The 45,546-nt window shown below is 72.0% G+C and carries 39 protein-coding genes and 2 pseudogenes; 26 read left to right on the forward strand and 15 right to left on the reverse strand.

What is annotated here, in order from left to right; translation table 11 throughout:
- Positions 1-154 precede the first annotated feature (154 nt).
- The 5 genes from C7C46_RS28385 to C7C46_RS28405 all read left to right on the forward strand — a co-directional run bounded on the left by C7C46_RS28385 (position 155) and on the right by C7C46_RS28405 (position 3,085).
- Positions 155-607, forward strand: a complete 453-nt coding sequence (locus tag C7C46_RS28385; protein WP_110672793.1) for a hypothetical protein — start codon at positions 155-157, stop codon at positions 605-607.
- A gap of 51 nt (positions 608-658) precedes the next feature.
- Entirely contained in the window at positions 659-847 is a 189-nt protein-coding gene (locus C7C46_RS28390) for a hypothetical protein (protein WP_110672794.1), read from the forward strand.
- A gap of 187 nt (positions 848-1,034) precedes the next feature.
- Complete coding sequence (locus C7C46_RS28395) at positions 1,035-1,928, forward strand: SigB/SigF/SigG family RNA polymerase sigma factor (protein ID WP_110672795.1); 894 nt, start codon at positions 1,035-1,037, stop codon at positions 1,926-1,928.
- Between the two features lie 108 nt (positions 1,929-2,036).
- Positions 2,037-2,435: an STAS domain-containing protein gene (locus C7C46_RS28400; protein ID WP_110672796.1), complete on the forward strand. Its 399-nt coding sequence runs from the start codon at positions 2,037-2,039 to the stop codon at positions 2,433-2,435.
- A gap of 188 nt (positions 2,436-2,623) precedes the next feature.
- Entirely contained in the window at positions 2,624-3,085 is a 462-nt protein-coding gene (locus C7C46_RS28405; RefSeq protein WP_110672797.1) for an ATP-binding protein, read from the forward strand.
- 724 nt (positions 3,086-3,809) lie between these two features.
- On the opposite strand, the gene C7C46_RS28415 is transcribed toward C7C46_RS28405, so the two are convergent.
- On the reverse strand, positions 3,810-6,179 hold the full coding sequence (locus tag C7C46_RS28415) for a beta-galactosidase (RefSeq protein WP_110672799.1): 2,370 nt from the start codon (positions 6,177-6,179) through the stop codon (positions 3,810-3,812).
- A gap of 232 nt (positions 6,180-6,411) precedes the next feature.
- Here C7C46_RS28415 and C7C46_RS28420 point away from each other — a divergent pair, with 232 nt between their 5' ends.
- The 6 genes from C7C46_RS28420 to C7C46_RS28445 all read left to right on the forward strand — a co-directional run bounded on the left by C7C46_RS28420 (position 6,412) and on the right by C7C46_RS28445 (position 13,237).
- A complete protein-coding gene (locus tag C7C46_RS28420) occupies positions 6,412-8,754 on the forward strand; it encodes a family 20 glycosylhydrolase (RefSeq protein ID WP_110672800.1) in 2,343 nt (780 codons plus the stop codon).
- A gap of 224 nt (positions 8,755-8,978) precedes the next feature.
- The gene (locus tag C7C46_RS28425; protein WP_110672801.1) at positions 8,979-9,332 is read left to right on the forward strand and encodes a VOC family protein; all 354 of its coding nucleotides are present in this window, start codon (positions 8,979-8,981) and stop codon (positions 9,330-9,332) included.
- A gap of 183 nt (positions 9,333-9,515) precedes the next feature.
- Complete coding sequence (locus tag C7C46_RS28430) at positions 9,516-9,845, forward strand: cupin domain-containing protein (protein WP_220040710.1); 330 nt, start codon at positions 9,516-9,518, stop codon at positions 9,843-9,845.
- A gap of 650 nt (positions 9,846-10,495) precedes the next feature.
- Positions 10,496-10,963, forward strand: a complete 468-nt coding sequence (locus C7C46_RS28435) for a MarR family winged helix-turn-helix transcriptional regulator (RefSeq protein WP_110672802.1) — start codon at positions 10,496-10,498, stop codon at positions 10,961-10,963.
- Positions 10,964-11,202: 239 nt separating this feature from the next.
- Positions 11,203-12,378 (forward strand): MFS transporter, encoded by a 1,176-nt coding sequence (locus tag C7C46_RS28440; RefSeq protein WP_110672803.1) that lies wholly within the window; start codon positions 11,203-11,205, stop codon positions 12,376-12,378.
- 34 nt (positions 12,379-12,412) lie between these two features.
- Positions 12,413-13,237, forward strand: a complete 825-nt coding sequence (locus C7C46_RS28445) for an aldo/keto reductase (RefSeq protein ID WP_110672840.1) — start codon at positions 12,413-12,415, stop codon at positions 13,235-13,237.
- Between the two features lie 61 nt (positions 13,238-13,298).
- Here the strand turns inward: C7C46_RS28445 and C7C46_RS28450 are convergent, their stop codons facing one another.
- Positions 13,299-14,330, reverse strand: coding sequence for a medium chain dehydrogenase/reductase family protein (locus C7C46_RS28450; protein ID WP_110672804.1), 1,032 nt, complete (start codon positions 14,328-14,330; stop codon positions 13,299-13,301).
- Between the two features lie 148 nt (positions 14,331-14,478).
- On the opposite strand from C7C46_RS28450, the gene C7C46_RS28455 reads away from it, so the two are divergent.
- Positions 14,479-15,033, forward strand: coding sequence for a TetR/AcrR family transcriptional regulator (locus tag C7C46_RS28455; protein ID WP_110672805.1), 555 nt, complete (start codon positions 14,479-14,481; stop codon positions 15,031-15,033).
- Positions 15,034-15,183: 150 nt separating this feature from the next.
- On the opposite strand, the gene C7C46_RS28460 is transcribed toward C7C46_RS28455, so the two are convergent.
- Together C7C46_RS28460 and C7C46_RS28465 are read right to left on the reverse strand one after the other, a co-directional pair.
- A complete protein-coding gene (locus tag C7C46_RS28460) occupies positions 15,184-16,071 on the reverse strand; it encodes a zinc-binding dehydrogenase (protein ID WP_245985099.1) in 888 nt (295 codons plus the stop codon).
- Entirely contained in the window at positions 16,068-16,793 is a 726-nt protein-coding gene (locus tag C7C46_RS28465) for an ABC transporter ATP-binding protein (protein ID WP_110672806.1), read from the reverse strand. Before C7C46_RS28465 ends, C7C46_RS28460 begins: the two co-directional genes overlap by 4 nt.
- Positions 16,794-16,998: 205 nt before the next feature.
- On the opposite strand from C7C46_RS28465, the gene C7C46_RS28470 reads away from it, so the two are divergent.
- Both C7C46_RS28470 and C7C46_RS28475 read left to right on the forward strand, forming a co-directional pair.
- Complete coding sequence (locus tag C7C46_RS28470) at positions 16,999-17,775, forward strand: sensor histidine kinase (RefSeq protein ID WP_245985102.1); 777 nt, start codon at positions 16,999-17,001, stop codon at positions 17,773-17,775.
- A complete protein-coding gene (locus C7C46_RS28475) occupies positions 17,772-18,491 on the forward strand; it encodes a response regulator transcription factor (protein WP_110672808.1) in 720 nt (239 codons plus the stop codon). The genes C7C46_RS28470 and C7C46_RS28475 overlap by 4 nt, the downstream gene beginning before the upstream one ends.
- Before the next feature lie 108 nt (positions 18,492-18,599).
- On the opposite strand, the gene C7C46_RS28480 is transcribed toward C7C46_RS28475, so the two are convergent.
- Entirely contained in the window at positions 18,600-19,475 is an 876-nt protein-coding gene (locus C7C46_RS28480) for an SAM-dependent methyltransferase (RefSeq protein WP_245985104.1), read from the reverse strand.
- 291 nt (positions 19,476-19,766) lie between these two features.
- Between C7C46_RS28480 and C7C46_RS28485 the strand changes: the two genes are divergently transcribed.
- The gene (locus tag C7C46_RS28485) at positions 19,767-20,951 is read left to right on the forward strand and encodes a winged helix DNA-binding domain-containing protein (protein ID WP_110672810.1); all 1,185 of its coding nucleotides are present in this window, start codon (positions 19,767-19,769) and stop codon (positions 20,949-20,951) included.
- A gap of 172 nt (positions 20,952-21,123) precedes the next feature.
- On the opposite strand, the gene C7C46_RS28490 is transcribed toward C7C46_RS28485, so the two are convergent.
- Positions 21,124-21,768 (reverse strand): dihydrofolate reductase family protein, encoded by a 645-nt coding sequence (locus C7C46_RS28490; RefSeq protein WP_110672811.1) that lies wholly within the window; start codon positions 21,766-21,768, stop codon positions 21,124-21,126.
- A 148-nt stretch (positions 21,769-21,916) separates the two neighbouring features.
- Here C7C46_RS28490 and C7C46_RS28495 point away from each other — a divergent pair, with 148 nt between their 5' ends.
- On the forward strand, positions 21,917-22,231 hold the full coding sequence (locus C7C46_RS28495) for a trypco2 family protein (protein ID WP_110672812.1): 315 nt from the start codon (positions 21,917-21,919) through the stop codon (positions 22,229-22,231).
- A 101-nt stretch (positions 22,232-22,332) separates the two neighbouring features.
- The gene (locus C7C46_RS28500; protein WP_181442586.1) at positions 22,333-25,338 is read left to right on the forward strand and encodes a serine protease; all 3,006 of its coding nucleotides are present in this window, start codon (positions 22,333-22,335) and stop codon (positions 25,336-25,338) included.
- A 6-nt stretch (positions 25,339-25,344) separates the two neighbouring features.
- Here the strand turns inward: C7C46_RS28500 and C7C46_RS28505 are convergent, their stop codons facing one another.
- Positions 25,345-26,901, reverse strand: a complete 1,557-nt coding sequence (locus C7C46_RS28505; protein ID WP_245985105.1) for an MFS transporter — start codon at positions 26,899-26,901, stop codon at positions 25,345-25,347.
- A 157-nt stretch (positions 26,902-27,058) separates the two neighbouring features.
- Between C7C46_RS28505 and C7C46_RS28510 the strand changes: the two genes are divergently transcribed.
- On the forward strand, positions 27,059-27,748 hold the full coding sequence (locus tag C7C46_RS28510; protein WP_181442587.1) for a TetR/AcrR family transcriptional regulator: 690 nt from the start codon (positions 27,059-27,061) through the stop codon (positions 27,746-27,748).
- A 156-nt stretch (positions 27,749-27,904) separates the two neighbouring features.
- On the opposite strand, the gene C7C46_RS28515 is transcribed toward C7C46_RS28510, so the two are convergent.
- On the reverse strand, positions 27,905-29,905 hold the full coding sequence (locus tag C7C46_RS28515; protein ID WP_110672815.1) for a glycoside hydrolase family 5 protein: 2,001 nt from the start codon (positions 29,903-29,905) through the stop codon (positions 27,905-27,907).
- Between the two features lie 606 nt (positions 29,906-30,511).
- Between C7C46_RS28515 and C7C46_RS28520 the strand changes: the two genes are divergently transcribed.
- The 3 genes from C7C46_RS28520 to C7C46_RS28530 all read left to right on the forward strand — a co-directional run bounded on the left by C7C46_RS28520 (position 30,512) and on the right by C7C46_RS28530 (position 33,088).
- Entirely contained in the window at positions 30,512-31,048 is a 537-nt protein-coding gene (locus tag C7C46_RS28520; protein WP_110672816.1) for an NUDIX hydrolase family protein, read from the forward strand.
- Positions 31,049-31,251: 203 nt separating this feature from the next.
- A complete protein-coding gene (locus C7C46_RS28525; protein WP_110672817.1) occupies positions 31,252-31,758 on the forward strand; it encodes a hypothetical protein in 507 nt (168 codons plus the stop codon).
- A 151-nt stretch (positions 31,759-31,909) separates the two neighbouring features.
- The gene (locus tag C7C46_RS28530) at positions 31,910-33,088 is read left to right on the forward strand and encodes an alpha-hydroxy-acid oxidizing protein (RefSeq protein WP_220040711.1); all 1,179 of its coding nucleotides are present in this window, start codon (positions 31,910-31,912) and stop codon (positions 33,086-33,088) included.
- A 55-nt stretch (positions 33,089-33,143) separates the two neighbouring features.
- On the opposite strand, the gene C7C46_RS28535 is transcribed toward C7C46_RS28530, so the two are convergent.
- From C7C46_RS28535 to C7C46_RS28545, 3 genes are all read right to left on the reverse strand, one after another.
- Positions 33,144-33,761, reverse strand: coding sequence for a hypothetical protein (locus tag C7C46_RS28535; protein ID WP_110672818.1), 618 nt, complete (start codon positions 33,759-33,761; stop codon positions 33,144-33,146).
- A gap of 229 nt (positions 33,762-33,990) precedes the next feature.
- Positions 33,991-34,656, reverse strand: coding sequence for a GNAT family N-acetyltransferase (locus C7C46_RS28540; RefSeq protein ID WP_110672819.1), 666 nt, complete (start codon positions 34,654-34,656; stop codon positions 33,991-33,993).
- A 74-nt stretch (positions 34,657-34,730) separates the two neighbouring features.
- Positions 34,731-35,207 (reverse strand): MarR family winged helix-turn-helix transcriptional regulator, encoded by a 477-nt coding sequence (locus C7C46_RS28545; RefSeq protein WP_110672820.1) that lies wholly within the window; start codon positions 35,205-35,207, stop codon positions 34,731-34,733.
- A gap of 43 nt (positions 35,208-35,250) precedes the next feature.
- Here C7C46_RS28545 and C7C46_RS28550 point away from each other — a divergent pair, with 43 nt between their 5' ends.
- Positions 35,251-36,168 (forward strand): alpha/beta hydrolase, encoded by a 918-nt coding sequence (locus tag C7C46_RS28550; RefSeq protein WP_110672821.1) that lies wholly within the window; start codon positions 35,251-35,253, stop codon positions 36,166-36,168.
- A 70-nt stretch (positions 36,169-36,238) separates the two neighbouring features.
- Here the strand turns inward: C7C46_RS28550 and C7C46_RS28555 are convergent, their stop codons facing one another.
- Positions 36,239-37,318, reverse strand: a complete 1,080-nt coding sequence (locus tag C7C46_RS28555; RefSeq protein WP_110672822.1) for a glycoside hydrolase family 19 protein — start codon at positions 37,316-37,318, stop codon at positions 36,239-36,241.
- 406 nt (positions 37,319-37,724) lie between these two features.
- On the opposite strand from C7C46_RS28555, the gene C7C46_RS28560 reads away from it, so the two are divergent.
- The 3 genes and pseudogenes from C7C46_RS28560 to C7C46_RS28570 form a co-directional block, all read left to right on the forward strand.
- Positions 37,725-38,093 carry an SDR family NAD(P)-dependent oxidoreductase gene (locus C7C46_RS28560; protein WP_110672823.1) on the forward strand — a complete coding sequence of 123 codons (369 nt, stop codon included), beginning with the start codon at positions 37,725-37,727 and terminating at the stop codon, positions 38,091-38,093.
- Positions 38,094-38,114: 21 nt separating this feature from the next.
- Positions 38,115-38,828, forward strand: a pseudogene (locus C7C46_RS28565) (FadR/GntR family transcriptional regulator); the annotation flags it as partial.
- 144 nt (positions 38,829-38,972) lie between these two features.
- Positions 38,973-39,776, forward strand: a pseudogene (locus C7C46_RS28570) (SMP-30/gluconolactonase/LRE family protein); the annotation flags it as partial.
- A gap of 102 nt (positions 39,777-39,878) precedes the next feature.
- Here C7C46_RS28570 and C7C46_RS28575 read toward each other — a convergent pair.
- The 3 genes from C7C46_RS28575 to C7C46_RS28585 form a co-directional block, all read right to left on the reverse strand.
- Positions 39,879-40,979: a hypothetical protein gene (locus tag C7C46_RS28575; RefSeq protein WP_220040712.1), complete on the reverse strand. Its 1,101-nt coding sequence runs from the start codon at positions 40,977-40,979 to the stop codon at positions 39,879-39,881.
- A 430-nt stretch (positions 40,980-41,409) separates the two neighbouring features.
- Positions 41,410-41,676 carry a GlsB/YeaQ/YmgE family stress response membrane protein gene (locus C7C46_RS28580; RefSeq protein WP_110672824.1) on the reverse strand — a complete coding sequence of 89 codons (267 nt, stop codon included), beginning with the start codon at positions 41,674-41,676 and terminating at the stop codon, positions 41,410-41,412.
- A 268-nt stretch (positions 41,677-41,944) separates the two neighbouring features.
- On the reverse strand, positions 41,945-44,119 hold the full coding sequence (locus tag C7C46_RS28585; RefSeq protein WP_110672825.1) for a ricin-type beta-trefoil lectin domain protein: 2,175 nt from the start codon (positions 44,117-44,119) through the stop codon (positions 41,945-41,947).
- 382 nt (positions 44,120-44,501) lie between these two features.
- Here C7C46_RS28585 and C7C46_RS28590 point away from each other — a divergent pair.
- The coding region (locus tag C7C46_RS28590; RefSeq protein ID WP_110672826.1) for a chitinase at positions 44,502-45,546 on the forward strand (1,045 nt) is incomplete at its 3' end.

Genomic DNA, 45,546 nt, shown 5'->3' on the forward strand with positions numbered 1-45,546 from the left:
CGGTCGCCTGCGCGCGGCAGCTGCCCGGTACGTGCGGGCCTTTCACGCACCCCCGCGCCAGGGCCGGGCCCGACCGGATACGGGCGGTGGACCGCGGGATCCGGGGTACACGGCCGCAAGAAGGACATCGGCAGGGAATCGGAGGGACCAGCAGATGAGCAGCACGGACACCAGAGAGACCGGCACGGTCGACGCGATCACCCGCGCCGCGCACCGGGCGACCGACCGGGCCGCCCGAGCCGCGCAGCACGCCCGGCACGCCGCCGAGCCGGTGCTCGCGGCCGCCGCCGACCAGGCGCGGCACGCGGTGGACCTGGCCACCCACGCGGTGGGCAACGCCTCGCACGCGGTCGCCCGGGCCGGCGACACGGTGGGCGGGTCGGTCGGCGAGGCCGCCCACGCGGCCCGCCGCACGCACCTGCCGCACCTGCCGCACTCGCTGCACGCCGGTGGCAGCCGACCGGACGGGCACACCGCCAAGCGGATCACCGCCCTGGCGCTGGCCGGGCTGGCCGGTGCCGCGGTGCTGGTCTGGTGGCGCCGGGGCCGCGGGGCGGACCACCTGTCCTGGCTGTCCCCGGACCGCCCCCGGGCGAGGTGGTTCTGAGGGACGACCGGCTCCACCATCCCGACCCGTCACTCGAGAGGACGACGACCAATGGCAACCCGCGAGAACGGCACCGACGACGAACCGCAGGTCGACCAGGAGACCCGCGAGCAGTCCGCCGAGCAGCGCAACATCACCGCCCCCACGCCGCGGGACGTCCGGGAGGACGGCACGGACGAGGACACGGAGGAGGACGAGCAGGCCCCTCGGCCGCCGGCGGCCGACACCCGAGCGCCCTGACCCCGCACGGTGACCACCGACACTGACCACGGGTACTGACCACGGATGCTGACCCCGGCACCCGGTCGAAGCACCCCGAAATACCGGGACGGAAGCCTTCACCGAATCATCACACCGGTTCGGCGCATGGACCCCGAAACGCCGGGTAGCCGAGGCCAGGTCGGACACCGTCGAGGAAAGGACCGACATGGCCGTGACCAGTGACGAACTCCTCCTTCGGGTGGGCCCTGCGGCTCCGCCCACGGGATATGAGCCCCCGCTCGCCCGAACGCTCGCGCCGGAGCTCGCGGACATCGAGGACGTCCGGGAGGTGGCACCCGCCGACGCCCGCGAGCTGACCCGGGTGCTGCTGGTCCGGCTCGCCGGGCTGGAGGAGGGGACCCGGGAGTACTCCTACGTCCGGAGCACCCTGGTAGAGCTCAACATGTCGCTGGTGCGGTTCGCACTGCGCCGGTTCGGGCCCCGCCCCCGCGAGAACCAGGAGGACCTGCTGCAGGTCGGCGCGGTCGGCCTGATCAAGGCGATCGACCGGTTCGAGCCCGAGCGGGAGCTGGAGTTCACCACCTTCGCCATCCCCACCATCCTCGGGGAGATCCGCCGGCACTTCCGCGACACCACCTGGGCGGTCCACGTGCCCAGGCGGCTGCAGGAGCTGCGCCTGACCCTCGCCAAGGCCCAGGACGCGCTGTCCCAGCGTCTGGACCGCGCGCCCACCGTGGCCGAACTGGCCGCCCACCTGGACCTGCCGGAGGAGGAGGTGGTCGAGGGGCTGACGGCGGCCAACGCCCACACCGCCGGCTCGCTCGACCTGCCCGGCGACACCGACGGCGCGGGGCAGCCCTCGCTCGCCGACCGGATGGGCGACGAGGACGGGCGCCTGGCGGTGGTGGAGAACCTGGTCGCGCTCAAGCCCCTGATAGCGGCGCTGCCGGAGCGCGAGCGGCTGATCCTGTCGCTGCGCTTCACCGAGGACCTGACGCAGTCCCAGATCGGCGCCCGCCTCGGGCTGTCCCAGATGCACGTCTCCCGACTGCTCGGCCGCACCCTCGCGCAGCTGCGCGAGGGCCTGGCCGCCGAGTGAGGACGACGCACCCGCAGGCGCACTGCTGGGCGGTCCCACCAAGTACTTGGTGGGACCGCCCAGCAGTGCGTATCGTCGTAACGAACATCCGTGGAGGGGACGCCAACGATGCGAGCGCAGAATGATCCGGCCGTCGATCGGTTCGAGGACCCGTTGCCTGCCACCGGCCTGACGGTGGAGATCAAACGGCCGGTGCCCGGCGCGGCCGTATGCGTGCTGGCCGGCGACCTCGACGTGGAGACGCTGGCCACCGCCGCACAGGCACTGGACCAGCTGGCCGCCCAGCACCCGACGGTCCTGGTGGTCGACCTCGCCCTGGTCGGCTTCTGCGACTCCTCGGGCCTGAACCTGCTGCTGCGGACCCGCTTGGCCGCGGACGCCGCGGGTATCGACTTCCGGCTGTCGGCCCCGTCCCCGACGGTGCTGCGGGTGCTGGAGCTGACCGGCACGGATGCCGTCTTCTCGCTCCACCCCTCCACGCAGGATGCACTCGCCGCGCCCTGCTGACCGCACCGAACCAGCCCGCGCTACCCCGCACTCCCCCACAAGCACACACCTCGCAGGCGAACTTTCTGCGATCGGACGCCGCTTGCGCACCTTGCTTCCCGCATGGACAGGGGCAGATCGGGAATCCGACCTGGCGAACAGGCACGCACACCCGGGAGGGAAGCCCGCATGACCACCAGGAAGCCCGCATGAACACCAGCCGGGGAGCCCTGGACCGTGAGCCGGCGGTGCGTTCCCTCGTGCTGCCGCCGGGCGGTCAACGCCGCAGCCTGCGCCTGGCCGGACTGCCGAAGCCGGTGGCCCGCGCCCGGGAGTTCACCGGCACGGCGCTGGCCGACTGGGCCTGGCCCACGTCCGACCAGGGGCGGGACATCGTCCTGCTGGTGGCCGAACTCGTCGCCAACGCGCTGCTGCACGCCAACGGTCCGCTGGAACTGGTCCTCGACGCCCGCCCGGGCCGGCTGCGGGTGGAGGTCAGCGACGGCTCCGCCGTGATGCCCGAGCCCCGGTTGCCGCACCGGCCCGGCGTGCCGGGCGGCCACGGGCTCTTCATCGTGCAGCAGACCGCCGACCACTGGGGCGCCGAGCCGTACGGGACGGGAAAGCGCGTCTGGGCCGAGATCACCCCGCTCGTCGACCCGAGCCCCTGACCAGGCGCCACCACGGGTCAGCGGCTCAGCGACGGCGCGCGATTCGCCATCTCACCCTCAGTTGCCCGCGTACCGCCGTCGGTACCACCACGGATATGGATCTCCGCTCCAGTCCAGCCAATGGCTGGGATCCGGATCGTGAAGTGTTCTGCGGCGGAACTCCGCGTCGAGGCCGGCAAGCAGCCGTCGCAGTTCGGTGCGCGCCGGGTACGGAAGTCTGCCCGTCAGGTGCTCCAGGGCGTCCCGGACCACTGCGACATCGTCATACCGGCACCCCGGGCAGGACGGACAGTCCGAGGCGGTCAGCATCAGCTTCCGAGCCGGCTGCCGCAAGAACTTCCGGTAGGCGGCAAGGAACTGCGAGGTCCGCCCGGGTTGGAGGTCGGAGCTGTCGTGGCGATGCTCCACCAAGTGGATCGCGGCGCTCGCCTCACGTGACAGACGGTCGATGGGGGGCAGCTCGCGAGCCCATTCGGGCGGCTGACGCTCCAAAGCGGCGCGGATCGCGCCTGGACGCCTACGCGGCATGAGCCTCTCTGGTGATCATCATGGGGCTCATCCTGTCATCCGTAGTACTCGACGCGCCAGAGCCACCGTCTGCCGAGCACGGCCGCGGACCGGGCCTCGCACCGGTTCGGCGCACCTCGCGCACCTCGCGCCTGCGTCCGTCGGGGCAGCCCCCCTTCCTGGGGCTGCCCCGTCCGTAAGCCCTGATGCCGCCCCGTCAGGCAGGCACCCCCGTGATCCCCAGTTCGGCCGCGCTCGTCCACGGCCCCCGGTTGCCCGCCTCGGTGAGCGCGCGCAGCCGCAGGTAGCGGCCGGCGGTGGTGGGCAGCGTCAGCGTGGTGCGGGACGCGGTGTCGGGGAGGGTGCCGGTGGCGACCGGAGTGCCCCAGGCGGAGGTGGAGTCGGCGATGTACAGCTCGTACCGTCCGATCCGCCCGTTGGCACTGCCGTCCTGGCGCGGCAGGTAGGAGAACGAGTCGACGGCGTAGCGGGCCCCGAGGTCGAGCTGGATCTCGTGCGGTAGCGGCGCGTTGAGCGCGTACCACTGGGTGTGCCAGATCGTCGCCGCATTCCCGTCGAAGGCGTTCGCGGCCGCGCCGTTCTCTCCGGCCGTCTCCTGGCTGTCCGCGTACACCAGTCGCCACCCCGCCGGGCTGATCGCCGGGGAGCTGACGGCCGGGCCCGCGAGGGTGGCCTGCAGGGTGATGGGCAGTGGGTCGGTCTGGTGCAGGTCGAGGATCAGGATCTCGTTCAGCCCGGCCTTCAACCAGGGCGCCGGGCAGTACAGCCGCTGCTGCGGGCCGAGGTGCCAGTACCGGCCGAGGTTGCGGCCGTTGACCCACACCACGCCCTTGGTCCAGTTCGACAGGTCCAGGTAGGTGTCCGCGACGGTGTCCAGCCGGACCTGGGCGCGGAAGAAGATCCCGGGGCGGTGCGGGTCGGTCACCACCGCCCGCAGGCCTGCGACGAAGGTGGCGTCCAGCGGCAACAGCGTGGTGCGCCAACCGGTCAGCGGGGCGGAGCCGTTCACCGTGACCGACTCCAGGATGCCCTTGCGGTCGACCAGCGCGTGCCCGTAGTTGGTCCGGCCCAGGCCCTCGACCAGGATGTCCAGTTGCGGTGTCGTGCTGCCGGCGGCCGTCAGCGCGAGCGGGGCGTTGGCGGTGGCGATGTTGAGCGGACCGGTGACGGACGCCGGCAGGTTCTGCCGGTAGAGGCCGCCCGCGTAGTGCCCGTCGAGGAAGACGGTGGCGTAGTCGTGCACCCAGCGCACAGCCAGCGGGCCGCCGGTGAATCCGGTCAACTGGCGGCTGTAGAGGATGAGTCCGGAGTTCTGGCCGTAGCTCTCCATCGGCTGCGGGTTGACGGTCTGCACGGCGGGCAGCGGGGCCGGCAGGTTGTCCCAGAGCGAGGCGTAGCGGCTCGGCAGCAGGTCCAGGCCGCCCGCCCGGGTCAGAGTGGGGACCGGGTCGGGCACGGCGGGCGGTGGACTGGTGAGGTACCCGGCGATCAGGGTGCGGTACCGGGTGTAGGCGTCGGTGGCCCGGCCCTGCTCGGTGACCGGCGCACCGTAGTCGTAACTGGTGATGTCCGGCTGGTAGTTGCCGGACTGGTCGTCGGCGTTGGCACCGGCGGTGAAGCCGAAGCTGGTACCGCCGTGCAGCATGTAGAGGTTGAACGAGAGGCCGCCCGCCATCAGGCCGCGCAGGGTGGCGGAGATGTCGGCGCCCTGCCCCTGGAAGGTGCTGTCGCCCCAGTGGGTGAGCCAGCCCGGGTAGACCTCGCCGGCCATCGCGGGCACGGCCGGGTAGTCCTTGCGGGCCTGTGCGATCGAGGAGGCGTCACCACCGCTGAGGCCGATCGCCCCGCCGGTCACCACGGTGTGGTTGGCCGCCACCTGGCCCAAGCCGTCCTGGGTGTAGAACGGCCCGTTGACCCCGTTGGTCAACCAGAGTTGGCGGACCTCCTCCAGGTAGGCGGCGTCGCTGCCGTAGGAGCCGTACTCGTTCTCGACCTGGACCATCAGCACCGGGCCGCCGTTGTCGATCATCAACGGACGGATCAGCGGCACCAGTTGGTGGAAGTAGCGGGTCACGGCCGCCATGTAGTGCGGGTCGTCGGCACTCTTCACCCGCAACTTGATGTCCGGGTACTGCAGCAGGTACGGCGGGATGCCGCCGAGGTCCCACTCGCCGCAGACGTACGGGCCGCCGCGCAGCAGCGCCCACATGCCCTCCTGCTGGCAGAGCTTGAGGAAGGCGACGATGTCACGCCGGTCGGTGGTGAAGTCGAAGACGCCAGGGGACTCCTCGACGTAGTTCCACATCACGTACACCGAAACGGTGTTGAGGCCCATGGCCTTGGCCATCCGGATCCGGTGCTGCCAGTACTCGACCGGGATCCGGGCCGGGTGCAGCTCGCCGCTGCGGATCTGGAACGGCGCACCGTCGAGCAGGAAACCGCTGCCGTCGGCGGTGAAGGTGAAGCGGCCGCCCGCCGCCTGCGCGGACACCGCGTCAGCAGGGCCGGCCAGGGCGGTGGTTGCCGCGGTGATGAGGGAGAGGGACAGGAAGCGCCTGCGATCCATGGTCGTCTCCATGATCGATGTCGGGGGTAGCGCCGGGTCCCGAGTGAATATGTATCCCTGACCTCCCCAAGTCAACACAAAGAACCAGAATCGCTCAGTCCCGACGGGGTCCGCACTCTTGTCTCGTGCTCACGCATGCTCAATACTGCTCGCTACAGTGCCTAGTGGTCTAGACCCTGCAACAAATGATCAAATCCTGCGCGCTCCCCACTCCCTCCACCTTGGGCAGGTCATGCGATCCATCAAATCCCAACTCGCTGCCGCGCTGGCCGTGGCAGTGCTCCCGCTCGCCGTTCTGCTCCCGGCCGGCACCGCGGGCGCGGCAGCGGCGGCCGGCACCGCTCCCCCGAGCACCGTGCCCGCCCTGCGCAACTGGACGCCGGGTACCGGCTCGTTCGCCTTCGGCCCCACCAGCAGGGTCGTCGTCGACCCCGGCTACGCCGGCCAACTCACCGGTGACGCCACCACCTTCGCCGCCGACCTGACCGCGCTCGAAGGCCGCACTGTGGCCGTCGCGCCGAGCGGGACGACGGCGGCAGCGGGCGACATCCTGCTCACCCTGGGCGGCAGCCAGCCCGCCGAGGGGTACCAGCTCACCGTCGGCGCCACCCTCACCGTCCAAGGGGCCACCACCACCGGCGAGTTCTGGGGCACCCGGACGGTGCTCCAGTGGCTGCACCAGAGCTCGACGGTCCCGGCCGGCACCGCCGCCGACTCCCCGGACAAGGCCGAGCGCGGCCTGATGATCGACACCGGCCGGAACTTCTTCCCGGTCGGCTGGGTCGAGAACCAGATCCGCGAGATGTCCTACCTGAAGCTGGACTACCTGCACCTGCACCTGTCGGACACCTTCGGGTTCCGGCTGGAGAGCAGCAGCCACCCCGAGATCACCTCGGCCCAGCACTACTCCAAGCAGGACATCGCCAACATCATCGCCCTCGGCAACCAGTACCACGTGGCCGTGGTCCCCGAGATCGACATGCCGGGCCACATGGACGCGATCCTGTCGGGCGAACTGTCGATCGGCAAGGACTACCGGCTCAAGAACAGCTCGGGCACCGCCAGCAGCAGCTTCATCGACGTCACCATCCCGGGCGCCCGGACCCTGATGAGCGATCTGATCGGCGAGTACGAGCCGCTCTTCACCTCCTCCAAGTACTGGCACATCGGCGCCGACGAGTACGTGACCGACTACTCCTCCTACCCGCAGCTGCTCAGCTACGCCCGCGCCACCTACGGGGCCAACGCCACGGCAAAGGACGCCTTCTACGGCTTCGTCAACTGGGCGGACGCGCTGGTGCGGGCCGGCGGCAGGACCGCGCGGATGTGGAACGACGGCATCAAGTCCGGCGACGGCACGATCGCCCCGAACCCGGACATCATCGTCGAGTACTGGTACAACTACGGCCTTACGCCGCAGCAGTTGCTGGACGCCGGGCACACCGTGGCCAACGAGTCCTGGACCCCGACCTACTACGTCTACGGCGGCGCCAAGCCGGACACCACCTGGATGTACCAGTCCTGGAACGCGGACCTGTTCCAGGGCTCCAACACCATCAACGCCCCCGCCCGCAACCTCGGTTCGCTGCTCCACGTGTGGTGCGACAACCCGGGCGCCGAGACGGTGGACCAGACCGCCGAGAACCTCAGGTACCCGCTGCGCGACCTGGCCCAGCTGACCTGGAACTCCCCGAAGCCGGTGTCGACCTACGCCGCCTTCGTCCCGGTGATGGACGCGGTCGGCCGCAACCCGCTCTACCCGCTGCCGGTGATCCCCGGCGACCTCGCCCAGGGCCGCCCGACCACCGCCTCCAGCGTGGAGACCGCCAACTTCCCGGCGGCCAACGCCACTGACGGCAACCTCGGTTCGCGCTGGTCCAGCCTGTACACCGATCCGACCTGGCTCCAGGTCGACCTGGGCAGCGTGCAGACCGTCAACCGGGTGGTGCTCGCCTGGGAGGCCGCCTACGGCAAGGACTACCAGATCCAGCTCTCCACGGACGGCACCACCTGGACCACCCTCTACACCCGCACCGGCGGCACCGGCGGCACCGAGACGCTGACCGGATTCACCGGCAGCGGCCGCTACCTGAGGATGAACGGCACCGCGCGCGGCACCCAGTTCGGCTACTCGCTCTACGAGTTCGAGGCCTTCCACGACACCGGCGTCAACGGCGCGCACACCGTCAGCACCGGCGGCCAGGCGCTCGACGACCCGGGCAGCTCGACCGCCACCGGCACCCAGCTGATCAGCTGGGCCCTGCACGGCGGTCCGAACCAGCAGTGGACCTTCACCCAGCAGGCTGACGGCTCCTACCAGTTGACCAACGGCGCGTCCGGCCTGTGCGTCGACGTGACCGGCGGCTCGACCACGGCCGGCGCCGCCGTGATCCAGTGGACCTGCACCGGCAGCGGCAACCAGCACTGGCGGCTGAACCGGCTGGCGGACGGCAGCTACACGATCGCCTCGGTCAACAGCGGCCTGCTGCTCACCACCGCGTCCAGCGCCAACAATGCGGCGGTCACCCAGCAGGCGGACACCGGCTCGGCGCTGCAGCACTGGACGCTGAGCTGAGCTCACCCGCCTTGCGTGGTGCCTGCGGACCAGGGGACCGCAGGCACCACGCTCCCCCGCTTCCCTACGCTTCCCTGCTCCACCCTCCGCTTAGCTGCGTTTCCTGACGGCGCGTCGGTGGGAAGCGGCCGGATCCAGCAGTGCCAGGCTGGGCCCAGCCCAGCCGGCCCGGTGGCGAGCGTGGCGGCAGCGGGCGGGTCGGCGGTACTGGCAGGATGACGGGCATGGAACGAGTACTCGGCATCGGCGGCTACTTCCTGCGCGCCACCGACCCGGCCGCGCTGACCGCCTGGTACCGCGACTGCCTGGGCCTGGACGCCGACGAGAACGGCCTCTGGCAGCCGGGGGCGGGCCCGACGGTGTTCGCGGCCTTCGCCGCCGACACCGACTACTTCGGATCGCCGACCCAGCAGACGATGCTCAACTTCCGGGTCCGGGACCTGGACGCGATGCTCGCCCAACTGCGTGCCAAGGGCGCGGCGGTGGCGGCGGAGACCCAGGAGATGGCGGGCGTCGGGCGGTTCGGCTGGGTGACCGACCCCGAGGGCAACCGGATCGAACTCTGGCAGCCCGCCTGACCTGGCCGCCCCGGCAGGTGGTGCCTGTCGGGCTTTCGTCACATACTCTGTACCTACTAGTATGTACGGGGTCGTGACCGTCCACCCGAGGAGGTATCACCGATGCAGTCCCCTCTCGCCGGCGAGCCCGCAGCAGCAACCCCAGCAGCCACCGCGGCCACCGCAGAAGGAGCAACACCGCCGGTGAGCCGGGTCGTCCTGCTGGACCAACGGCTGCCGCAGGTGCTGGCCACCGAGCGGGTGGAGATCCGGCGGATCACCATCGCCCCCGGGCAGGCCGCCGGCCTGCACGTCCACAACGGACCGGTCTTCGGCAGCATCGAAACGGGCTCGGCGGTCTACCAGATCGAGGGCGAGCCGCCCGCCGTCCTCGCCCCGGGCGACGTCTTCTACGAGCCCGCGGGCGCGCGCATCGCCCGCTTCGACGCGCAGCAGGACGGGGTCACCTTCCTCGGCTACTTCCTGCTCCCCGAGGGCACGACCGCCGAACTGGTCTTCCCCGACGACCACTGACCGCCGTCCCGTGACCGCTCCACCCGCGACCCCTGCGCCCCTGCCCTGCACCCTGACCGCCGGCCTGGTCGGTGGCCGCGCCCGTGGTCCAGGCCGGGGTCCACGCCGTGCTGCCGTCGGCCAGGGCGACCGCCTGGACCGCGCCGTCGCTCCGCAGCAGGTAGCAGCGCTCCGCGTCGGCGATCGCGCCCGGACCGCCTGGACGGCCTGGCTCCCTGGCCCGCCCAGCGGTACCGACCACTGCTGAACTCGGTGGCGGTGTCCAACCGGAGCAGGTCGGTGCCCTGCGCGGCCAGCAGCAGTCCGGGACCGGCCAGCAGCGGACCGCTCAGCCAGACGTTCGCCCCGTGGCACGGCAGCCGCCAGAGCACCTCGCGGGTCTGCAGCGAGACGGCGAACAGCTCGTCGGTCCAGGCCGGGGGCCGCCCTGCGGTGGTCCGGCCGAAAACGGTGGTCGCGTCGCACCCGGTGACGTGGACCGTGACCGGCTCGCCGCCGCTCCCGCATACTCGGCGTCCGCAAGGGCCCCGCTCCCGCATTCAGGTCCTTGCAGGAGCGCTGTACCGGCTCTGGCCGGTAATGCTCGCCGCGGCCTATCCTTGGACTCTGGCACGCGCCCCCTCACGCGCGCCCGGAAGGAGACCGGCCCCATGCCCGCCACGGACCCCGCGCTCACCGCCCTCGCCAACGGCTGGGGTGCGCTCTCGCTGCTCTACGGCAGGATCGAGTCGCACATCGAGCGTGCCCTGCAGGCCAAGCACGATCTCAGCGTGCGCGAGTACTCGCTGCTGGAGGTGCTCAACCGCCAGCACGACGGCGACGGCGGCCACCTGCAGATGAAGCAGGTCGCCGACGCGGTCGTGCTCAGCCAGAGCGCCACCACCCGGCTGGTCACCCGCCTGGAGGACCGCGGCCTGCTGGCCCGCTACCTCTGCCCGACCGACCGGCGCGGGATCTACACCGACGTCAGCGAGGCCGGCCGGCAACTGCTCGAGGAGGCCCGGCCGACCAATGACACCGCCTTGCGCGAGGCGTTGGCGGAGGCCGCCAAGCACCCGGATCTTGCGCCACTGGTCGGTGCCGTGCAGGAAGTTGACGCCAGGTCAGCCCGCCACTGAGCCGCTGAGCCGCCGGGTTCGCCACTGAGCTGCCGCCCCGCCGGGTTCGTTCACGGAACCCGGCCACCGGACCCGTTCGCGGGGCCCGCCTCGCCCGCCCCGGGCCGAGGCGGGCCCCGTCGCCGTTTCCGCCCCGCTCCACCCCACCCCTCCGCAAACTTGCGCTTGCAACTATCGCGCGTATGCAACTATTGTTTGAGCACGTAAGATGCACAAGCAATCGCATGGAGGGCCGCCTCGTGCCGCTCGCACTCCTCGCCCTGGCCATCGGGGCCTTCGGCATCGGCACCACCGAATTCGTGATCATGGGCCTGCTGCCCGAGATCGCCGGCGACTACGGGGTCCCCATCCCCACCGCGGGACTGCTGGTCACCGGCTACGCGCTCGGCGTGCTGGTCGGCGCACCGCTGATGACCGCGCTCGGCACCCGCATCGCCCGCAGGACGATGCTGATGCTACTGATGGGCCTGTTCGTGCTCGGCAACCTGCTCTCCGCCCTCGCGCCGAGCTTCCCGCTGATGCTGGCCGGCCGGATCCTCGCCTCGCTCGCCCACGGCGCGTTCTTCGGCATCGGCTCGGTGGTCGCCGCCGACCTGGTGGCCCCGAACCGGAAGGCCGGCGCCATCGCGACCATGTTCACCGGTCTCACCGTCGCCAACATCGTCGGCGTCCCGCTGGGCACCTTCGTCGGCCAGGCCGTCGGCTGGCGCACCACCTTCGGCGCCGTCGCCGCGCTCGGCGTGGTCGGCCTGCTCGGCATCGCCAAGCTGGTTCCCGACCTGCCCCGCCCCGAGGGCGCACGGCTGCGCCAGGAGCTGGCCGCCTTCCGCAACACCCAGGTCGTCCTCGCCATGGCGATGACGGTGCTCGGCTTCGGTGGCGTCTTCGCGGCGATCACCTACGTGGCGCCGATGATGACCCAGGTGGCCGGCTACTCCGACGGCGCGGTCACCTGGCTGCTGGTGCTGTTCGGCGTCGGCATGTTCCTCGGCAACCTGCTCGGCGGCCGCTTCGCCGACCGGCACCTGATGCCGCTGCTCTACACCACGCTCGGCGGACTTGCCGTAGTCCTGGCCCTGTTCACCGTCACCGCCCACAGCAAGCCACTGGCGGCGATTACCGTGCTGATGGTCGGCGCACTGGGCTTCGCCACCGTGCCGCCGCTGCAGAAGCGGGTCCTGGACCAGGCGCACGGCGCGCCGACTCTCGCCTCGGCCGTGAACATCGGCGCCTTCAACCTGGGCAACGCGCTGGCCGCCTGGCTCGGTGGCCTCGTCATCACGGCCGGCTACGGCTACACCGCCCCGAACTGGGTCGGCAGCCTGCTCGCAGTGGCGGCGCTCGGGCTGGCAGTGTGGTCGGCAGTTCTGGATCGGACCGTCGCCCCTAACGGCCCTGTAAATAAAGCTAGCTGACTGATCATCACATATGACTGGAGTTCCCGTGAGCATCCCCAACCCGCCGAGCATCACGCTCAACAACGGCGTCGAGATCCCCCAACTCGGGTTCGGTGTCTGGCAGATCTCGGACCACCAGGCGCCGGCCGTGGTCGGCCAGGCGCTGCGGGCCGGCTACCGGAGCATCGACACCGCGTCCATCTACGGCAACGAGGCCGGCGTCGGGCGCGCGGTCGCCGAGTCCGGACTGGCCCGCGAGGAGGTGTTCGTCGCCACCAAACTGTGGAACGCGAACCAGGGTTACGACACCACCCTGCGCGCCTTCGACGCCAGTCTCGCCCGGCTCGGCCTGGACCACGTGGACCTCTACCTGATCCACTGGCCGGCCCCCGCCCGCAACCGATACCAGGACACCTGGCGCGCCATCGAGCGCCTGACCGGCGAGGGCCGGATCCGCGCGGCCGGCGTCTCCAACTTCCAACCCGCCCACCTGCAGCGCCTGCTGGACACCAGCGACCTGGTCCCGGCGGTCAACCAGATCGAACTCCACCCGGGCCTGCAGCAGAACGAGGTCCGCGCCTTCCACGCCAAGCACGGCATCGCCACCGAGGCGTGGAGCCCGCTCGCCCAGGGCGCGGTGCTGGCCGACCCCGTGATCACTGCGATCGCCGGCCGCACCGGCAAGTCCCCCGCCCAGGTGGTGCTGCGCTGGCACCTGGAGATCGGCGCCATCGCGATCCCCAAGTCGGCCACCCCCGCCCGGATCCGGGAGAACCTCGACATCCTGGACTTCCAGCTGACGGACGAGGACCTGACCGCCATCGCCGGCCTCGACCGCAACCTGCGCACCGGGCCGCACCCGGACAGCTTCAACTGACCTACCGCTGCTACCTGGCCGGGACCCGCGCTCAGCCGGTCCCGGCCGGCGGCTCGCCACCTCACGGAGTCAGCACCACCTTCCCGGTGACCGTGCCCGACTCCGCAAGTCGCAGCGCCTCCCCCGCCCGGGCCAGCGGGAGCCGGGCGGCGATCGGGGCGGTCAGCTCACCCCGGTCCAGGGCGGCGAACACCTCACCGAGGTCGCTGCGCAGCCGGGCGCGGAACCGGGACGGCTGGAACCTGCGCCCGGCCCAGATGTTGTAGAAGTGGGCGTGCCGGCCGTTGGGCAGCGCGTTCCAGGCCATCGTGCGAGCCAGGATCTTGAGCACCGGCCACTGCTTGGAGCCGCTGTCGTCGCGGGTGGCCGCGCTGCCGTAGCAGACCAGGGTGCCGCCGGGGGCGAGCAGGCGCCAGGAGTCGACCACGCCGGGCCCGCCCACGTGGTCGAACACGGCGGCCACCCCACCTGGGGCCAACTCCCGCACCTGGCCGGGCACATCAGCACTCCGGTAGTCGATCGGGGCAACCCCCTGCGCCTGCAGCGCCTCGTGGTGGCGCGGCGAGGCGGTGCCGATCACCCGCACCCCCGCCGCCTTCGCGAGCTGCACCAGGATCTGGCCGACCCCTCCCCCGGCACCGTGCACCAGCACGGTCTGGCCGGCCCGGACCCGGGCGAGGCCGTGCAGCATCTGGTGCGCGGTGATGCCGTTCACCACCACGGTCTCCGCCTCGGCGGCGCCCACCCCGTCCGGCACCTCGACCACGTCCAGCGCGTCCACCACCACGTGACTGGCCCAGCCGCCCACCTTGAGCAGCGCGGCCACCCTCCGCCCGGCGAGCGCGGGGTCGACCTGCGGCCCGGTGCTGAGCACCCGGCCCACCACGTCGTACCCGGGCACGAACGGGAACGGCGGCTGGTCGTAGTACCGGCCGCGCCGCATCTGCTGCTCGGCGAACGAGACCCCGGTGGCTTCCATGGCGATCACCACCTGGCCCGGCCCGGGCGTCGGCGCCGCCGCCTGCCGGAGCTCCAGGCCCTCGGGCTCCACGATGCCCGGCAGGACGACCTCGGTGACGGTCTGCTCGTTCATGTCCACTCCCTTGCTGCTTGCGTTGGCTAGCTCCTCTTTCCTTCGTTATAAGTTCTAACACCGACTCGACGCAACAGTCAATCGCTACCGTGATACCTTCTAACTAGAGCTTGTGACCAATGATCCCCCGGCGAGCGGAGACCGAGCCGTGACCACCCCCGACACGAGCACTCCCCGCGAGCGCTACCGCGCCCAGGTGCAGGAGGAGATCAAGCAACACGCCTGGGAGCAGATCGCCAGCGCCGGCGCCTCCGCCCTCTCGCTCAACGCCATCGCCAAGCAGATGGGCATGAGCGGCCCCGCCCTGTACCGCTACTTCGCCAACCGCGACGACCTGATCACCGCGCTCATCCGCGACGCCTACCGCAGCCTGGCCGACACCTTCCGCACCGCAGCGCACGCCGACGGCGACCTACCCGCCCTGGCCCACGCCCTCCGCACCTGGGCCCTGGCCGACCCGCACCGGTACCTGCTGCTGTACGGCACCCCGGTCCCCGGCTACCACGCCCCGGCGGACACGATCGAGATCACCTCAGAGATCATGTCCACCCTCCTCACCACCGCCACCCCCCACCAGGCCCTCACCTTCTGGACCCGCCTCCACGGCGTCCTGTCCCTGGAACTGGCCGGCCACTTCACGGGCATGGACTTCAGCCCGGCCGCGTTCTACGAGGCCGAGGTAGCGGCGCTCAGCACCCCCTGACCACCCCGCCCCCGGCCCCGGGCTCTGACAGAGTGCCGGCTCACCAACCCTGCTCCCCGCACCCGCGGGGGCTGCCCAGGCAATCCCCGCGCCCATCGTGTGATCTCGTACGGCGGGTCGGCCCGGTTCGTCTCCAGTCGGAACCGGATGTCAGGAGGCGATGTCCACCAGGACTTTGCCGATCGCGCGGCTCTCGACCGCTCGGTGCGCGTCAGCGGTGCGGTCGAGGGGAAAGCGGATCAGCGGCAGGCCGTGCTCATCGCCGACCGGCAGCGCACCGTCGCGCACCGCGGCGGCGACATCCTGGGCGGCTGCGGCGCGTGCTTGCGGACCGGCCGTGTAGAGCACCAGGAACTGGAGCCGTGTGTTCAGCACCATGTTCTGCGGCACGTCCAGTTCGACCGGCTTGCCACCGTCGTTGGCATAGGTCGAGATCGTGCCGCGGGTCCGCAGCACGGCCAGGTCCAGTGCGAGGTTGGCGCCCAGGGCCACCTCGGCGACGATGTCGATGCCGTCCGGGGCTATCTCGCGGATCCGGGCGGCCGGGTCGCCCTCGCGGTAGTTGATCACGTGGTGGGCTCCGGCGGCGGTGGCCAGCCGGGCTTTCTCCGGGGTGCTGATCGTGCTGATCACGGTGGCGCCGGCCCATCGGGCAAGCTGGATCACCGCGTGGCCGACCGCTCCGGCCCCGCCCGCGGCGAGCACCACCTTTCCGTCGAGGGCGCCGGGCCGCAGCCGACTGGGCCCGTCCTCGGCGACGGTGAGTGCGCGGTGCGCGGTCAGCGCGGGGACGCCGAGTGAGGCGCCGATGTCGAAGCCGGCTTCGTCGGGCAGTGGTACGGCTGAGTCGAAGGTGGCCATCACCTGTGCGCCCTGCTGCTGCTCGAAGGCCCGCTCGAAGGGCGCGGACGCGGCGTCCAGCAGCCCGAGGGCGACCACGATCGTCATCGTCGAGACCAGCACGACCAGCCCGACCACGCCGGTCTGCAGCCTGCGCCGCCGCACCGCGGCGCGGGCCGCCTGCCAGACGGCGCTCATCCGGCCCGCTCCAGGCTGCGCTCGTCGGCCACGCGGCCGTCGGCGAGGTCGACGACGCGGTTGGCGCAGCGGGTGGCCAGGCGCGGGTCGTGGGTGACCAGCAGCAGCGTCTGGCCGATCTGGTTGAGGTCCAGCAGTAGGTCCATCACCTGCTCCCCGGAGTGACTGTCCAGGGCGCCGGTCGGCTCGTCGGCAAGCAGCAACGCCGGACGGTTCATCAGCGCCCGTGCCACCGCGACCCGCTGCCGCTCGCCACCGCTGAGGACGGCCGGGTAGGCGTTGCGGCGGTCGGCGATGCCGAGCTCGTCCAGCAGCTCCTTGGCTCGGCGGCGCGCCTGGCGGGCCGGGGTGCCGGTCAGTTGGGCGGCCAGGGCGACGTTGTCGAGGGCGGAGAGGTCGTCGAGGAGGTTGAAGAACTGGAAGACCATGCCGATCCGGCGCCGCCGGAACAGCGCGAGGCCGGTCTCGTCGAGGGCGCCCAGGTCCTCGCCGTGGACGGTGACCTTGCCGGAGGTCGGACGGTCCAGCCCGGCCACCATGTTGAGCAGCGTGGATTTGCCGCAGCCGGACGGGCCCATCACTGCCACCGCCTCGCCGCTACGGATCTCCAGGGAGACCCCGGCCAGGGCGTGGTGGTCGCCGTACTGCTTGCGTACGTCCTCCAGCCGCACCACCGGCCGGCTCTCGGTGGCGCCGGGTTTGCTCACTGATCCAGTCGTCATGCCCGGAAACCTACGGTCCGGCGGTGCGGCCAGGCCTCCCACCCAGGATGTAAGTCCGGGCCGGTGTCATCCCGTGGATGTACGCGAGTGGACCCAGGGCGGGACGCGCGGCGGGCCGAGATCTGCCAAGGTGAGCGGGTGTGGGGATCACAGACGGGGTGGCTGACGGCGGCGCTCGTTCTCGCCTGCGGCGTGGCTGGGCGTGGTGCTGAGGCGCGAACGCCGGGCCCGGCAGCGGGCACTGGGCGACCGGGGCTGGCTGCTGGAGCGGGAGCGTGAGAGCGTGGCGCGGGCCGCCGTGGCGACGGAGCGAGCGCGGATCGCGCGCGAGCTGCACGACATCGTCACTCACAACGTGAGCCTGATGGTGGTCCAGGCAAGCGCGGCGCGCGAGGTGATGGCCATTTTGCCCGACGAGGCGGCGGCCGCGCTGCGCGCCGTCGAGGGCGCGGGCCGGGACACCATGACCGAGCTGCGTCACCTGCTGGGCCTGCTGGCCCCGGCGCAGGACGGCTCGGCGGAGGAGCCGGACCAGACCGACGACGAGCCGATCGCTGACGAGCTCACCCCGCAACCAGGGCTGGACCGGCTTGGCGCGCTCGTCGACCGGGTGTCCTTCGCCGGGGTGCCGGTGGAGGTGCGGATCGTGGGCGAGCAGCGCCGGCTGCCGGCCGGGGTGGACGTGACGGCCTACCGGATCGTCCAGGAGGCGTTGACCAACGCGATGCGCCACGGTGACGGCGGAAGGGCGGAGGTGACGGTGCGCTACGCCGACACCTCGTTGCGGGTCGAGGTGCTGACCACCGGAGCCAGCGTGCTCACGGGCGACGCACCGCCCGGCCCTTCGGCCAACTCCGGCGCGGGACGCGGCCTGATGGGTCTGCGTGAGCGCGTCGCCGTCTACGGCGGCGATCTGGACGCCCGCCGCCGCCTCGGCGGCGGCTACCGGGTCCGGGCACGCCTGCCGCTGGAGCGGCTATGAGACAGGAGCCCGCTGGAGCGCGCACGAACGAGCCCGACGCTTCCGAGCGGACGCCGCGCGTGGTCATCGCCGACGACCAGGAGCTGATCCGTACCGGCTACCGGCTGATCCTCAGCAGCCGTGGCATCGACGTGGTCGGCGAAGCCGCGGACGGCGTGGAGGCCGTCGAGCTGGTACGGCGGCTGCGGCCGGACGTGGTGCTGATGGACATCCGGATGCCCCACCGGGATGGTCTGGAGGCTGCCCGTCAGGTGCTGGCCCTGGATCCCGCCTGCCGGGTCGTCATGCTCACCACCTTCGACCTGGACCGCTACGTCTACGCCGCGCTCTCGCTGGGCGCCAGCGGCTTCCTGCTGAAGGACGTCACCGCCGACCACCTCGCCGCCTCGGTGCGTCTGGTCAACACCGGCGACGCGCTGCTCGCGCCCTCGATCACCCGTCGCCTGGTGGAGCGTTTCGCCTCCCCGGACCGGGCGCCCGGCCCGGCCGAGCCGGCCGTCCACGCGGAGCTGGAGCCGCTCACTCCCCGTGAGCGGGAGGTCCTCGCGCTGGTGGGCCGAGGCCTGTCCAACCGCGAGCTGGCGGGCGTCCTCACCCTCAGCGAGGCGACGGTGAAGACGCACGTCGCCCGGATCTTCGCCAAGCTCCACCTGCGCGACCGCGCGCAGGCGGTGGTGCCCGCCTATGAGACGGGCCTGGTCACGCCTGGCCGCTGACCGCACGCCCAGGCGATATATCGGTGCGGTTCCAACACCTCACGCCTTGAGCCCGATCGGGACTCCCGTTCGATCAACAGCCCTCACGATCGGAACAACAGCAGCCACTCAGCGCTTGACGGCCACGGCCGCGTAGAAGGACACCTGAGCGTCCGTCACGTCGGTCGGCAGCAGTTCGCTGCCGCTGTCGGCGTCCTCCGGGTGCCAGCGGTGCGCGGGCACGATCCCGGGCTCCAGCAGGTCCAAACCCTCGAAGAAGGTGGCGAACTCGGCCTTGGGGCGCAGCTGCAGGCTGGTGCCGGCCGCGTTGTAGATCTCCTGCACCTTCAGCGCGCCGACCGGGTCGAGCTCGGCGGTGGCGTGCGACAGGACCAGCGCGGAGCCGACCGGCAGCGGGTCCAGCAGGCGGTGGACGATCTCGTGCGCCTCGTCCAGGTGCGGCACGAAGTGCAGCAGCGCGACCATGGAGAGCACCACCGGCTCGCCCAGGTCCAGGGTGGCGGCCACCTGGGGGGTGGCCAGGATCGCCTCCGGGTCGCGCACGTCGCCGTGCACGTACGCGGTGCGGCCCTGCGGGGTGCTGGTCATCAGGGCGCGGGAGTGCGCGAGCACCACCGGGTCGTTGTCGGCGTAGACGACGCGGGCGGCGGGTTCCACGCCCTGGGCCACCTCGTGCAGGTTCGGCGAGGTGGGGATGCCGGTGCCGATGTCCAGCCACTGCCGCAGGCCCTGACGGGCCAGCACCCGGGTGGCGCGGCGCATGAAGGTCCGGTTCGCCCAGACCGCGGTCCGCATGCTCGGAAAGACCGTCAGCACCCGTTCGGCGGCCTCGCGGTCGACCGCGTAGTTGTCCTTGCCGCCGAGGAAGTAGTCGTACATCCGGGCGCTGTGCGGGATGTCCTGGCGTATGTGCGGGCTGACCGGCTCCTCCGGCCCCAGGTCACCCGCCGACTGCCACATACCGCCCGCGCCCCCGTTGCTCATCCCAGCTCCTTATCGATCTCTGCAAACAGGCGGAAGTCTAGCCATACCGGTGAGTCAGAAAGTGACGTCATCCGGTCAGGATGACCAGCGGCATCCGGCCACGAGGAGTCGGAGCGGGGCGGGAACGGCGGGACGAGGAACGGAAAGGGGGAGGGAAGAGGGAGGGGAGGGGAAGGGAAGGGGGAGGGAAAATGTTGCCGGGTCAGCAGTGCTGCTGGATCAGCAGGATGTGCCTCGGGCTACGCTCCGGGAACCAGCCCGGCGGCGACCGACGGAAGGACCAGCAGCGGCGTGCGACTGATCGACGACACGGAGCGCAGGGCCCGCCTCGCCAGGCGGCACGCGCTCGCGCCGCAGCACCGGGTGGCGGACGCGGTGGCGGGGACCCGGGCGGTGGCGGTGTTGCACGCCACCGAGCCGGCCACGCCCTACCTCTCCCTGTTCGCCAGGGTCGACTCCTTCACCCGCCCGGACCTGGACGAGGCCCTGTTCGAGTCGCGGTCGCTGGTCAAGCAGCTCGCGATGCGGCGCACCCTGTTCGTCTTCCCCCGCGAGCAACTGCCGGCCGCGCTCGGCAGCGCCGCCGCCCGGGTCGCGGAGCAGGAGTACGGCCGGCTGGTCACCGATCTCGAAGGCCAGCAGATCACGGACGACGCCGTGCGCTGGCTGGCCGCCGCCCGGGCGGCGGTGCTGGGGCGGCTGGCCGGCGGCGCCGAGCTGAGTGCCACGCAACTGCGCGAGGAGCTTGACGAGTTGGCCGGCCAGCTGTCCCTGTACGAGGGCAAGCCGTACGGCCAGGTGCTGCACGTGACGCCACGGGTGCTGGCCTGGCTGTCGGCCTGCGGCGAGCTGGTGCGCGGCCGCAGTGCCGGGCACTGGCGGATCACCCGGCCGCTGTGGACCAGGATGGACGAGTGGCTGGGCGCCCCGGCTCGACCGTCCGGCGCGCGCGAGGGCTACGCCGAGCTGGTCGCCGCCTACCTGGGTGCCTTCGGGCCGGTGACGGAACGGGACCTGGTGTGGTGGTTCGGCGCGACGAAGGGCGCGGTGCGCCAAGCCCTGGCCGACCTGGCGGCGGTCCAGGTGCGACTGGAGCGCGAGCAGACCGGCTGGGTCCTGCCCGACGACCTCGACCCCGAACCGCCCGTCGAACCGTGGGCGGCCCTGCTGCCCGCCCTCGACGCGACCGCGCTCGGCTGGAAGGAGCGCGACTTCTACCTGCCACCCGACTTCGCGCCGGGCGTCTTCGACCGGTCCGGCAACTGCGGCACCACCGCCTGGTGGGACGGGCGGATCATCGGCTCCTACGTCCAGGACGAGGCCGGCCGGGTGGAGCTGGTCGTCCCGACCGACCCGGGCGCAGCCGCTCGGACCGCGCTGGCGGCAGAAGCCGAGCGCCTGTCGGCCTGGCTCGACGGGGAGAAGGTCCGGACGCTGTACAAGTCGCCGCTGGTCACCTGGGAGCGCCCCGGCTGACCTCCTCCCCCTCCCCCACGCGCCAACCGCTCCGGCGGCTGGGGCACCGCGCCGGTCACCCGGGAGATCAAGTCCTACCTGCCGCTCGTCCAGGCGCCGACCGGGGCCGAGCTCGCGCCCTTCGGCCCACCGGTCGGCCTGCCCGGAGGCACAGCTGACTTTCCGTCAGGCACTATCGCCGACTGAACGTCAGGTGGGTGACCCCGCTGGGCGCGGTGGTCGACTCCACCACGAAGCGCTCCTCCAGCCCTTCCAGTCCGTCCCACAGGCGCACCCCGCGCCCCAGCACGATCGGGACCACGGCCAGGTGCAGGTAGTCGATCAGGTCGCCGGCCAGGAACTCCCGCACCACGGTGGGGCCGCCGCCGATCCGCACGTCCAGGTCGCCGGCGGCCTTGCGGGCCTGGCGCAGGGCCTCCTCGGGGGAGGCGTCGATGAAGTGGAAGGTGGTGCCACCCTCCATCTCGATCGACGGGCGGGGGTGGTGGGTGAGGACGAAAACCGGGGTGTGGAAAGGCGGGTTGTCACCCCACCAGCCGCGCCACTCCTCGTCAGTCCACGGGCCGCGCTGCGGGCCGAACTTGTTCCGCCCCATGATCTCCGCGCCGATCCCCGGCCCCCAGGCGGAGGCCAGTCCGTTCTCCACCCCGAGGCTGCCGCCTTCCCTGCCGCTCATCGTCCGGAACGTCTTGGTGCCGCCGAACCACTCCATCAGCCGCATCCCGGCGTGCCCGAACGGCGCCTCCATGGTCTGCCCGTCGCCGGTGGCATAACCATCCAACGAGATCGAGAAGTTGTGGACCCGTACCAACGACATGACGCTCCTCCACGGCAAAACCTGACGGGCGACTGCGGTCTGCCTCACCCTGGCGACCACCACCGTATGCTGGCCGCACCCTACACAAGCCGACCGACACCGCCCTAAGCTGACTGTGCATCAGCAGACAGGACGCTAGGGGGAACGCGTGTCTCAGGAGCCATGGGCCGAATTGGGCGAGACGATCAGCGCGATTCGCAGCGAACTTCGCCAGGCAATGGCGGCCGGCCAGGACGAGGACGTGAAGTTCCGCACCGGCCCGGTGGAGCTGGAGTTCTCGGTGGAGGTGAAGAAGGAGGCGTCCGGCCGGGCCAAGGTCCTGGTCCTGCCGTGGAGCGCGGAGGCCCGCGGCGGCGCCAGCTCCGACCGTGTGCACCGGATCAAACTCACCCTCCAGCCCGTGGACGAGAGCACGGGCCAGGACCTGGTGATCTCGGACACCTGGAAGCCCGCAGTCGACTGAGCCAGGAGCGGAGACTCGGGGGCGGATGACACCGCGTGGTGGAGCTTTGGGCGACGGCAGGCGGAGCGGCGCGCGGTCAGGCGGTGGCGAGTTCCCGGGCCGTGGAAATCAAGAACGGTGACGAGTACGGCAGCGGGTTCCTGATAGCTGATCAGCTGGTACTCACCGCCTATCACGTAGTCCGGCCGCTGGGCGGCCAGCCGGACCTGCGGGTCAGTCGGCTGCGCGACACCGCCAGGTTCGGTGCCGCCCTGCTGTGGCCCACCGAGCCCGTCGACGTCGAGAGGAACCGGCAGGACGACCTCGCCCTGTTGCGGATCACCGACCCGGAGTGGGCCGCGCCCAGGGTCCCGCCGGTACGGCTCGGGCAACTGCCCGAGACTGAGGCCGAGTGCGCCTTCCTCTGTTTTCCCCGCTTCAAGGCCGGGCGCTCGTTCCGCGACAGCCGAGTGGAACGCAGGGGTAGCGTGGAGCCGCTGGACGACGCGCGCGGGCTCTTCTCGATCAAGGTGCGGCGCGAGGACGCATCGTTCGGCGCACCGGGCCAGTCGCGCTGGCCGGGTGCCTCAGGCGCCGCTGTGTGGTCCGGCGGCCTGCTCGTCGGCGTGCTGACGCGGGACGTCTCGCACCTGGAACCGCGGGGTTCGGGGCACGACCGGCTGGCGGCGATCAGGATCGAGCAGTTCTTGGGACACGGGGCGAAGCAACTGCCCTTCGTCGACGCCTTGCTGATCCACGGCATCCAGCCAGCGGCTCCCGAGGCGGCAGCGGAGGCAGCAGCCGTCGTCTTCACCAAGGACCCGTCAGCGCCCCCATCAGCAGCCGGAACCACGTCCACAGCCCGGTCGCGGCGGGTCGGGCTGCAAGCGCTGACGGGTCTGCTGCTGCTCGGCCTTGCAGTCGCTGCGTGGCCACTGCTCGGTCAGCACCTCGCCGTCGGGAGCACGATGCTCCCGGCCCGGGCCAGCGGGACGGCCGGCGTGTTCGCCGCGATGCTGCTGTTGCTCGGGCGCCGTGGACGCCGACCGACCGGTGCGCCGCGAGAGCTGTCCGCCGCGGAAGAGAAGCTCCGGCGCGCCTTCGCCGAGGACCTGCGCGACCGGCGCCGTCGAGCACTCGGCGGCGCCGGGTCGGGCTCCGCCATCGACGTGCCATTCCACCTACTACCGGGCCGGCTCCGCCCCGCACGCAGCGCGCCGACCGGGAGCTTCACCGGAGTGCTGGAGTACTTCCTGCCGCTCAGCCCGCAGCGCTTGGTCATCACCGGGCCGCCCGGTTCCGGCAAGAGCCTGCTGGCTCTGGAGTTGGCGAACCGGTTGCTCGGCGACCGGTCGAACCCGTTGGCCTTCTTCACCGGCATCGCGAGCTGGGACCCGACAGCTCCATTCCTGGACTGGTTGACCGGGGTGGTCGCACAGCAGTACGAGGGCATCGACCCCGAGCTGGTGCGCGCACTGGTCACCACCGAGCGGCTCGTCCCGGTCCTTGACGGCCTGGACGAGATGGACACCGCCGCCGCACTGCACCTGCGGGCCCGGGCGGCGCTGGACAAGCTGACGGACTACCCGCACCCGGTGGTGCTGACCTGCCGTCAGGAGGCTTTCCGAGAGCTGGCGGCACAGGACGCTTGGCTGCGCGGGGCCGCAACGGTGGCCTTGGAGAAGGTGAGCCCCGCGGCTGCCGAGGAGTACCTGACGGCGCACCAGGCCGACCTCGACCTGCTGAGGGAGACCAGGGTGCTGGCCGGGTTGCACCACGCCGAATCCGCCTTCGCCATGGCACTGGACAGCCCCTGGATGCTGAGCCTGCTCGCTGCCGTGTCCCGAAGCCGGGCCGGTGCCGCGGCGTTGCGGGCCTTCACCGCCGACCTGCCCCGGTCCGAGGAGGCGGTGCGCGGGCTGCGGACGCTGCTGGTCAGCCAGTTGGTCCCGGCCAGGGTCGAGGGAAGCAGCGACCGCCCGCGAGCCTTCACCCAGCAGGCGGTGCAAAACTGGCTGTCGACCATCGCCCGCTTCCTGTACGTCGAGGGGCTGCCGACCCAACCGGAGCAGCCCCGGTCCCGGCGGGACATCGTGCCGCACCGCCTCTGGCCGATCTGCGGCGACCAGGCCCCGCGCCTGGCAGCCGCAGCGCTGACTGCAGCCTGCTGGTTGCCGCTCTACACCTGCCTGTTGCTGGCGCTGCTGACAAAGCACTACCTGCCGTTTCCGGGTCTGGGGCTACTGGCCCTGCTCACCGCGCTGCCCGCGATTTCGATCCGCAGCGTGCACGGCCGGTGGGTGCAACCGCGCGACATCAACCTCCGGAGTCTGCGCACCCCGCTGGGTCGGCGCCGAGCAGGGCGTGGCCTGCTCCTGGGGGGCCTGCTGGCGCTTGCGGACGCATACTGCTTCCCGTGGCCGTTCGCCGTCAGTTTCGGCGCCGGCTTCGCCTTTGTCTTCGGAACCGGCTTCGCCGTCGCGGTCCGCCGGGACGTCGACGAGTACACCGCGCAGCGGACCGGCGGCCTCATCGGCGCGGTCACGGCCCTGCTCGGCGGTGTGGCGGCCCACCGATTCGGTGCGGTCGGCGGTCTGGCCTGCGGGTGGGGCGCGGGGGCTCTCGGGCTGATCCTGGCGGTCCGCCGGGGTATCGCCGTCCGGCAGCGGGACGGGTCCGATCCGGGCGGACTGCCGGACCCCGACTTCAGTGGGTTGGCCACTCCGGCCACCGCCGTGCGGCGTGACCTCAGGGCGGGGCTGATCGCGGGCAGTCTGGTCGCGGGCCTGGCGCTGTGGGCGACGCTCACGCCGGCCCTGTCCGTCCCGGTGCCGCTGGCTGTCGCCACCGCCGTCAGCGCCGGGCTCGCGGCGGGGCTCGGGTTCGTGGCAGAGGCCAGCCGGGTCTACGCCGGGATGTTGCTGATCGCCCGGGGGCGCCTGCTGCCCTGGCGCCTCACCGCATTCCTGGAGTGGGCCCACCGCGAGGAACTGCTGCGCACCGCCGCCCGCGCCTACCAGTTCCGTCATGACGAGCTGTTGGAGCATCTCGGTGGAGGCTCGCCGTGGTCGGGCCTGACCGGCCACGGCGGAGCTGACTCTCTCCCTGGACCAAGTCACCGGGGCTGAACGCGGTTACCCCCGGGCGCTCTCGTGCAGGTCCTTGCGGCTCAGGGTGGCGAAGGCGATGACGGCGGCGAGGGCGGCCGTTGCGGCGCAGAGGGTGAGGACGCCGGTGAGGCCGTGGACGAAGGCTGCCCTGGCCGCCTCGGCGACGGCGGCCGCCTGCGGGCCGGCAGCGTGGGCGACCTGGTCGCCGGCACCGGCGGCGACGGCCTGGCGGGCGGCCGTGGTGGCTCCGGGGACGGCGGCGGCGAAGGTGTCGCCGACCCGGTGCTGGAACAGGGCGCCGAAGCCCGCGATGCCGATGGCGATGCCGACCTGCTGGAAGGTCTCGCCGATGCCGGCGGCCATGCCGGCCCGGGCCGGTTCCGCCACGCCGATCGAGATCGAGGCGCGCGGCGGGTTGAACATGCCCATCCCGATGCCGGTCAGCACCATGCTGGGCAGCATCGCGGTCCAGCCGCTGTGCACGTCGACCAGCCGGATCGCCAGCAGGCCCCCGGCCAGGAACGCGGAGGCCGTGCCGACCAGCAGGCGCGGCGGCAGGGCGACGGTCAGGCTGCCGGTGACGGCCGCGGCCACGAAGAGCACCAGGGTCAGCGGCAGGAAGCGCAGTCCGGCCTGCCACGGCGTGGCGCCGAGCACGTTCTGGACGTAGGAGACCTCCAGGAAGATCGAGGCCATCCCGGCCGCGTTGGCGAGCAGCGTGGCGGCCGAGATCCCGTTGAAGGTGCGGTTGCGGAAGAGCGAGAGGTCGAGCATCGCGGCCGCGCCGAGCCGCCGCTCGACCAGGACGAAGACCGCGAGCAGCAGTGCCGCGGCGGCGAACAGGGAGAGGATCAGCGGGCTGGTCCAGCCCTGGGCCTCGCCGCGCAGGAAGCCGAGCACCAGGGCACCGAGCGCGACGGAGAACAGGACCAGGCCGCTCCAGTCGATCCGGTGCGCGGCCGGCTCGCGCGACTCGCGGATCCGCAGCAGGCTCAGCGCGATCGCGGCCACCCCGATCGGGACGTTGACCAGGAAGATCCAGCGCCAGCCGACCCCGCTGGTCAGCGCGCCGCCGATGAGCGGGCCGAAGGCGATGGCCAAGCCCGAGACGCCGCCGAAGACGCCGAAGGCCTTGGCCCGGTCCTTGCCCCGGAACTCGTGGCCCAGCAGCGCCGGGCCGACCGCGAACAGCACGGCCGCGCCGACACCCTGGACGCCGCGGGCCAGGTTGAGCGCCAGCACGTCGGTGGCCGCGCCGCAGGCGAGCGAGGCGGCGGTGAAGACGGCGAAGCCGGCCACGAAGACCCGCTTGCGGCCGAGCCGGTCGGCCAGTGAGCCGCCGGTGAGCAGGAAGGCGGCGAGGGTGAGGGCGTAGGCGTCCAGCACCCACTGCAGGCCGGAGAAGTCGGCGTGCAGCGAGTTGCGCAGGTCGGGCAGCGCGACGTTCACCACGGTGAGGTCGAGCATCAGCATGAAGGTGGCGATCGAGACGATGCCGAGGGTCCAGCCGCGGCCGGGGGCCCGGGCGGCTGATGTGGCGTCAGTGGGTGCCGCACTGACGGTTTCGACGGTTGCGGACATGGGTGTCCCCCTGAGCGTGGGCGAGTGGGCATGGCGGGAGCATGAGTCGGAACGAGCCATGGCGGGGCTGCCAGAAACGCGAGCCTTTGCTCGCATATCCCGCTACGGAGATTACGAGTGATTGCTCGCATTCGTCAACGCGCCTACCATCGGCAGGGTGAGCACCGAGACCACCCGAGCCCAGACACCCACCCCTGGCGAGGCTCCGACCCCCGATCAGGCCGCCGACGCGTCCGAGGCCGGCCCGAAGCGGCGTCAGGCCCGCGGGGAGCGGCGGATCGCCCAGTTGCTGGAGGCCGCGGGCCACGTCTTCGCCGAGTCCGGCTACTCCGCCACCACGACCAACGCCATCGCCGCCCGGGCCGGCGTCTCACCGGGCTCGCTGTACCAGTACTTCCCGAACAAGGACGCCATCGCGGCCGCGCTCGCCGAGTCCTATGCGGACAGCCTGGACGAACTGCTGACACCCTTCGCCGTGGTGGATCCGACCGCGGTCACCCTGGAACAGGCGCTGGGCGCCTCGCTCCCGCCGATCGTCGACTTCCACCGGGCCCACCCGGCCTGCCTGGCCCTGTTCATCGGCGGCAACGCGCCCGGGCACATCATGGACCTGCAGCAGCCCCTGATGGCCCGCACCCACGCCCGGATCGCGGCGCTGCTCACCCTCTACGCCCCCCAACTGCCGAGCGAGCGCCTGCAACTGGGCGCATCCGTGACGCTGGCCGCCTACAAGGGTGTGCTGCCGCTGCTGGTGGAGTCGCCGGAGGAACTGGTCCCGGAGCTGACCGAACAGCTCAAGGACCTGCTGGTCGGCTACCTCGACCGGCTGCTGGCGAACGGCGACTGAGCCCGCCGGCCAGCTCGGGGCCTCAACTGCCGGACGGAGAGCGGCAGGAGTCGGGTCGGTCACACGGGCACGGCNNGCCGTGCCCGTGTGACCGACAGTCGAGGGCGGGCGGCGCGGGGACTGCTGTTCCCGCGCCAAACGAGAACTGACGTCCCGTCAGTTCAGCGGTCGGCAGAGCAGCGCGTCCGGGACGCCGTACTGGAGCCAGCGCCAGGTGTAGGCGACGCCGGCGACGTACTCGTTGTCGGCGCACTGGCCCTTGTAGTAGCCGGGGGCCCAGTCGCTGGCCGTGGAGCCGCCGGTGGCGGGACGGTTGTCACCGTGGTCGAACCAGACGTCGTGGCCGCCGGTGGGCAGCGAACGGTTGGCCGGGGCGCAGAGCAGCGCGGCCATCGCGTTGCCGTTCACGCTGTAGCCGACGGCGAAGGTGTTGTCCGGGCACTGCAGCTTGTTGTAGCCGCCCGCCCAGTCACCCTCGGTGACGTAGCGCTCGTCGGTGACGGTGGTGAACGCCCTGCCGCCGGTGCCCGGTTGGTCGGCGTCGGTGCACAGGCCGCGGCTGTCGCTGCGGCCCAGGCCGACCAGGCGCTCGGTGTCGGGGCAGTTGCCCTTGCGGTTGCCCGGGGACCAGTCGCCGCGGCCGAGCATGGTGGCGGAGGCGTTGTAGTCGGCGTGGTCCAGGTCGAGCATGTTCCAGTGGTTCACCGGCGCCACCTGGCCGGTGTAGGAGGGCGCGTCGACCAGCTTGTTCCAGTCGGCGGCGCGCCAGTCGCCCGGATCCTGGACGCCGAGCTGCCTGCCGGTGGCGTCGTAGGAGAGCATGGCCCAGTTGTCCTGCGGGTTGCCGTTGCCGTCTGTCCAGCCGACCAGCGGCCAGATCGCGAAGTCGGTGTCGTTCTTCACGAGGATGTCGGTGAAGTGGTCGAACCAGGCCTGCTCCTTGCTGTCGGTGGAGCCGCGCCCGGCCGCGCCGAACTCGCTCACCCAGACCGGGGCGGTGAAGTGCTGGCCCGACTGGGTGACGAACAGGGCTTCCTGGTTGACCACTTGGGCCAGTTGCTCAGGTGTGAAGTCCTCGTAGCGCGGGTCGCTGGTGGCACCCGCCCCGCTGCCGGCGCCCGTGTTGGCAGGGCCGGTGTAGGCGTAGAAGTGCGCGGAGTAGACCAGCTTGTCCGACTGGATCAGGGTGTTGGAGAGGGTGGCGACCGGGGTGAGCATCGGCCGGTCGTGGCTGAACAGGGCGGACGGGATGCCCTCCCAGTTGATGCCCTCCATGATGACCAGCATGTCCGGGTCGGCCTGCAGGATCTGGTTTCCGGCCTCCTCGAAGGCGGCGTACTCGTCGTGGCTGTCGTACCAGCCCCAGTTGGGGTTGTCCCAGGTGTCCCGGCGCACCTCGTTGCGCAGGTCGGCGCCGACCACGCGCTTGTCGGCCTTGTACCGGTTCACTATGAACAGCCAGTCGGCCTCCCACTGCTGGGTGCTCTGGCCGCTGTTCCAGCGCTCGTTGCCGTCCAGTCCGCAGCAGAACCGGTAGCTGGTGGTGTGGTTGTTGAGGATGACCGCGAAGCCGTCGCCGGTCAGCGCGGCCACCACCGCGTCGTAGACCTGGAGCGGGGTCAGGCCGCGCAGTTGTGGGTTGGCGGCCACGGCCGCGTCGGGCACGGTGCCGGTGTCGTGGATCAGCGCGTTGGCGAAGGGCAGCCGGATCGCGTTCAGGCCCAGGCCGTGGAAGCCGCGCAGGATCTCGCTCAGCGGGGCGCGGTCCAGGCCGAGCGGGATGTTGTGCGACACCTGGCCGGCCTGGTTGGTCGCCGGGTCGCCGGCGTCCCCGCTGCCCTCCCAAGTGCCCTGCGCACCTGACCAGTTGCCGCCCTTGAGCTTGAACCGGGCACCGGCGGCGTCCACGATGTAGCGGCCCCGGGTGCTGAGCGGGCCGGTCCAGGAGGCGGCCAACTGCGGGCCGGTCTGCCCGGCGGCAGTGGCGGCGACGGCGACGGCAGGGGCGGCGGCGTACGCCGGGCCGGGGGCGGGGAGGGCGAGCAGCACCGTGGCGGCGGTGGCGGCCAGGGCCACGGCGCGGGCCAACAGGCTCCTGCGCAGGCGGCTTTGCGGATGCGGGTGGCTTCGGGCAGAGGACGGCGGGGCGACGGTCATGGCAAGGCTCCGGGGAGAGGGAGGGTTGCGGCGAGCGGCCGTCCGGCAATGTAGCGCGACGGTCCGGCCCCGGAACACGGGTGAACGGCACCGGGCACCCGGGCGCCGGATGTTTCACGAGGCCGTCACCGGGCGTTCCCCGTTCGGCCAGACCGTACCCCCGATCGGAGGCACAGTTGCCTATACAGGAAGACTCGTGACGACCGCCGTTCGGCGAATCATCCCCTGTTCCCAACAGAGTCGCACACGCTGATGCCGCGAGGGCGGTCGGAGGCGGTGCGCGGGAACTTCGCGCTGAGACGGGAGTCTCAGAACTCCCCTGTCCAGAAACACGGTTCGGACCGTACCGCCCTGCGCGCCGCTCCCGTCGCCCTCCGATCGAAGGCAACCCTCCACGTGTCCGTTCCTGACGTACCAGCAGGAGTGGCCGATCAAGAACTGGAGCACCGCCGCCCCGACCTCCCTGCCGGGCGCCACCGCGCGCAGCTGACGCATCACCACGCCGCGTAGCTGACGCATCACCACCGCGTGCAGCTGACGCCGCTTCGGATGACACCCCGTGCCGGATCACTCCCGGTGCGGGGCCCGAGGACGTAAGATCGCCCAATGGCCGACACCACGGAAACCACGCCCGGCTGGCTCGCTCCCGAGGAACTGGAGACCACCCGGGGCAGGATGCCGATCCTGTACGTCGAGGCGGTACCGGTGCGGGTGGACGAGACGGGGGAGGTGACCCAGGTCGGCCTGCTGCTGCGGATCGGGCCGGACGGGACGGTCAGCCGGACCCTGGTGTCCGGGCGGGTGCTGCACCACGAGCGGATCCGGGACGCGCTGCTGCGCCACCTGGAGAAGGACCTCGGGCCGGTCGCGCTGCCGCGGATCCCCGCCTCGCTTCAGCCGTTCACCGTCGCCGAGTACTTCCCGACCCTGGGCATCACCGAGTTCCACGACCCGCGCCAGCACGCCGTCTCGCTCGCCTACGTGGTCCCGGTCTCCGGCGACTGCCGCCCGCGCCAGGACGCGTTGGACCTGGTCTGGTTCAGCCCCGAGGAAGCCTCGTCGCCGCTGGTCCAGACGGACATGCCGGGCGGGCAGGGCGTGCTGCTCAAGCGGGCCCTGGCCCACATCGGCCGATTGGGCTGACTGCTGTATCCCGACCAGTTGACGGACCCTCAGCTCGCTTGCGTTCGCCCGTAGTTCACGGTGGCCCCCTTGCTCTCGCGGCAGGGGGCCACTAGCTTTCCGGCTGCACAGTCACGGCCCCACCGCACGCGCTCCACGTCGAACAGCGCCTTCCCCGCCGTTCCGGCGCCTTCCCCGCCCGCTCGCCGTGCAAGGAGACTCCCATGGCCCGTGCCCGTCTGCTCACCAGCGCCGCCACCGCCACCGCGGCCGGCCTGCTGCTCGCCGCCACCGCCGTGCAGCCCGCCGCCGCGCTGACTCCCGTTCAGGACCCGATCCCCGTCCGTCCCGGCATGGGCTTCCAGGGCCTGGTCAACGGCAAGTCCGTCGGCGCCGCCATCGAGATGGGGTGCTTCGGCCCGATCACCCCGGGCCAGACCGGCCACCCGCTGGCCGGCCAGTACATCGAGGCCGACACCGTGGTGCCCAGCGCGACCACGGGCGGCTACACCGGCAGCGCGGGCACCAGCCTGGTGGTCAGCGTCGCCGGGTCGGCCACCGGCACGGTGCAACTGATCGGCGTGCTCAACAACTTCTACGCCCCGCTGCCGCTGCCGACCAGCATCACGCTCCCCTGCTCCGGGACGGCCAAGGTCGCCTTCTCCCCCGCGCCGAGCAGCCCGACGGCGCGCGACTCGGTGGTCGCCGCCACCCTGGTGAGCCAGCCCTGAGCCGGCCTGGCCCGGTCCTGACCACCGCCCGGCCCCGGGACCACCAAGTCCCGGGGCCGGGTTATGCCCTGGGCCGTTCTCTGGCACCGTATGGGCTGCCGGAGAACGGGACGGTCCCGGACGGACGGCGGACGGAAGGGCGCGGCGCTCGATGGACGTGAACCCCGCGGTGCAGTTCGGGGCGTACCAGAACGAGATCTACTTCCTCGGCCTGGGCGGTGTGCTGCCGACGATGCCGATGACCTACGCCGAACTGGAGTCCCGGGCCCAGGCCGCGCTGCCCCCGTCCGTGCTCTCCTACGTGGTCGGCGGCGCCGGGGACGAGGCCACCCAGCGGGCCAACGTCGCCGCCTTCCAGAACTGGGGGCTGGTGCCTCGGATGATGGTCGGCGCGGCCCGGCGCGACCTGTCGGTGGACCTGTTCGGGCTGCGGCTGCCCTCGCCGCTGTTCATGGCGCCGGTCGGGGTGATCGGGCTGTGCGCCCAGGACGGGCACGGCGACCTGGCCACCGCCCGGGCGGCGGCGCGCACCGGGGTGCCGATGGTCGCCTCCACCCTGACCGTGGACCCGCTGGAGCAGGTGGCGGCCGAGTTCGGCGGCACGCCCGGTTTCTTCCAGCTCTACACGCCGACCGACCGGGCACTCGCCGAGAGCCTGGTGCACCGGGCCGAGGCGGCCGGGTTCAAGGCCGTCGTGGTCACCCTGGACACCTGGATCACCGGCTGGCGCCCGCGCGACCTGGCCGGCGCCAACTTTCCCCAGCTGCGCGGGCACTGCCTGGCGAACTACACCTCCGACCCGGTCTTCCGGGCCCGGCTGGCCAAGGCGCCCGAGGAGGACCCGGGGGCGGCGGTGCTGGAGTGGACGCAGGTCTTCGGCAACCCGCTCACCTGGGACGACCTGCCGTGGCTGCGGTCGCTGACCGACCTGCCGATCGTCCTCAAGGGCATCTGCCACCCCGAGGACGTGCGCCGGGCCAAGGACGGCGGGGTGGACGGCATCTACTGCTCCAACCACGGCGGCCGCCAGGCCAACGGCGGCCTGCCCGCGCTGGACGCGCTGCCGGGCGTGGTGGCGGCCGCGGACGGCCTGCCGGTGCTCTTCGACTCCGGGGTGCGCAGCGGCGCCGACGTGGTCAAGGCGCTCGCCCTGGGCGCCACCGCGGTCGGCGTCGGCCGCCCCTACGCCTACGGGCTCGCACTGGAGGGCACCGACGGGATCGTCCACGTGCTGCGCGCACTGCTCGCCGAGGCCGACCTGCTCATGGCGGTGGACGGCTACCCGACCCTGGCCGATCTGCGCGCGGAGGGCGCGCTGCGCCGGCTCTGAAGCCACCCGGCGGGGGCTGGTAGGGACGGGCCCTGGTACCAGCCCCCGCCGGGGCTCAGTCCGCCGACAGGTGCGGGCAGGCGGGCACCCAGCGCGGCGCGGGCACGGCCACCGGCATCGACCGCGCGGCCCGCTCGGCCAGCGCGACGTCCCAGGTGCCGAGCTCCAGCAGCGTGTCGGCGGCCAGCTGGGCGCCGGCCAGCGCCAGGGCCAGGGTGTCCTGGTGGCGGTGCTGGTCGCGCAGGTAGGCCTCGCACCGCTCGTGGATCCGCCGGTGGTGCTCGCCGCCGTCCTCGGCCGACCGCGCCTGGACCGCGTGCCAGACCAGGGCCAGCGCGACGGGCTCGGCCGGGTGCGGGGCCCCCGCGCAGCGGGCTTCCTCACCGGCCTCGGTGCACCGGCGGCCCAGCCGTTCCAGCACCTCGGGGCTGTCCCCGTAGTGCACTTCCAGCAGCAGTTCGGCGGTCCAGTGGGCCAGCGCCCGCAGCACCGGAAGCGGCCGCACCCGCAACCCCGTGGCCTGCGGCCCGCCCAGGACCAGCCAGCTCTCGGCGAAGGCGCGTGCCCCCGCCGCCCCGCCCCCGTACGCCGCGCCCGCGAGCCGCACCAGGCCCACGGCGGCGAGCCCCACCGCGTCCTCGTCCAGCGCGAGCAGCCATTCGCTCCTCAGCACACCGCACCCCCGACTGAGCCGTTCGTTGACCGTGAACGCACATCTCACCACACGGGCCGTGTCCGAACCAGCGTCAGATTCGCGCCCCCCGGTTCCCGCAGGTCGCCGGTGCCGCGGAGGCCTGGCGGGGCTCGGGAGTGCGCTCCGGGTCCGCCCGGCGGCAGCCCTGCGACGCCCGCAGCAGGCTCCGCTCTACCCCCGCTACGCCTGCACCTCCGCCTCCCCCCCGCTACGCCTGCGCCTCCGCCTCCGCCTGGTAGCAGAGGCTCGCCATCGGCGAGCGGGTGGTCCAGCCGAGCGAGTGGTAGAGCTCGCGGCCCTCGGCGGTGCCGACCAGCACGCCGGTGCGGGCGCCGGCCTGGTGGGCCGCGTCCTGCAGGGTGCGCATCACCAGGGCGCCGAGGCCGCGCCTGCGGTGCTCGGGGGCGGTGCTGATCTGGTCCGCGACGGCGATCGCGGCGTCGGTCGCCCCCAGGGCGATCTGCCCGCGGGCCGCGAACTGCCCGTCCGCGGTGCGCACCAGCACCCGGGTGACGCCGCCCCGGCTCCAGTTGGTCACCCGGTAGCCGGCCGGGACCGCCGGCCGCTCGGGTGCCAGCCGACAGGTCATCAGGTAGCCGGGCGCGATCAGCTGCCAGTGCGGTCCGAGCCAGGGCCGGACCTCCGCGTCCTCGGCGAACAGCTTGAGCCAGGTCCCGGGCGCGCTGGTGCCGGCGGCGAGGGCGCGGACCACCTGCTCGGTCGGCTCCGGCAGCACATGCCGCGCGAGCTGGCCGGTCTGCCCGACGTCGATGGTCCAGCCCCACGGCTGCGCGACCGGATCCGCGGCGCCGCGCGACACCACCCAGCCGTCGATCCACGAGCCCACCAGCTCACCGATTCCCGCCACCGCCATGACGCCCCCACTAGGTAAGAGATCAAATCGCTGGCAGCACCTTACCTGCTCGCTCCGAACAGCCGTGGCGCCGATCACCCCGTGGGCATGCCGACCTGGTCGCGCTCGAGCACGGCGCGCAGTTCGGCGAAGACGCGGGCGGCGGCCGCGACCGCCGGGCCGTCGAGCGTGCCACCGATCAGCGCGGCGAGTTCACGCGTCACGGTCCGCGCCGCCGCGTCGGCCAGCCGCGCACCCTCGTCGGTCAGGTCCAGCAGGGAGGACCGTCGGTCGGCCGGATTCGGCTGCCGGACCACCCATCCCCGCTTCTCCAGCCGGTCGACGCCCTTGCTGGTCGCCCCGACGCCGATGGCGAACTCGGCGGCCAGGTCGGCCACCCGGGATCCGGGGTGGGCGCGCAGGTGGCGCAGGAACTCGAACTGCGAGGTGACGATCCCGTGCCGCTCGCGGAGGCGGTCGTTGAGGGCGTTGTACAGCCGCGTCTCGCACCGGACCAGGTCGGCGAAGAAGCCCGGGAGGTCGACCGACCCACCGCTCGATTTAGATTCCATGGCATATAGTGTACGGGAAGCTACCTACGGCAGGAGCACAGCCATGAGCAGGGAACAACGCGCCCAGGTCGACGCGATGCTGCGGCAGCCGCGCCGGGCGGGCCCCCGGTCGGTCGAGGAGTTGCGCGCCGGTTTCAGGGCCCTGATGGCCGGGATGAGCGTGCCCGACACCATCCGCACCAGCCCGACGACGCTCGGCGGCCGGCCGGCGCTGCGCGTCGAGCCGGAGCACGAGCCACGCGCCGGGGCGATCCTGTACTTCCACGGCGGCGGCTTCGTCTTCGGCTCCCCCGAGACCGCCCTGTCGCTGACCGGACACCTCGTGGCCAGGACCGGCCTGACCGCCCACTCGGTGGACTACCGGCTGGCCCCAGAGCACCCGTTCCCGGCTGCGATCGAGGACACCCTGCGCGCCTACCGCGACCTCCTCGACCGCGGCACGGACCCCTCGGCCCTCGCGTTCGCCGGCGACTCGGCCGGGGGCGGCCTCGCCGTCACCACCTGCCTCGCCGCCCGCGACGCGGGCCTGCCGCTGCCCGCCGCCGTGCTGGCGTTCTCCCCGGGCCTCGACGCCACCCGCACGGGCGAGAGCATGGAGACCAAGGAAGGCATCGACCCGGTCTTCACCCGCGCGGCCCTCGAACACACCGGGGCGATGTACCTGGCCGGAGCCGACCCCCGCCAGCCCCTGCTCAGCCCGGCCGTGCTCGCGGACCTGACCGGCTTCCCGCCCCTGCTGATCCAGGTGGGCAGCAACGAGATCCTGCTGGACGACGCCACCCGCCTCGCCGCGCGGGCCCGCGCGGCCGGTGTGGACGTGATCCTGGACGTCACCGCCGACGTGCCGCACGTGTTCCAGGCCTTCGCCGGCCGGCTGGACGAGGCGGACGAGGCACTGGACCGTGCGGCCCTCTTCCTCACCCAGCGCGTCCGCACCGGACGCCCGGCGCTCGCGCAGTAGCGCGGGCCTGGGCACCTGCATGCCGGCCCGCTGCCGGATCGGCAGCGGGCCAGCACGCTCTGACGGTACGTCAGCAGCTCAGGTTGTTCCCCGCCGGGACGCCCAGCAGCTGGGTGAAGCGCTGGTAGGCGTTGACCCGGTCCTGGACCTCGGCCGGGTTGCCGCCGTTGCACTCGATGCTGCCGTTGATGCTGCGGATCGTCTCACCGAAGCCGGCGCCGTTCACCATCGCGTTGTGCGCGGTCATGGTGCCCGGCCCGTTCTGGGTGTTCCAGTACCAGAGCGCGGTCTTCCAGGAGGTGGCGGAGTCGGTCTCCACCAGGCTCGGGTTGGCCAGCAGGTTGATGCCGAGGGCGTCGCCGGCCGCCTTGTAGTTGAAGTTCCAGCTGAGCTGCATCGGGCCGCGGCCGTAGTAGGCGTAGGTGCCGGCCGGGCAGCCGTAGGGTTCGCTGGCACAGTAGTTGCCGGACTTGTCGATCTCGGTGATGTAGACCAGGCCGCCGGTCTCGTGGCTCACGTTGGCCAGGAAGGCGGCTGCCTCCTGGGCGGCCACCGTGCTGCCGCCGGTGGTGGCGAAGGCGGGATAGGCGCTGAGGGCGGCGGTCAGGCCGCTGTAGCTGTAGAAGGAGTTCCGGTTCGGGAACATCTGATTGAACTGGGCCTCGCTGACCGGGAATCCGCTGCTCGGGGGCGGCGTGGTGCCGCCACCGCCGGTGCAGCTGTACGGGCTCCAGTACCAGGTGCTGATCGTCGGGTCGTAGCCCGGGTTGTCGTGCGAGGCCTGGTAGAGCTGGCCGTTGGCCGGGTAGTTGACGATCTGCCCGGCGGTGTAGCTCTGGCCGGCCCCCCAGTTCGGGTAGGCGCAGGAGCCCGACCCGCCGGTGCCGCCGCCGGTACCACCACCGGTGCCGCAGCCGCCCTGGTCGGCCCAGACGCCTACGGCGCCGCCGGGGGTGTCGTTCTGGGTCCACCACTTGGCGGACCAGTTATGGCTGTTGTACGAGGCGGTCATCCCGCCGGTGTAGACCGCGGACGAACTCCACGGCGCGGCGCAGTCGGCGGCCGAGGCCGAGCCGGACAACAGCACCAGCGAGGCCGCGAAGGCCGCCGCCAGTGCGGTCAGTAGAGCCACGAGACGCTTGACGGACATGGTGGGGTCACTCCTTCATGCGCGGGCAGGTGGGGGCAGCACCGGAGCAGGGGGCGACAAGCCGTGCCCGGACCCGAGTGGGGCGGGACCGGGGGCGGCGTCGGTGCGACGCGGCGCCTGAGCCGACTAAAGCGCTACTGGTATAGACCTGTCAAGAGAGCGGCGCACCCTTCCGACCAGCGGGATCGACAGTCAACTTTCCTGTCTGCTCGGCAATCTGATGTGACATCGGGTTCACGGACCGGACCGCCGAGGTGCCACGAACGCGACGGCGCCCCTTCGCGGTGGGGGTCGCGCAGGGGCGCCGGAGGAGGTCGGCCCACCCTCCCGGGCCGGAAGCCTGCTGCACTGGGCAGGACACCGTCAAGATCTTTTCATCAATAATGCCAAGCACTACGGTGGCCCCATGCCCGAGCAGACCTGTCGGCGGTTCCAGGACCGCGTCGCCCTGATCACCGGTGCCGCCAGCGGGATCGGCGCGGCCACCGCGCACCGGCTCGCGAGCGAGGGGGCGGCGGTGATCGCCGTCGACCTGGACGACGAGGCCGGCCGACGGGTGGTGGCGACGATCGAGCGCGCGGGCGGCCGGGCCGAGTACCGGCACGGCGACGTCGGTTCCGCCGCGGTCTGGGAGCAGCTCGCCGAGCACGTCCGCAGCCGCTACGGGCGCCTGGACGTGCTGCACAGCAACGCCTACCGGGTGGTGGTCGGGCCCGCGCACGAGACGACCCTGGTGGTGGACGGCGGCTGGTCCGTCCTCAAAGCGTCCGCCTGACCGGCCCGAAGGGAAGCAGCGATGAGGCAACCGACCCGGGGCCTGCACGGCCAGGCCGTCGAGATCATCGGCGAACGGATAGTCAACGGCGGCTACCCCGAGGGCTGCCTGCTCCACCCGGAGCAGTTGGAGAGCGAACTCGGCGTCAGCAGGACCGTGGTGCGCGAGGCCCTGCGGGTGCTCGCGGCCAAGGGCCTGATCGAATCGCGGCAGAAGCGCGGCACCTACGTCCGCCCGCGCGCCGCCTGGCGCCTGCTCGACAGCGACCTGCTGCAGTGGCAGGGGCGCGGCGCGGTGGACGAGGGCTTCCTGGACAACCTCGCCGAGGTCCGCGGCATCGTCGAGCCGGCCGGCGCGCGGCTGGCCGCCGAGCGGCGCGACGCGCACGATCTGGCCGCCCTGGACAGCGCGTTGGCGGCGATGGCGGCGGCCGGTCGGGACGCGCATGCCATGGTCGAGGCCGACCTGCTCTTCCACCGCGCCCTGCTCGCCGCCGCGCACAACGAGCTGCTCACCAGGATGGAGGTGGTGATCGAGGCCGGACTGCGGGTGCGCGACCACCTGGTGCACGGTTCCGACCACCCGGTCGACGCCGTGCCCGCCCACCGGGCGGTGCTGGCGGCGGTGCGGGCGCAGGACCCGGCGGCGGCCGAGCAGGCCGTGCGGGCGCTGCTCGCCCAGGCCGTCGGCGACGTCCGCCAGTTGATCGGCGACACCGCCCGGCGAGGCGAGGGAGTGAGCACCACCGCCACCGATCCGGGACGAACCCGCCCGGCCGGACGGCCCGATCGGCACTACCCTGCGGTGACCGACAACCGACGATCGGAGTACCCCATGCCCGAGATCTGGGCCGACGGCGCCTACGAGCTGGCCGAAGGACCCCGCTGGGTCGACGGACGGCTCGTATTCACCGACATCCTGACCGGCCGGCTGTTCGAGGTCCGGGACCGCGCCGCGCGGGAACTGCTGCGCCTCGACGTCCCGTTGGGTGCCGTCGCACCGATCGCCGACCGCCCCGGGCACTGGATCGCGGCGGCCGGCACCGGCATCGCGCTGCTGGCCCCCGACGGCGGCGCCGAGTGGCTGGCCCGCCCGGAGGAGCAGGCCGCGACCCCGATGCGGATGAACGACGGCGTCTGCGACCCGCACGGGCGCTTCTGGGCCGGCAGCATGCCCTACGACGGCACGCCCGGGGCCGGCTCGCTGTACCGCACCGATGCCGACGGCACCGTGACCAGGGTGCTGACCGGTCTGACCATCGTCAACGGCCCGGCCTTCAGCCCGGACGGCCGGGTGCTGTACGTGGCCGACAGCACGGCGGGGGTGATCCACCGGGCCGCCCTGGACCAGGACGGCAAACTGGGCCCGCTCACGGAGTTCGCGCGCTTCGCCGACGGCAGCTCGCCCGACGGGATGACGGTCGACACCGACGGCCGCCTCTGGGTGGCCGTCTGGGGCGGTGCGGCGGTCCACCGCTTCGACCCCGACGGCACCTGCTCGGCCGTGCTGCAGCTGCCCGTGCCGCAGCCCACCTCGGTCTGCCTGGCCCCCGAAGGCGGCCGCCTGTTCGTCACCACCGCCCGCCTCGGACTCGCCGACCCGGCGGCACCCTCCGGCGCGCTGCTCGCCCTGCCCGTCGACGCGGCCGCCCCGCCCGCCGCCCGGTTCAGCCTGCGGGAGTGACCGGCCGAACGGCGCCGAACGGGGCGGAGCGGGTGCGCCGCTGCCCGGCGGCTTCGACCCTGGTGGGGTCGAAGCCGCCGGGCAGCGGGTCCTGCCGGTGCGTCAGTGCAGGATGGCGTGGGTGATCGCGCAGGAGTTGGTGTCGTTCGACCAGCTGGCCTGCTCGGTGAAGGTGCCGGTGCCCATCGCCACGTTGGCGGCGCCGCCCGCCTGGCCGGCCGCGATCCAGGCGCACTCGTCGGAGTTCTCCGCGCCGCTGGAGGCGTTGGTCCAGCCGCCCGCCGGGAACTGGTCCGACATCGTCTCGTGCCACTCGTGGCCCAGGGTCATCGTCCACCCGTCCAGCGTGCCGGGCGAGTTGACGAAGCCGACGCCGCAGCTGGCGCCCATGTCGGTGTTGTAGGGCTGGTTGCTGAAGGCGAGCGGGCCGTACGGCGAGCTCACCGCGCCACCGCTCAGCGTGCTGTCGCCGGTGTAGTCGTGCCAGGCGCAGTAGTTGTTGAAGTAGCCGTCCGGGTTCGTGTTGTGCGGGGAGAGGACCACGTAGTAGGTGTGCCGGTTGGACGCGGCCGTGGTGTTGCCGAAGTGGGCCGCCGCCTTGACCGCCTCCTGCCCGAGCTGGTGGCCGGAGGCCGAGCTGGGCGAGGCGGCCGAGTTGTCGTACCAGACGCCGGAGAGCACGCCACCCGTCTGGTAGGGCACGAAGCTGGCGGTGGACGGGCACTTGGTCGCGCCCCTGCTCACGCCGCTGCCGTCGCACCACTGGGTCAGGTCCGCGGACCACTTCTCGTTGCCGGTGCCGATGCCCTTGAACATCTTCTGCGTGGTGGCCGCGACGTGCGAGGGGTCACCGCTGAAGGTGGCGTTGCCGCCGCTGTCGGTGCTCTGGGTGCCCCACTGGGTACCGTAGAAGATGAGGTACACCTTCGAGTGGCCGTCGATGACGCCGACCCCGCCGATGCCCCCGCCGTAGCTGAGGGTGTTGGCGCTGCTCAGCGCGTGGTGGGCGCGGGCGGCGGCGGCCTGCTCGACCGTCGTCATGACGCCGTGGCGCGCGGCGCCGGTCGAGGCGTCGGCACCCGCGGGGGCCGACTGGGCCGAGGCCTGGGGCACGGCGGCCAGCAGCGCGCCCGCCGCCAGGGAGAGGGCGGCGACACCGGTCAGGGTGGCGCGGGTGGTGCCGCGGAACATGGACTTGCCCATGGTGGGGGAATTCCTCTCGCGATGGGGCCGCGCCGTTGGGGTAGGCGGCACGGTCGATCAGGTAGTACGAGAGCGGTGAACACGCCGGAGGATCCGGCTCGAGGGCAGGGTGCTGCCACGGCCGGTGGCGCGGAGGAGATCATCCGGCATCGCCAACTGGCCTGGGGGGCAAGGGGTGCTGAGTCCTGGTCCGGGAGGCGCTGCGCCGTGCTCAGAGGAAACCAGACTTGTCAGGCGGGCGTCAATGCCGTGTGCACGCCCGGTCGGACGCTCACCGGTGCGCGGTGCGGTCGGGGTACGCGCACGCGGCGGCAACCGGAACGCCGGGGCCCGGATGTCGGGGCCGGTCCGGCCGACCCCGGGAAAGCAGAACGCGGGACCGGGGTCGACCCGGTCCCGCGTGAAGCCGCCAGCGGCTCGCGCAATGCCGTCAGCGGCTGGAGTTGCCGAAGAGCAGGCGGTAGGCGATCAGCAGCACCAGCGCGCCCCCGATGGCGGCGCCCCAGGTCGGCAGGTCGAAGAAGTGCCGGGAGATCGACCGGTGCAGCAGGTGCGCGGAGAGCCAGCCGCCGACGAACGAGCCGGCCACCCCGATCAGCGCGGTGATGATCACCCCGCCCGGGTCGCGGCCGGGCAGCAGCAGCTTGGCGATCGCCCCGGCCAGCAGGCCCAGCACGATCCACCCCAGAACAGTCATGTCCTCCCCCTTCACCGGGATTCACCGACGTCGTCACACCAGAGACGCCACCTGTGGCCTTCCCGGTTGCCGCAAACGTATGCGAACCCGCGGCTGACGACCGGAAACCTCGCACCGGGATTCAGCCACCCCGATGCACCACAGCGGGGATCTGGCCGGGCAGCACCGGTTGGCACCACCGGGTGAACTACGCCCCGTCGTTTCGGCGCGGACCAGCTCCGGACCTCCGTTCCCGCTCAGTACTCCTGGCTCAGGCCCAGACCGGCCGTCACGGGTAGCTGGTCAGGTCGGCCACCGTGGAGCCCCTGCGCACCGCCGCCCCGGTGGAGTTGACGATGTGGGTGATGGTGCCGGTGCCGCCGAGCGAGACGTCCATGCTGTCGTGCAGGCTCACGCCGGGCGTGTTGGGCACCTCGATCGCGCGGTCGGCCACCGTGCTCGGGTTCGCACTGAAGTAGCAGTACACGCCCAACCCCCAGGCCTGGTGGTCGGTCACGCCTGGGGCGACCTGGTAGGAGGCCCAGCCGTTGCTCGATCCGTTCATCCAACTGGCCTGGCTCGGCGGGTCGTAGGGCAGCTCGGACTGGTAGAAGTAGGTGCGGCCGCCGTTGCCGTTCCACCGCACCTGGTACTGCTGGTAGTGCTCGACGGCCAGTCCGTACATGGTGACATTCGCGCCGTTGACCACCAGGCCGGTGGCGGCGGTGTTGCTGGTCCAGCCGACGCCGCTCCCGTGGTCGGCGCGCCACAGCCACAGGTCGTCGCCGATCGTGTTGTTCGCGTTGACCTGCAGCGTCTGGCTCGCCTTGCCGACGGCCGCGCCGCCGACCCGGAAGAAGACGTCGGAGAGCACGGTCGGGTCCGCCGCGTGGCCCGCGCTCGCGCCGGCCGGGCCGATCTGCACCAGCGTGGGCGAGTTGGTGGTGCCCGCGTCCACGATCAGGCCGGCGATCCGCACGCCGTCCACGTCGGCGGTGGAGATCGCGGTGACGCCGTTGTTCGCCACCAAAGTGGCCAGGCCCAGGCCCAGCACCACGGTGTCGGGGCGGGTGATCCGCAGGGTGTCGGAGAGCTGGTAGACGCCCGGGGTGAAGAGCAGGTTCTTGCCGGCGGCCAGCGCCGCGTTGAGGCCGGCGGCGCTGTCGCTCGGGGTGGCGACGTAGAAGCTGCTCAGCGGCAGCGAGCTGCCGGCCGAGGTCCGGCCGGAACTCCAGTCGGTGCCCTGCGAGTTCGTCCGGGAGCTGGGGACGAAGACGCTGTAGCCGCCGGCCGCGTCGACGGTCAGGTAGGGCTTCTCCACGCTGGTCGGGGTCTGGCCGAGCGTGGTGTAGGGCGGGTTGGGGAAGCTCTGGCCGGGCGCGCCGCTGTCGCCGACGAAGACCATGTTCCAGTTGGCGCCGGTCCAGCTGCCGAACTCGTCGTTGCGGGACAGCCACTGCTGCTGGCTGCCGGAGTTGGTCTGGCCGTCCACCTTGGCGTTACCGAGGAAGCCGCCGCTGGACCAGCCGCCGTTGTCGTCGAGCACCAGGTTGCCGCGCAGGTGCACCCGGCGCAGCGGAGCGGCCTGCGAGACCGCCCACTTGGTGGTGCCGGAGGTCGGGGCGACGGAGAGGTTCTCGGCGCCGCGCCAGAAGTTCTCGGTCGCGTTGCCGCCGTTCCACTGCGCGTCGGCGTTGAGGCCGCCGGTGATGGTGGTGTCGTCCGGCGACTGCCCCAGGCCCAGGACCTGGGTGTAGAAGCCGACGTTGACGTTGACGTTGTAGCTGCCGGGCTTGAACAGCACGGCGTAGCGGCTCGCGCCGAACTGGTTGGACTGCTGCTGGCTGTAGACCTGGTCGAGCCGGCTCTGGATCGCCGCGCTCGACTGGGACGGGTCGAAGACCAGCACGTTCGGGCCGAACGGGCTGGCGGCGGGGGCGCTGGGCAGGGTCCATTGCTGGTTGGCGTTGGTGGAGCAGGTCCAGATCTGGCTCTGGGTGCCGGGGGTGGTGGACCAGCCGGTGTCGTCCAGGCACTTGCCGGACTGCGGGTTGAGCAGGGTTCCGTTGGCCTGGGGCTGCCAGACCTGGGCGCCGGTGCCGTTGCAGTCGTACAGGTCGACGGCGGTGCCGTCCGCGGTGCCGCCGCCGTTGACGTCCAGGCACTTGCCCAGCACCCGCAGCGTGCTGTCCGAACCCACCGTCCACTGCTGCGCGTTCGTCCCGTTGCAGGTGTACACCTGGACCGGGTTGAAGTTCGCCGACGACGCCGACCGGTCGTCCAGACACAGACCCCCGTACCCCACCACCTGCCCGGTGGCGCCGGCGGCCGCGACCTCGGTGCTGCCGGCGGGCGCGGCTGCGGCGTTGGCCGCGGGGGCCAGGGCGGCGAGCCCGGCGGCGAGTTGGAGCAGAGCCACGGTGGTGGCGAGGCGCCACGGGCGGCCGCGCTGTGGTTGAGGCATGGGTGGTCCTCCGGGGTCGCGAAGTGGGGAGAACCGATTGAAGTCTTGAAGTCATGGCACCGTCAAGAGTGTGGACCAGATTTGGTCTAAACCAATCAGGACTTCCGCAACAACGTGGAGCGATACGGATCTGATGACTCGCATTCCGCTTGTGAGAATCTGAGAGAACGCTCTCCTGTGATCACTTGTTGAACGCAGAGGTCAGGGGCCCGTGGCCCCCTGCCTGGCGCTCCGGAAGGTCACGCTCCGTCGGCGGAGGCAGTCTCCTGACTACTTGACACCCCGTCACCGGATCGGTTTGACTCCGGGCTGCTCGGCCGCGCCGCCCCCCGCCGATCCGGCCGTCGCCCGCCGCCCCCGGCCATCCCCCACTGGAGTTGCCATGCGCCTTCGGCATGCCTGCGTACCGTCCGCCCTCCTGCTCACCGCCGCCTCCGCCGTGCTGCTGGCCGCCCCACAGGCGCAGGCCGCGGCCAACCCCGGCCCCGGCTTCCCGGCCCAGTACGCCGCGCCCTACGTGGAGACCTGGAACTCCCCCGGCGCCATCGCCGCGGCCCAGGCCGCCACCGGCGACAAGTACTACACGCTCGCCTTCGTCATCGACGGCGGCGGCTGCAACGCGACCTTCAACGGCTCCACCGCGATCGGCGACGCCGGCTGGACCGGCGCGATCAACCAGCTGCGGGCCGCCGGCGGCGACGTGATCGTCTCCTTCGGCGGAGCCGCCGGCACCGAGCTGGCCCAGGCCTGCACCTCGGTCTCCTCGCTGCAGGCCCAGTACCAGCGGGTGATCGACACCCTCAACCTCACCCGGGTCGACCTGGACGTGGAGGGCGCCACCCTGGACGACACGGCCGCCAACGACCGCCGGAACCAGGCACTGGCCAACCTGCAGTCCTACTACGCCGGCAAGGGCCGCACGCTGAGCGTCGACTACACCCTGCCGGTCGACACCACCGGCCTGCTCGGCAACTCGATGAGCCTGCTCAACAACGCGGCCTCGCACGGCACCAATGTCAACCTGGTCAACATCATGACCATGGACTACGGCCCCACCGTCGAGATGGGCCAGGCCGCGATCTCCGCCGCCAACGCCCTGCACGGCCAGCTCGGCCAGATCTGGTCCGGCAAGTCCTCGGCCCAGCTGTGGGCGATGGAGGGCAACACCCCGATGATCGGCGTCAACGACTCCACCAACGAGGTCTTCACCACCGGCGACGCCGCCAACCTGGAGAGCTTCGCCAAGGCCAACGGCATCCAGGAGCTGGCCTACTGGGCACTCGGCCGCGACGTGGCCTGTGCGAGCAACGGCACCCTCTCCGACTCCTGCAGCGGCACCTCGCAGAGCAAGTACCAGTTCGCCGCCACCTTCAACGCCATCACCGGCAGCAGCGGCGGCGGCAGCCGCACCGGGCAGGTGGTGGGGT

The sequence above is a fragment of the Streptomyces tateyamensis genome (assembly GCF_003205575.1).
In the GTDB taxonomy this organism is placed as follows: domain Bacteria; phylum Actinomycetota; class Actinomycetes; order Streptomycetales; family Streptomycetaceae; genus Kitasatospora; species Kitasatospora tateyamensis.

Excerpts from the sequence above, each read along its gene's own strand:
- C7C46_RS28475 (WP_110672808.1), top strand. The coding sequence starts at position 17,772 with ATGAGACAGGAGCCCGCTGGAGCGCGCACGAACGAGCCCGACGCTTCC.
- C7C46_RS28525 (WP_110672817.1), top strand. The coding sequence starts at position 31,252 with ATGGCCCGTGCCCGTCTGCTCACCAGCGCCGCCACCGCCACCGCGGCC.
- C7C46_RS28390 (WP_110672794.1), top strand. The coding sequence starts at position 659 with ATGGCAACCCGCGAGAACGGCACCGACGACGAACCGCAGGTCGACCAG.
- C7C46_RS28480 (WP_245985104.1), bottom strand. The coding sequence starts at position 19,475 with ATGAGCAACGGGGGCGCGGGCGGTATGTGGCAGTCGGCGGGTGACCTG.
- C7C46_RS28530 (WP_220040711.1), top strand. The coding sequence starts at position 31,910 with ATGGACGTGAACCCCGCGGTGCAGTTCGGGGCGTACCAGAACGAGATC.
- C7C46_RS28460 (WP_245985099.1), bottom strand. The coding sequence starts at position 16,071 with ATGAGCGCCGTCTGGCAGGCGGCCCGCGCCGCGGTGCGGCGGCGCAGG.
- C7C46_RS28505 (WP_245985105.1), bottom strand. The coding sequence starts at position 26,901 with ATGTCCGCAACCGTCGAAACCGTCAGTGCGGCACCCACTGACGCCACA.
- C7C46_RS28540 (WP_110672819.1), bottom strand. The coding sequence starts at position 34,656 with ATGGCGGTGGCGGGAATCGGTGAGCTGGTGGGCTCGTGGATCGACGGC.
- C7C46_RS28405 (WP_110672797.1), top strand. The coding sequence starts at position 2,624 with ATGAACACCAGCCGGGGAGCCCTGGACCGTGAGCCGGCGGTGCGTTCC.
- C7C46_RS28415 (WP_110672799.1), bottom strand. The coding sequence starts at position 6,179 with ATGGATCGCAGGCGCTTCCTGTCCCTCTCCCTCATCACCGCGGCAACC.
- C7C46_RS28560 (WP_110672823.1), top strand. The coding sequence starts at position 37,725 with ATGCCCGAGCAGACCTGTCGGCGGTTCCAGGACCGCGTCGCCCTGATC.
- C7C46_RS28450 (WP_110672804.1), bottom strand. The coding sequence starts at position 14,330 with ATGAACGAGCAGACCGTCACCGAGGTCGTCCTGCCGGGCATCGTGGAG.
- C7C46_RS28490 (WP_110672811.1), bottom strand. The coding sequence starts at position 21,768 with ATGTCGTTGGTACGGGTCCACAACTTCTCGATCTCGTTGGATGGTTAT.
- C7C46_RS28395 (WP_110672795.1), top strand. The coding sequence starts at position 1,035 with ATGGCCGTGACCAGTGACGAACTCCTCCTTCGGGTGGGCCCTGCGGCT.
- C7C46_RS28545 (WP_110672820.1), bottom strand. The coding sequence starts at position 35,207 with ATGGAATCTAAATCGAGCGGTGGGTCGGTCGACCTCCCGGGCTTCTTC.
- C7C46_RS28555 (WP_110672822.1), bottom strand. The coding sequence starts at position 37,318 with ATGTCCGTCAAGCGTCTCGTGGCTCTACTGACCGCACTGGCGGCGGCC.
- C7C46_RS28435 (WP_110672802.1), top strand. The coding sequence starts at position 10,496 with ATGCCCGCCACGGACCCCGCGCTCACCGCCCTCGCCAACGGCTGGGGT.
- C7C46_RS28420 (WP_110672800.1), top strand. The coding sequence starts at position 6,412 with ATGCGATCCATCAAATCCCAACTCGCTGCCGCGCTGGCCGTGGCAGTG.
- C7C46_RS28400 (WP_110672796.1), top strand. The coding sequence starts at position 2,037 with ATGCGAGCGCAGAATGATCCGGCCGTCGATCGGTTCGAGGACCCGTTG.
- C7C46_RS28550 (WP_110672821.1), top strand. The coding sequence starts at position 35,251 with ATGAGCAGGGAACAACGCGCCCAGGTCGACGCGATGCTGCGGCAGCCG.
- C7C46_RS28425 (WP_110672801.1), top strand. The coding sequence starts at position 8,979 with ATGGAACGAGTACTCGGCATCGGCGGCTACTTCCTGCGCGCCACCGAC.
- C7C46_RS28515 (WP_110672815.1), bottom strand. The coding sequence starts at position 29,905 with ATGACCGTCGCCCCGCCGTCCTCTGCCCGAAGCCACCCGCATCCGCAA.
- C7C46_RS28520 (WP_110672816.1), top strand. The coding sequence starts at position 30,512 with ATGGCCGACACCACGGAAACCACGCCCGGCTGGCTCGCTCCCGAGGAA.
- C7C46_RS28580 (WP_110672824.1), bottom strand. The coding sequence starts at position 41,676 with ATGACTGTTCTGGGGTGGATCGTGCTGGGCCTGCTGGCCGGGGCGATC.
- C7C46_RS28585 (WP_110672825.1), bottom strand. The coding sequence starts at position 44,119 with ATGCCTCAACCACAGCGCGGCCGCCCGTGGCGCCTCGCCACCACCGTG.
- C7C46_RS28575 (WP_220040712.1), bottom strand. The coding sequence starts at position 40,979 with ATGGGCAAGTCCATGTTCCGCGGCACCACCCGCGCCACCCTGACCGGT.
- C7C46_RS28385 (WP_110672793.1), top strand. The coding sequence starts at position 155 with ATGAGCAGCACGGACACCAGAGAGACCGGCACGGTCGACGCGATCACC.
- C7C46_RS28465 (WP_110672806.1), bottom strand. The coding sequence starts at position 16,793 with ATGACGACTGGATCAGTGAGCAAACCCGGCGCCACCGAGAGCCGGCCG.